This is a genomic window from Spirosoma areae (assembly GCF_054781775.1).
The window spans coordinates 346,029-403,699 of the sequence record NZ_BAAGTT010000027.1 but is presented as its reverse complement, the minus strand read 5'-3'; the positions used below and the strand labels follow the sequence as shown (position 1 = coordinate 403,699).

General features: G+C 53.2%; 39 protein-coding genes (2 of these 39 cut by a window edge). 22 read left to right on the top strand and 17 right to left on the bottom strand.

All coding sequences use genetic code 11. The features are described from left to right. On the top strand, positions 1–1,337 hold the 3' portion of the coding sequence (locus ACYVI1_RS15735) for a S41 family peptidase (RefSeq protein WP_460911571.1). The gene continues 322 nt to the left of window position 1, outside the view; 1,337 of the gene's 1,659 nt are visible here — the last part of the coding sequence; the start codon falls outside the window, past its left edge; its stop codon occupies positions 1,335–1,337. A 119-nt stretch (positions 1,338–1,456) separates the two neighbouring features. Here the strand turns inward: ACYVI1_RS15735 and ACYVI1_RS15730 are convergent, their stop codons facing one another. The 6 genes from ACYVI1_RS15730 to ACYVI1_RS15705 form a co-directional block, all read right to left on the bottom strand. Further along, positions 1,457–2,626 carry an exo-alpha-sialidase gene (locus ACYVI1_RS15730; protein WP_460911570.1) on the bottom strand — a complete coding sequence of 390 codons (1,170 nt, stop codon included), beginning with the start codon at positions 2,624–2,626 and terminating at the stop codon, positions 1,457–1,459. Between the two features lie 63 nt (positions 2,627–2,689). Next, positions 2,690–3,763 (bottom strand): glycoside hydrolase family 43 protein, encoded by a 1,074-nt coding sequence (locus tag ACYVI1_RS15725; RefSeq protein WP_460911569.1) that lies wholly within the window; start codon positions 3,761–3,763, stop codon positions 2,690–2,692. A gap of 112 nt (positions 3,764–3,875) precedes the next feature. Beyond that, positions 3,876–5,456, bottom strand: coding sequence for a RagB/SusD family nutrient uptake outer membrane protein (locus tag ACYVI1_RS15720; RefSeq protein ID WP_460911568.1), 1,581 nt, complete (start codon positions 5,454–5,456; stop codon positions 3,876–3,878). Between the two features lie 45 nt (positions 5,457–5,501). Further along, the gene (locus tag ACYVI1_RS15715; RefSeq protein WP_460911567.1) at positions 5,502–8,915 is read right to left on the bottom strand and encodes a SusC/RagA family TonB-linked outer membrane protein; all 3,414 of its coding nucleotides are present in this window, start codon (positions 8,913–8,915) and stop codon (positions 5,502–5,504) included. Between the two features lie 168 nt (positions 8,916–9,083). Then, complete coding sequence (locus ACYVI1_RS15710; RefSeq protein WP_460911566.1) at positions 9,084–10,151, bottom strand: FecR family protein; 1,068 nt, start codon at positions 10,149–10,151, stop codon at positions 9,084–9,086. Positions 10,152–10,235: 84 nt separating this feature from the next. Next, positions 10,236–10,835 carry an RNA polymerase sigma factor gene (locus ACYVI1_RS15705; protein WP_460911565.1) on the bottom strand — a complete coding sequence of 200 codons (600 nt, stop codon included), beginning with the start codon at positions 10,833–10,835 and terminating at the stop codon, positions 10,236–10,238. Between the two features lie 128 nt (positions 10,836–10,963). Here ACYVI1_RS15705 and ACYVI1_RS15700 point away from each other — a divergent pair, with 128 nt between their 5' ends. From ACYVI1_RS15700 to ACYVI1_RS15690, 3 genes are all read left to right on the top strand, one after another. Then, positions 10,964–14,602, top strand: coding sequence for a VCBS repeat-containing protein (locus ACYVI1_RS15700; RefSeq protein ID WP_460911564.1), 3,639 nt, complete (start codon positions 10,964–10,966; stop codon positions 14,600–14,602). Positions 14,603–14,663: 61 nt separating this feature from the next. After that, complete coding sequence (tsaB, locus tag ACYVI1_RS15695) at positions 14,664–15,356, top strand: tRNA (adenosine(37)-N6)-threonylcarbamoyltransferase complex dimerization subunit type 1 TsaB (RefSeq protein ID WP_460911563.1); 693 nt, start codon at positions 14,664–14,666, stop codon at positions 15,354–15,356. An 86-nt stretch (positions 15,357–15,442) separates the two neighbouring features. After that, on the top strand, positions 15,443–16,234 hold the full coding sequence (locus tag ACYVI1_RS15690; protein WP_460911763.1) for a type III pantothenate kinase: 792 nt from the start codon (positions 15,443–15,445) through the stop codon (positions 16,232–16,234). 23 nt (positions 16,235–16,257) lie between these two features. On the opposite strand, the gene ACYVI1_RS15685 is transcribed toward ACYVI1_RS15690, so the two are convergent. The 7 genes from ACYVI1_RS15685 to ACYVI1_RS15655 form a co-directional block, all read right to left on the bottom strand. Beyond that, positions 16,258–17,070 carry a DUF4249 domain-containing protein gene (locus ACYVI1_RS15685; protein WP_460911562.1) on the bottom strand — a complete coding sequence of 271 codons (813 nt, stop codon included), beginning with the start codon at positions 17,068–17,070 and terminating at the stop codon, positions 16,258–16,260. Positions 17,071–17,263: 193 nt separating this feature from the next. Next, positions 17,264–19,588: a TonB-dependent receptor gene (locus tag ACYVI1_RS15680; protein WP_460911561.1), complete on the bottom strand. Its 2,325-nt coding sequence runs from the start codon at positions 19,586–19,588 to the stop codon at positions 17,264–17,266. A 110-nt stretch (positions 19,589–19,698) separates the two neighbouring features. Continuing rightward, entirely contained in the window at positions 19,699–20,859 is a 1,161-nt protein-coding gene (locus tag ACYVI1_RS15675; RefSeq protein WP_460911560.1) for a cytochrome-c peroxidase, read from the bottom strand. A gap of 10 nt (positions 20,860–20,869) precedes the next feature. Continuing rightward, a complete protein-coding gene (locus ACYVI1_RS15670; RefSeq protein WP_460911558.1) occupies positions 20,870–21,406 on the bottom strand; it encodes a hypothetical protein in 537 nt (178 codons plus the stop codon). Between the two features lie 204 nt (positions 21,407–21,610). Continuing rightward, positions 21,611–22,378 carry a LytR/AlgR family response regulator transcription factor gene (locus tag ACYVI1_RS15665; RefSeq protein WP_460911557.1) on the bottom strand — a complete coding sequence of 256 codons (768 nt, stop codon included), beginning with the start codon at positions 22,376–22,378 and terminating at the stop codon, positions 21,611–21,613. Positions 22,379–22,457: 79 nt separating this feature from the next. Beyond that, entirely contained in the window at positions 22,458–23,489 is a 1,032-nt protein-coding gene (locus tag ACYVI1_RS15660) for a sensor histidine kinase (protein WP_460911556.1), read from the bottom strand. Between the two features lie 87 nt (positions 23,490–23,576). Further along, complete coding sequence (locus ACYVI1_RS15655) at positions 23,577–24,263, bottom strand: outer membrane beta-barrel protein (RefSeq protein WP_460911555.1); 687 nt, start codon at positions 24,261–24,263, stop codon at positions 23,577–23,579. Between the two features lie 311 nt (positions 24,264–24,574). Here ACYVI1_RS15655 and ACYVI1_RS15650 point away from each other — a divergent pair, with 311 nt between their 5' ends. Together ACYVI1_RS15650 and ACYVI1_RS15645 are read left to right on the top strand one after the other, a co-directional pair. Then, the gene (locus ACYVI1_RS15650) at positions 24,575–27,814 is read left to right on the top strand and encodes a SusC/RagA family TonB-linked outer membrane protein (protein WP_460911554.1); all 3,240 of its coding nucleotides are present in this window, start codon (positions 24,575–24,577) and stop codon (positions 27,812–27,814) included. A gap of 30 nt (positions 27,815–27,844) precedes the next feature. Further along, a complete protein-coding gene (locus ACYVI1_RS15645) occupies positions 27,845–29,410 on the top strand; it encodes a RagB/SusD family nutrient uptake outer membrane protein (RefSeq protein ID WP_460911553.1) in 1,566 nt (521 codons plus the stop codon). Between the two features lie 70 nt (positions 29,411–29,480). On the opposite strand, the gene ACYVI1_RS15640 is transcribed toward ACYVI1_RS15645, so the two are convergent. Then, entirely contained in the window at positions 29,481–30,329 is an 849-nt protein-coding gene (locus tag ACYVI1_RS15640) for a helix-turn-helix domain-containing protein (protein WP_460911552.1), read from the bottom strand. A gap of 158 nt (positions 30,330–30,487) precedes the next feature. Here ACYVI1_RS15640 and msrA point away from each other — a divergent pair, with 158 nt between their 5' ends. Beyond that, positions 30,488–31,150: a peptide-methionine (S)-S-oxide reductase MsrA gene (msrA, locus tag ACYVI1_RS15635; RefSeq protein WP_460911551.1), complete on the top strand. Its 663-nt coding sequence runs from the start codon at positions 30,488–30,490 to the stop codon at positions 31,148–31,150. 85 nt (positions 31,151–31,235) lie between these two features. After that, positions 31,236–32,444: an MFS transporter gene (locus ACYVI1_RS15630; protein ID WP_460911549.1), complete on the top strand. Its 1,209-nt coding sequence runs from the start codon at positions 31,236–31,238 to the stop codon at positions 32,442–32,444. On the opposite strand, the gene ACYVI1_RS15625 is transcribed toward ACYVI1_RS15630, so the two are convergent. The 3 genes from ACYVI1_RS15625 to ACYVI1_RS15615 form a co-directional block, all read right to left on the bottom strand. Further along, on the bottom strand, positions 32,441–33,244 hold the full coding sequence (locus ACYVI1_RS15625; RefSeq protein ID WP_460911548.1) for an alpha/beta fold hydrolase: 804 nt from the start codon (positions 33,242–33,244) through the stop codon (positions 32,441–32,443). The genes ACYVI1_RS15630 and ACYVI1_RS15625 overlap by 4 nt on opposite strands. 114 nt (positions 33,245–33,358) lie before the next feature. Continuing rightward, a complete protein-coding gene (locus ACYVI1_RS15620; protein ID WP_460911547.1) occupies positions 33,359–34,189 on the bottom strand; it encodes a sugar phosphate isomerase/epimerase family protein in 831 nt (276 codons plus the stop codon). A gap of 194 nt (positions 34,190–34,383) precedes the next feature. Beyond that, positions 34,384–35,400, bottom strand: coding sequence for a GntR family transcriptional regulator (locus tag ACYVI1_RS15615; RefSeq protein WP_460911546.1), 1,017 nt, complete (start codon positions 35,398–35,400; stop codon positions 34,384–34,386). A gap of 449 nt (positions 35,401–35,849) precedes the next feature. On the opposite strand from ACYVI1_RS15615, the gene ACYVI1_RS15610 reads away from it, so the two are divergent. From ACYVI1_RS15610 to ACYVI1_RS15545, 14 genes are all read left to right on the top strand, one after another. After that, complete coding sequence (locus ACYVI1_RS15610) at positions 35,850–38,954, top strand: SusC/RagA family TonB-linked outer membrane protein (protein ID WP_460911762.1); 3,105 nt, start codon at positions 35,850–35,852, stop codon at positions 38,952–38,954. Between the two features lie 95 nt (positions 38,955–39,049). Beyond that, positions 39,050–40,570 carry a RagB/SusD family nutrient uptake outer membrane protein gene (locus ACYVI1_RS15605; protein WP_460911545.1) on the top strand — a complete coding sequence of 507 codons (1,521 nt, stop codon included), beginning with the start codon at positions 39,050–39,052 and terminating at the stop codon, positions 40,568–40,570. 193 nt (positions 40,571–40,763) lie between these two features. Next, positions 40,764–43,469: a c-type cytochrome gene (locus tag ACYVI1_RS15600; RefSeq protein ID WP_460911543.1), complete on the top strand. Its 2,706-nt coding sequence runs from the start codon at positions 40,764–40,766 to the stop codon at positions 43,467–43,469. A gap of 109 nt (positions 43,470–43,578) precedes the next feature. Further along, positions 43,579–44,367 (top strand): 3-keto-disaccharide hydrolase, encoded by a 789-nt coding sequence (locus ACYVI1_RS15595; protein ID WP_460911541.1) that lies wholly within the window; start codon positions 43,579–43,581, stop codon positions 44,365–44,367. An 87-nt stretch (positions 44,368–44,454) separates the two neighbouring features. Continuing rightward, entirely contained in the window at positions 44,455–45,510 is a 1,056-nt protein-coding gene (locus ACYVI1_RS15590) for an aldose 1-epimerase family protein (protein WP_460911761.1), read from the top strand. 164 nt (positions 45,511–45,674) lie between these two features. Continuing rightward, complete coding sequence (locus ACYVI1_RS15585; RefSeq protein WP_460911540.1) at positions 45,675–46,898, top strand: class I mannose-6-phosphate isomerase; 1,224 nt, start codon at positions 45,675–45,677, stop codon at positions 46,896–46,898. A gap of 114 nt (positions 46,899–47,012) precedes the next feature. Continuing rightward, a complete protein-coding gene (locus ACYVI1_RS15580) occupies positions 47,013–48,050 on the top strand; it encodes a sugar phosphate isomerase/epimerase family protein (protein WP_460911539.1) in 1,038 nt (345 codons plus the stop codon). A 104-nt stretch (positions 48,051–48,154) separates the two neighbouring features. Next, a complete protein-coding gene (locus ACYVI1_RS15575; RefSeq protein WP_460911538.1) occupies positions 48,155–49,309 on the top strand; it encodes a Gfo/Idh/MocA family protein in 1,155 nt (384 codons plus the stop codon). 226 nt (positions 49,310–49,535) lie between these two features. Further along, on the top strand, positions 49,536–51,035 hold the full coding sequence (locus ACYVI1_RS15570; protein ID WP_460911537.1) for a sugar ABC transporter ATP-binding protein: 1,500 nt from the start codon (positions 49,536–49,538) through the stop codon (positions 51,033–51,035). 104 nt (positions 51,036–51,139) lie between these two features. Next, a complete protein-coding gene (locus ACYVI1_RS15565; protein ID WP_460911536.1) occupies positions 51,140–52,126 on the top strand; it encodes an ABC transporter permease in 987 nt (328 codons plus the stop codon). A gap of 99 nt (positions 52,127–52,225) precedes the next feature. Then, positions 52,226–53,167, top strand: coding sequence for a sugar ABC transporter substrate-binding protein (locus ACYVI1_RS15560; RefSeq protein WP_460911535.1), 942 nt, complete (start codon positions 52,226–52,228; stop codon positions 53,165–53,167). 66 nt (positions 53,168–53,233) lie between these two features. Further along, positions 53,234–54,127, top strand: coding sequence for a ThuA domain-containing protein (locus ACYVI1_RS15555; RefSeq protein ID WP_460911534.1), 894 nt, complete (start codon positions 53,234–53,236; stop codon positions 54,125–54,127). Between the two features lie 115 nt (positions 54,128–54,242). Continuing rightward, positions 54,243–57,434: a PVC-type heme-binding CxxCH protein gene (locus ACYVI1_RS15550; protein WP_460911533.1), complete on the top strand. Its 3,192-nt coding sequence runs from the start codon at positions 54,243–54,245 to the stop codon at positions 57,432–57,434. A 58-nt stretch (positions 57,435–57,492) separates the two neighbouring features. After that, positions 57,493–57,671: the 5' end (the start) of a sugar phosphate isomerase/epimerase family protein gene (locus ACYVI1_RS15545; protein ID WP_460911532.1), read on the top strand. It continues 676 nt past the right edge of the window; the window shows 179 of its 855 coding nt (coding positions 1–179); its start codon is at positions 57,493–57,495; the stop codon falls past the right edge of the window.

Here is a 57,671-nt window from a genome sequence, read left to right as displayed (position 1 = left end):
GCAAAAGCATTGTGCTGATGGTGTATGAAGGCACACCCGCCGAAAAATCGGGGCTGCAAATCGGCGATGAAGTCATAAAAATTGATGGCGTCGACATACGCACCCGCAAAGATGCTGACCCCGGCAAGTTGCTGAAAGGCCAGAATAATACAGCCGTAAAACTGACTGTTCGGCGATATGGCCAGAAAGATCCCGTTGAGTTGAGCGTTATTCGCGATGTGGTAAAAATGACCAATGTGCCCTACTACGGCATGGTTTCGGAGGACGTTGGGTATATCGACCTGAAAGACTTCACGGCAACAGCCTCACGGGAGGTGCGTTCGGCCTTTCAGGAACTGAAGGGCAAGGGTATGAAAAAACTCATTCTCGACGTTCGGGAGAACCCCGGTGGGCTGCTCAATATGGCCATCGACATTTCCAATATTTTCATTCCCAAAGATTCGGAGGTGGTTACGACGAAGGGCAAAGTGACCGAGTGGAACAAGACCTATACGGCCATGAATCCTCCCTTAGACCTCGATATGCCCATTATTGTGCTGACCAACAGCCACAGTGCCTCAGCCGCCGAGATCGTGTCGGGGGTGATTCAGGATTATGACCGGGGCGTTCTGGTCGGTCAGCGCACGTATGGCAAGGGGCTGGTGCAAACCACCCGCGAATTGTCCTTTAATACCAAGCTGAAAATTACTACGGCGAAATACTACATCCCGAGCGGACGTTGTATTCAGGCCATTGACTACAGCCACCGCAACCCCGATGGCAGCGTCGGTAAAATTCCTGACTCGCTGAAAACAGCCTTTAAAACCAAAGCCGGGCGGGTAGTGTATGATGGCGGTGGGGTTCTGCCCGACGTTGTGGTTGAAGCCCAGACACCCTCACCTATCGCCCTGAGTCTGACCAACAAAGGCTTGATTTTCGATTATGCGGTGAAGTACCGGCACGAGCACGCGAGCATCAAGCCCGCCCGCGAGTTTCGCCTGACGGAGGCCGAATATGGGGAGTTTGGCAAGTGGCTCAACGACAAAGAGTATGATTACACAACGCAGGTTGAAAAAGACCTCGGCACCCTCGAAGCATCAGCGAAGAAAGAAAAATATTTCGACCAGATTCAGGAACAGCTAAAGTCGCTTAAGACCAAGATGTCGCACAGCAAAGATGCCGACCTGAATACGTTTAAGGCCGAGCTCAAAACCCTGCTGGAACAGGAAATTGCCGGGCATTATTACCTGCAAAAAGGTCTCAAAGAAGCGTCGTTCACTACCGACCCCGAAATGAAAGCTGCTCTCGACTTGTTTAAAGATATGAGCCGGTACGGAACAATCCTGAAGGGGAAGTGAGGAAGGTATTTAGAAACGAATAGTTTGCAATCCCGAACCGGGCCGCCGGAGCGGGGATGGTATTATTGTAGAAAATAACGGTATTTCATTAATCCCGATAACCATCTTCGTTATCGGGATTATTTTTTGGGGATGAGACGCCCTTTTATCATCCAGACCTCAACGGCGCCAGTAGTCGAATACGCGTTTGTACTGGTGAGCGCGACAATGCTCGAATCGGCCAGTACGCTCAGGCTGTTCCACAACCCCGACTTATTTGCTGGAATCTCAAAGGGAGTGCTCTTCTGGCCAAAATTCCGGGCGTTTTCATCGCCAATAACGACTTTCATTTCGGCGTTGCCTATCCGGTTGATCCGGCCTTCGGTTCCCTGATAGGATAGCAGCGTTTCGCCCGTTGGCAGTTGGCGCAGGTAAGGCGCACCGGCATACAGACTATCCGAAATTGGCTCAGTAAGAGCGTACCAGCGATCAGGACTGTTTCCCGACACGACCTGCGACCACTTCTGCGCGAGGGCCGACCGAATAAGATACGGCTTGAAATTTCGGAAGCCGTTGTCTTCGATGGCAAAGACAACATCACGGCCGTTTTTGAGCAGCAGGGGAACCGGCATCCCATCGCGGCTACCCGCCCGAAAGCTGACAATTTCCGGGTCTTTCGTCCAGGTCATCCCGCCATCGGCAGAGCGGAGCAACGAAATATTCTGTTCGGTTGAGGTTTGATAGATGCCCTCGTTGGCAAAGAATAGCTGAATTTCACCAGTGGGCAACTGAATAGCCGCCGGTTCCCAGCACCCGTCCTCAAACCGGAATCCGGCTTCATAAAGCAAACGCTCATCGCGCCAGGTATGGCCTCCATCGTAGCTTTTCTGCGTTCGGATGCCAAAGTGTCGGGCTGAATCAATTTTGGCAGGCCGGGGGTTATAACATACCAGAATCGAGTGGTCGTTTAAGTCAAGCACGTCCGGCACGGCCATATTGATACCCTCCTGCCGGGCTGCTATGGTCACAGGGGTCGACCAGCTCGTTCCAGCATCGGTGCTTTTTACGGCTACAATCGTTCCATCGGCTTCATAAACAGCCAGCAAGGATTGGTCGTACAACTGAATCAGTCGGGCGTAGCCACTGTAGCGCACGCCGGGGCCGGTCGACACTTTCCGGAGGGTAGTCTTATCCCATACGATTTGGCCCGGTTTCGGCGGGGAATCAGTCGAACCAACAACCGGCTGCATTGTTGCGGTTAGCCCGCAGCCAGCCAGCAAACTCACCACAACCAGCATCCATAAACGCATCTGTCATTTTTGTTTTTAAGGTTCTGAATTGTTGCGCTCTTTGCGTTTACGATAGCTACAACCTTATTCCCCGCTGGGTCGTTTGAGCAGGGTTGCTAAGGGCGCAGGCTTCCCGAAATCAGGGGAACCATCAGCTTTCCACGTAAACCGCTGCATACGGGGCGACCGCTTATCGCTGCAGCCCTGGCCTGCCTGCGGATTGGCATGGTAGATAATCCAGTTATCAGTACCATCGGGCGTGGTAAAGAACCCGTTATGCCCAACGCCATACGTTCCATCGGCAGCGGTGGGACCGAACACCGGCTGGGTTGATTTCGTCCACGAAGCCGGGTTCATCAGGTTGGCGGAGAGGGGAGCCGTAAGCATGCCGAGGGCGTAGGCATCGGTGCTGCAATGACTCGCCGAATACACCAAAAATACCTTATTGTCGTGGGTCAGAAATTCCGGGCCTTCATTCACGTAGGGCGTTCCCTGCTTCTCCCAGTCATAGTCGGGCGTCGACACGCGCAGGCGCGGGCCGTCGGCTGTCCAGGGGTCTTTCATCTTGCACAGATAAATGTGCTGAATGTTATTCCGTTCTGCATTTTCCCAGCCCGACCAGGCATAATAGAGTTGGTTGTTCAGTTGAAGCAGTGTTCCGTCAATGGCCCATCGGTCGTCGGGTAGCTGCACCTGTCCTTTCGATGTCCAGGTTCCCGTGAGCGGGTCGGCAGCTTCGTTTTCAAGCACCCACATCCGGTGTGTGGTATTGGGAGCAACAACAGCAGCGTAGTACAAATACCAGCGACCATTCACGCGAAACAGTTCGGGTGCCCAGATGTCGCGTGTAGCGGGTCCCGATGCGGGTGGCGACCACACAACGCTCGTTTGAGATTGACCCAGCAAGCTCATTTTTTTGGTTTTGTAGAGCCGCAAATCGCTGCCCGTTGTGTGCATCACGTAATAAAAACTGTCCTGATAAATCACCCAGGGGTCAGGCCCAACGCCCAGCAGTGGATTCTGAAAACGGGTCGCCGTGTCCTGCGCCGTTGGGGTTGTTGGCGTAACGACCGCACTGCCGGAGGGTGTTTTTCGGCAGGCTATCGGCCCGGCTGTCAGTGTCGCCAGTAACAGGTAGACAAGAATGCGTTGTTTCATACGTTGAATGAGGGTAAGGATTAAAAGAGCGAAAGCGTGAATGAGTGAAAGAGTGACTTGCTACTGTAGCGTTTTCACTCTTTCACTCATTCACGCTTTCGCTCTTTTACGTTTACCAACCCGGATTTTGTTTGATGTTGGGGTTAGCGTCGGTTTCGTAAAGCGGAATTGGGTATAACTCTGTTTTACCTTTTTTGAACGTGGTGAAGTCGGTGTCGAAATCGGATTCATTAGCTGGTTTTTTGCCCGCGTCTGGTCCGGCCAGTTCGGGACCGAGAATGCCGTAGCGCTTCATATCCCAGTACCGCTGTGTTTCACCGGCCAGTTCAACAACGCGGTCATGCCGGAGTTGTTCCCGAAAAGCAGCCTGGCTCATTGTCAGAGGCAGGTCTTGCATAGCCACCCGTGCCCGTACTTTGTTGGCAAAGGGGATACCCGCCGTTGGTTGACCCTGTTCGTTGAGCGCTTCGGCATACAGCAGATAAATATCCGCTAAGCGAATCACCCGGTCGTTGATACCCGAAAAATAGCTGTCGGTCGCCTGGTAATAGGTCGTGTACTTAATCCAGAAGCGATCCCGTTCAGGCAGGTAATCGCTGCCGCCAGCCAGTTTGGTCAAATCAGCATAAGCAAAACCGTGCGGCTTAAGCGAACTGCCGCCGTAGAATAAGGTATAGTCGAGCCGGTAGTCAACCTTGCCGTTCTTGTCTTTTTCTTTCAGAAACTCATTATAAAGCCACTTGGTGGGTTGCCCATCGCACCAGCCACCCTTACTGAACCCGTTCGTATTACGCAGACCAAAAAACTGGGCGTGTTCAGAGGATTCGGAGCCGCCTGCCACATCGTAGTTTACCGCGCCACCTACTTTGCTTTCGTTTTCGTCGAAATACTGAATCTCAAACAACGACTCTTTATTGTTTTCCAGCAAGGTGGTGAAATTGTCTTTAAAGTCCGGAACCAGGTCAAACCGGGTAGGCGTCTGGTCAACGATCTGTTTAAAGGCCGCTGCCGCTTCGCTCCACTTGCGCTGTTGCATAAACGCTTTCCCCATTAGGGCAATCGCGCTATACTTATGCAACCGGCCAACATCCTGACCTGAATAGCTCTCGGGCAGGTCGGCGGCTGCTTCCTGACAATCCTTAATCACCTGAGCAAACACCTCAGCCTGTGTTGCCTGTTTTGGGCGGTCGCTCAGCGTTTGGGAGGTTAATACCAGCGGCACGTTGCCCCAGATGTTGGCCATGTTATAATAAAAATACGCCCGGATTACTTTGGCTTCGGCCAGGAGTCGTTTTTGCAGAGCCGCGTCCATTTTAATGGTGGGCACATTTTCCAATACCTGATTCGTCCGGTAAATCGCCTGATAAGACGCCTGAAATGGCTCAATGTTCATCGGAATGTTATAGTCCGATACGATGAACTTGCTGATATTTCCTAAGTCCGTCCAGGGGCTTTGACTATAGCCTTCATCGGAACTAAGATCGGTCAGGAAGCGAATCCAAAGTGAGAACCGCCGATCCTGCATCCCACTGTAGGCTGCATTAACGCCTTTTATAGCATCGTCGGAGGTTTTCCAGAACGTCGCTGTCGAAGCCTGGTTGGGGTTGACCTGGTCGAGCAGTTTGCTCTCGCTGCAACTAAACAGGAGGCCCCCCGTCAGCACAGCAGTCAGTGCCAGTGTTTTGATATTCATATTGACGTCGTGTTATACGATTGTTCGAGTGATTTAATTCTTTGCTTAGAAACTCAGTTGCAAACCGGCGCTAATGACACGAGCCACCGGATAGTTCCCCTGGTCGATACCACGCCCAATGAAGTTGCTGGCATTTTGCGAACCCGCTCCTACATCACCAATCACATCGGGGTTATAACCGGAATACTTGGTGATAGTGAGCAAATTCTGGCCGCTCAGGTAAACCCGCGCCGATCCCATTTTAAACCGGCTCAGCATAGCCGCCGGAAAATTATACCCTAACTGCATGGTCCGAATCCGGGCGTAGGCTCCGCTTTCAACCCAGCGGTCCGTGTTAAAGGCTGGATTTAGGGTTGGGTCACCTTTAATGGGTTTGGAGGTTGTTGTGGAGGTTCCCGGCCCGGTCCAGAAAGTTACGTCCGAGCGAACATTCTGCACGTCGTCGAAACGATCCGTCCAGTTACGGCTGCGGTTAAACAGCAGATTACCCGATACACCCTGGAAGAAAACGGAGAAGTCGAGATTTTTGTACGACAGCGAAACGTTGGCGCCATACTCAAATTTAGGAAATGGCGTACCCACAATCTGCCGGTCGTCGTTGTTAATCTGGCCATCGCCGTTGGTATCGGCATAGCGAATGTCGCCCGGCGTGACGTTTGGCTGTCTTGGCCCGGCGTCTATTTCAGCCTGACTCTGGAAAATGCCGTTCTGTTTCAGCACATAAAAGGCAGCCAGCGGCCCATCTACGGCGGTACGGGTAATCTGACCGTATCCATACAAGGGTTGGTTGCCATTGGTTGGCACTAACTGCAACACCTTATTTTTGATGCTGGTAAGCTGCCCATTGACACTGTATTTAAAATCACCCTTTTTGTCCTGATAGGTCAGGCTCAACTCGAAGCCTTTGTTCTCAATCTTTCCGAGGTTGTCATACGGATCGGCACCCTGATTACCCGCCGTAATCGGCAGGGGAACGCGCAGCAGCAGGTTTTTCGAGAGCGAATAGAAGTAGTCGGCCTGCAACTGGATTTTGCCATTCAGGAAGGTAGCATCCACACCCACATCGGTGGTGGTTTTGCTTTCCCATTTCAGGTTCGAGTTCTGCAACTGCCGGTTGGATGCACCCGGAACAATTACATTGCCGCCACCCAGCACATAGTTCAGGTTAGGCTGAATGGTTGGGTCGAGCGAGTACGGCGCAATGGCCTGGTTCCCCACCGACCCGTAGCTGGCCCGCAGGCGCAAATCGCCAATGGCCGGAACGTTCTGCATGAAGGCTTCCTTGTTGATATTCCAGGCTGCCGACACAGAAGGGAAGTAGGCAATCTGATTGTCTTTAGGAAAACTCGATGAGGCATCCCGGCGCAGGTTAGCCTGAATATTATAGCGGTCATCGAAGGTATAGTTCAACCGGCCCAAATACGAAACCAGCCCCTGAATTTCCGAGAAACCATCCGTGCGCGGGCTGGCGGTACCAGCTCCCTGCTGATAAAACTCACCCACAATGCCTTCGGTATGGGCAAAGGTTTCGTTATGGTCGAATCGCTGGCGGGTATAACCCACAAGGGCGCTGATCTGATGCTTGCCGAAAGTTTTGTTGAGATTCAGCGTATTTTCGACCAGTGTATTAAAGAAACGGCCATTCCGGTCATCCAGAATCCCATTGGGGGCGCTGGGGCTGTTGTAGCTCAGCGCACCGGGGCGGGAGAAATACTTGTTCTGGAAGTTGCTGAAGTCCAGCCCCACGCTCAGGCGATACGTCAGCCAGGGCAGTATAGCGTACTCACCAAATATATTTCCCAGCAGTTTATAGCTATCGACGAGGTTATCGTCTTTGGCCTGCTGCCCAATGGGGTTGGTGCCAAAGGTGGCGTTGTTGGCACTACCATAGCCATAGCCACTTGCATTGCCGGGGTCAAAAACCGGAATGGTGGGCGGCATTCTGACAACCTGATCGAAGGGTTGACCAATTACGCGCCGTTCGTTGGTGTAGGCTAAATAAACGGATTCACCAATGGTGAGTTTGCCGCGTGTGCTGCCCGCATTTACCCGGGCCGAATAGCGTTTGAAATATGGACTCACCTCGGTTCCGTCGGTTTTGCGGCCCCGGATGGTGCCATCCTGCGAGAAATAACCGCCCGAAATCCGGTAGTTCGATTTGTTGGCTCCGTTATCGGTTCCGCCCGAAATGCTGACGTTATGATCGGTGATGGCGCCGGGCTTAATCAATTCGCTTTGCCAGTCGGTATCGTAGCCACCCTTGCCAAAATCAGGCACGGGCAGTTTGCCATTCTGGTAAGCGGCCGTCCAGGTTTTAATGTACTGGTCGCGGGTGGCTAAGGGCAGGCGGTGAGCGATGTTCTGCACCCCATAATAGCCACTGTAGTCGATGGTAGCTTTGCCCGCCTTGCCGCGTTTGGTTGTAATGACGATAGCCCCGTTCATTCCCCGTGAGCCGTACAGTGCGGTGGCGGCTGCATCTTTGAGGATGGTCACCGTCTCTACGTCACTGGGGTTAAAATCAGATGAAGCGCTGCCAATGATAACGCCATCAATGATGTAGATGGGGTCCTGATTGGAGCCAAATGTACTGGAACCCCGAATCTTGATGCTGGCCGTTGACCCAGGCGCACCGCCCGTTGAGGCCACCGTTACGCCCGCAGCCCGACCCTGAATCTGGTCGACCACCGAGGCCGCCTGCACTTTCTTGGCATCGGCCACATTAACGATACTGACGGCTTCGGTCAGGTTGGATTTTTTGACCGTACCATACGACACCACCACCACTTCATCCAGGGTGCGGTTATCGGGCGACAATTGCACCGTGAAGGTGGTTCGGTTGCCGATGGCTATTTCCTGACTGATGTACCCGACACTGGAAATGGTTAGGGTAGTGGCTGCATCGCTCGCGTTCAGAACAAAGTTACCGCTGGCATCCGTCGAGGTGCCATTACTCGTTCCTTTTTCGATGACGTTCGCGCCGGGCAGGTCGGCTCCCTTTTCGTCGGTCACGTGGCCGGTGAGTCGGCGAACAGCGACTGCGTCATTGGTTACGTCCGACCGGCCTTCGTCGGACGCGACCGGGGGGTTTGCGGTAACCGACTCAGGTTTGGCGGCTGACTGAATCACATAGAGGTCATCTTTGATTTTACGGAAACGCAGCCCCTGTTCGGCCAGCAGTTGGCTCAGGTTTTGCTCTAAGGTGGCAGCTTCGGGTTCGGTGTCGGTGAGCCGACCGGCCATCAGGGTTTCTTCGTAAGCAAAGCTTACTTTATACCGCCGTTCCAGTTCACCCAGCACTTTCTTCAGCGAGCGGGCCTTTGCCGGACGAATGTCCATATTCGGCTGCTCTGTTCTGATTTGCGCCCGGGTCAGCATCTGGGCGGCTGAGGAATGCGGCAAACTAAAGAGTGCCGTTCCTGCCATCCAAAGTGAAAGGGTAAAGGACATTTTTTTCATACTAAGAAGAGAGTTAAAAAATCACAGGTTTACTAAAGTTTGACGTTGATACTATTGACTCTTTATAGGCTGTGGATGCTATAAATTCTATTGTTAGCTACTGGCTGTTTTGTCTATGGAATCCACAGCATGTACCGCATCCACAGAATCATTTTTTTATTTACATATTCAGGGTTGCCGCAGGTAAATCCGGTTTCCGGTTCGGTCGGCGTGCAGGTCGAAGGTGGTGGTAAGCGTGGTAATGAGTGTTTCGAGGTCCTGGCTCGACAGGTTGCCCGTGAACCGTCGCTCGGCCATCGCGTTGTTCTCAAAAATCAGCGTTACGCCCCAGGTATCGTTCAACTGCTGGGCAATCGCCTGGAGGGGTGTATTCTCAAAGGCAAACTGCTGTTTGGTCCAGGCCGTATGAAGCTGTGGTTTAGCTGGCTGAACGGCCACCTGCTCAATACCGACCTGTGCCCTGGCCAAATCGCCGGGTTTCATCAGAATCACGGGAGCGCTCTGGTCGTTGGGCTTCGAGAGTTCTACTTTCCCTTCCGACAGCACCACTAAGGTGTTGCCCCGGCGGGTGTTCACGTTAAACTGCGTGCCAAGCACCGAAATATCCAGATTGGGCGTGTGGGTGATAAACTTCAGTCGCCCGGTAGAGGCCAGTTGTTTGGTCACCTTAAAAAAGGCTTCGCCCTCGAGCCACACTTCGCGATCTTCGGTATCACCCCAATCGTTGGGGTAGGTGAGCGTCGAGTTGCCATTCAGCCGCACCAACGAGCCATCGGGCAGGGTAATGGTTCGCTGTTCGCCGTAGGCTGTATGCACTTCCTGTCGCTTATTGAGATAGCGAATGGCCCAGCCGCCACCCAGTATCAGCAACGCGCCTGCCAGCGAAGCGGCTACCTGCCAGGTTCGGAATGGATAACCTAAAAACCGCCGGACCATTAATGCCGGCTGTTGGGCTGGCTGGCTGCGGGTTAGTATCTGACGGTCATACGCGGCTTCCAGCACCTGCCAGATACGCTCCCGGCTGGCTTCGGTTAAATCGTCGTGATGAACGCGCAAATGCAGGAGAATCGAACTGGCCTGATCAATATCGACCTGCTGCCCCGGGTGACGGAGCATGTACGAATGCCAGAACGACATGGTTCGTTCGTCGGGCTGGAACACCCAGCGACGAAACGAATCGTCCAGGACAAAGTCGTTGATTGAATACTGGCTATAATCGGGTAAGGGTAGACTCATGCGCTGCAACCGACGGGGATATACTCACCAAAGAGGTGGGTCGCGTGGATTATCCCTCAGCGCACCTGTTTTTTTTGCAATATTTTACCGGAAGAGTGCCAGAAGCAGAAGAATGACAATGTGGGCGGGCATCCGTTTCTGAAGCGACGCAATGGCTTTGTACACAATCTTGTAGACCGAGGTTTGCTCAATGCCCATCACGCCCGCAATTTCCTCGTAGCTCAGGTTATCGAAGTATTTCAGGAAGAGCGCTTCTTTCTGGCGGGCGGGCAGGCTGTTGAGTTCGTGCAGCAGCAGCGTCGACTGTTCTTTGGAAATCTGCTTATCGAGCCAGGTAGGTTCGTAATGAAACTCAATGGTAAAGTCAAGGTGATTGAGTTCGTGGTCGAACCGTTGTTCACTCGTTAACTTGCGGACGATTTCCCGGCGGAGTGCCCGCATCAGGTAAAACTTGATGGAGTCAGTACGACCCAGCCGTTCGCGGGTTTCCAGTATGTTCAGAAAAAGGTCCTGCAGACAATCTTCAGTAAGCTCACGATTCTGGGCAATTTTGTACCCGTAATTATATAAGGTTGTGGCATACTTCCCGTAAAGGTAGGCATAGGCAATTTTACTACCTTCCAGAAAGTCGTCCCAAAGCGCGGCATCGGTCGTGTAATTGTATGTATTCAATGAAGCCTCCACCAGTCAGAATCCGTTTTCAAGTATTAAATTTAGTACCGTTTGGGAGAATAGTAATAATTACTCAAAAAAAAGTAATGTTTAATTTGTGGTTCAAGGATAAAAATCGCCCTTTTACTCTTTTTACGGGTATGCTCGTCCGAAGCGCTCATTTAGTCCTGCTCCTGCTATTGACTGGTCTGCTAATCGCCTGCCATTCCACGCCCGATTCTCCACCCCTCTTCACCAAAATCGGCGCTGATGCGTCCGGCATACCGTTCAATAATGCGATTCAGCCGTTTGAGAGCGAAAAACTGAACGCCAATACCTACGACCCGATGTATAACGGAGCCGGGGTTGGCGTTGGCGACTTCAACAACGACGGCTGGGCCGACCTGTTTTTCGCTGGTAATCGGGTAACAAGCCGCCTGTATCTGAATCGAAATAAGACCTCTGACAATCAATCAACTACTTTTCGGTTCGACGATGTGACCGAGCAGGCGGGTCTACAAACCCAAACCTGGTGTACGGGTGTGTCGGTGGTAGACATCAATCAGGATGGCTGGTTAGATATTTATGTAAGTGTGGCCGGGCCTGATACCGCCCGCGCCATTCGCCGGAATCTGCTTTTTCTGAATCAGGGCGTCGGCAAAACTGGTATTCCGACCTTCCGGGAGGTGGCGCGGGAAGTGGGCCTGGCCGATAGCGGCATGAACACGCAGGCCGCTTTTTTCGATTATGACCACGATGGCGACCTGGATTGCTACATCCTGAACAATGCTTTTGAACAGACAGGCCGCAACAGCATTCGTCCCCGCCAGTTGGATGGCAGCGGGGCCAGCACCGACCGGCTGTATCGGAATGAAGGCAAGGCGCAGGGGGCAGGGAGCGCGGAGCGTGGGGGGCAGGTTGGCTTGCTCCCTGCCCCGCGCTCCGCGCTCCACTTCGTTAACGTCTCGCGGGAAGCGGGCATCACCGCCGAAGGATACGGCCTGGGCTTAACCGTCGCTGATTTGAATCAGGATGGGTGGCTGGATGTCTACTGCGCCAACGATTTCCTGTCGAACGACGTGGTCTATATCAATAATCAAAACGGCACCTTTGCCAATCGGGCGACTGACTATTTCAAGCACACCAGCTACAACAGCATGGGCGTTGATATTCAGGATGTTAATAACGATACCCGGCCCGACGTAATGGTGGTCGATATGATGCCGGAAACCAACGAGCGACAGAAAATGATGCTCGTGAAAACCAACTGGGATTTTTTCAACCTGGCCCGGCAACAGGGCTATCAGGACGAGTACGTCCGAAATACCCTGCAGTTGAATATGGGCGCGGGGCAGGGAGCAGGGGGCAGGGAGCCGGGTAGTCCGCGCACCGTGCTCCCCGCTCCCCGCCCCGTGCCTTCCTTCTCCGAAATCGGGCAGTTGGCGGGTGTAGCCCGAACCGACTGGAGTTGGGCGCCACTCTTAGCCGATTTGGACAACGATGGCTGGAAGGACCTGACCGTATCGACCGGCTACCGGCGCGACATCACCAACTTAGACTATGTTATTTACCTGAATGAGCAGATTTCCCGCTACGGAATGGGGGCCACAAACCAGCAAACGTTAGAGGCCCTTTACAAACTCCCCGAAATCAAACTCCATAACTACATCTACCGCAATAAAGGCGACCTCACCTTCGAGGATAAATCCGTTGCCTGGGGCCTGGGCGACCTAACCTACTCAAACGGAGCTGTTTATGCCGACTTAGATAACGACGGCGATTTAGACCTGGTGTTCAACAACATCGACGCCCCCGCCGGGCTGTATCGCAACGAAACCAACCAGCCGGGTCAACCCATTAAATGCCATTTTCTGCGGCTGAAACTCCCCGATGATGCTCGCGGTCTGGGGGCCGAGGTACGCCTGACGCTCCCCGATGGGTCCACGCAAACAACCCTGGCGCATCCTGTGCGGGGCTACACCTCGTCGGTGGAATCGTATGTTCATTTTGGGCTGGGGAACCACACGAGTGCAACCGGCGAAATTCGCTGGGCCGATGGCGCTGTGCAGACAATCGGGCCGTTCAGAGCAGATAGCGTTTATAGTGTGAAGCCCGGAGCAGGGGGCGGGGGGCAGGGGACTAAAGAGATTCCTTCCGAATCCCCCCCCCCTGCCCCCCGCCCCCTGCCCCCTGCCCCGCGCTCCCCGCTATTCCTCACGCAGCCAGCCGCTTCGGTGGGTATTGCGTTTCAGCATCAGGAAGCACTCTCCTCCGACTGGCAGCACACTCCACTGCTCCACCAGGTCTACGCCAAAAATGGCCCGGCCATTGCCATTGCCGATGTTGATGGAAACGGCTTAGACGACGTGTTTATCGGGGCTGACCCCGGCCAGGTGCGTACCGTTTATCTACAGAAAAAACCAGGTCAGTTCACCGCCCTGGCCCAGGGAGCCAATACGCTCGAAGACATGGGTGCCCTGTTTTTTGATGCCGATGGCGACAACGACCAGGATTTATACGTCGTGAGTGGCGGCACACAGCAGCCCGACAACAATCCCGTTTATCAGGACCGGCTGTATCTGAACGACGGTCATGGGAAATTCACGCGCTCGCAGGGGTTGCTGCCACCAACTACTTCGTCGGGTTCGTGTGTCATTGCCGTTGATTTTGACCACGATGGCGATTTGGATTTGTTCCGGGCCGGGCGGGTCAGCGTGGAAAAGTACCCGCTGATTCCAAAAAGTTATCTGTTACGAAATGATAACGGCCGGTTCACCGATGTGACCGACCAGGTAGCGCCCGGTTTGCGGCAGGTTGGCATGGTTTGCGCGGCCCTCTGGACGGATTACGACAACGATGGCTGGGCCGATTTGCTCGTTGCCGGTGAGTTTATGCCCATTACCCTGTTCAAAAACACAAAAATCGCCTTTACCCGACAAACCACCGCGTTGCCTTCCGGTCAGTGGAATTCACTGACCGGGGCCGACTTCGACCGGGATGGTGATATTGATTACCTCGCCGGGAATACCGGCCTGAACACCCGCTACCGGGCATCGGCCACCGAACCACTGCGAATGTACGGGAAAGACTTCGACGGAAACGGCAAAATAGACCCCATTCTAACGTATTATAACCAGGGTGTCGAGCAGGTGTCCACTATTCGCGAGGTCATGAACGACCAGATGCCTACCCTCTCCCGCAAACGGTTTACCTCCTTTCAGGACTACGCCCGAAAATCGTTCGCCGATATGTTCACAAACGAGGAGCGTAGTGAAGCTACCCGACTCGAAGCCAGCGAGTTGCAGAGCGTTTACATCGAGAACAAAGGGAATGGAAACTTCGCCGTTCGGGCCTTACCCGTTCTGGCTCAGTTGGCGCCCGTTTTTGGCATCCAAACCGGCGATTTCAATAGCGATGGCTGGCGGGATGCGTTGCTGGTAGGTAATTCCTACGCTCCTGAAACGTACTCTGGCTGGTATGACGCCAGCCGGGGAACGTTGCTGCTGGGCAACGGGAAAGGCCAGTTTCGGGCGGTGCCTCCGTCAGCAGCCGGTTTGTCTATAGATGGCGACGCCAAAGGGCTGGCCCTGCTATCGACCGGAGACTCGTTTTGTTATGTAGTTACAAATAACAACGGCCCGGCTCAGTGCATCAACCTCCGACAGTCAACACGACGGACCCTACAGCGCTTGCAGCCCAGCGAAACGTTTTCGACTATCCGCCACCCCGATGGCCGCACCGAGCGCATCGAATATTATTACGGCTCCGGCTACCTCTCGCAGTCGTCGCGGGTGAAGTAGTGGCGTCTCACTTGCTAATCCTGCCCGCAGCGTCTACTTTCGCCCTCCATTTCCGTAACAGATGCCTCTCATTCTTTCGCTCGATACCTCAACGGCTGCCTGTTCGGTTGCGCTTCACCAGGACGATGCGTTGCTGGGCAGCTACGAACTGTTCACCGAACGCACCTCGGCAGCCATGCTTACGACGCTCATCGACAACGTTGTGCGGCAAACCGGGCATGAACTCAGTCAGCTCGATGCCGTTGCCGTTGCCAAAGGGCCGGGTTCCTACACGGGCCTGCGGATTGGCGTGTCAACAGCCAAAGGGCTGTGTTTTGCGATAGACAAACCGTTGCTGGCCGTGAATACCCTAACAGCCATGACCGAGCAAATTCGGGCCTATTTTCCAATGGGTTATATCCTTTGCCCGATGATTGATGCCCGGCGAATGGAAGTCTATTGTGCATTGTATACGCCTGATGGCCACGAAGTTCAGCCGACTTCCGCCCAGATTATTAACGAAAACTCCTTTAGCGAATGGCTCACGAAGGGGCCGGTCGTGTTTTTCGGCGACGGGGCTGCCAAATGCCGGGCACTGTTATGCGAACACCCGAACGCTATTTTTCCAGATATACCCGTTGTGCCATCCGCCCGCACAGTGGGCAAATTAGCGACGTTGGCGTTTGCCAAAAATCAGGTTGAGAATCTGGCCCAGTTTGAGCCGTTCTACCTGAAAGATTTCATGACGACGCAGCCAAAAAAGGCTGTGCTTTAGTGGTAGGAGATGACAGGCGTCGGCAAATGCTGGAATCTGCCATTTTTCACCTTATTTCGCCCCGTAACCGTCTATTTTTCGCTCCTGTGCAGATAATCGTTGATATCGGTAATACCGACGCCGTTTTCGGACTCTACGCCCAAACTACCTGGCAATATATCTGGCGCACACCCATCGGAAAGCCGAACCTCCGACGCGATGAATCAGCCGAATCCTACGAGCGTCAGCTCCGGCTCTGGTTGCTGGAGGCCAGTATTCCCCTCAGCGCCATCAAAACCACCGTTCTAAGCAGCGTTGTTCCCGACCTGACCCCTACCGTGCGGGCCATGCTGACCGAATTGTTCGGGTTTGAGCCGGTGGTCGCTGGTCCCGGTATTTATCCCCTGCTGCCCCTCGAAATTTTGCGTCCGCACGAAATTGGGGCCGATTTGGTCGCCAATGCCCTGGCCGCTTACACCCGCTATAGGCGGAACTGCGTTGTTGTCGATTTTGGTACGGCCCTGACCTTTACGACGGTTTCGGGCGAGGGTAAAATTCTGGGCGTAGCCATTGCACCGGGTCTGAAAACGGCCATTCGCTCGTTGTTTGCCAACACCGCCCAACTGCCCGAAGTCCCCATTGAGGTGCCCTCGTCGGCGCTGGGGTTGAGCACAACCCATGCCATTCAGGCTGGCGTCGTGCTGGGCTATGAGGGATTGGTTCGTTCGCTTATCGGCCGCATTCAAACCGAACTTAACGGCGATTGCATCGCGGTGGCTACCGGCGGGTTGTCGGGCCGGATTCCATTATTGAGCGATGTATTTACAGACATTGTTCCGTCGCTGACGTTAGAAGGCGTCCGGTTGATTGGCGAATTCGTTGTTGCCGCTCAGACGTAACTGGCTATATCCACATCTTGTCGTTAGGGCACCACCGACGATTTGTAGGCATACGACAGCGTAGCAAAAATGCCCAGGCCACCCTGCACATTGCTGATCACTTCGCCCGATGCCGCAAAGGGATTTACGTTGGCCTGCCGCGCACTTTGCGACGTTGTCAGGAACTTGTAATAGTCCTGAGTGCAGTGGTAGAGCGTGGCATGAATGGTATCGCCCGACCTGAAGCTGTAGCCCGACCCCCAGTTGATTTCTTCACCATTGCTGAAGGAATCATCGATGAGCGCATTCAGCGATAAGGTATCGACCCGCCGGTTTCGGGTGAGTGTCAGGCGATAATAGTTTTTCTCCTGTGGATGGTCGTCAAATTTAGTCAGTCCGTAAGCTTCACGTTTTGCGTTGAATTCGGGCGTAATGCTCTTAATCGGTACCGGGCGAAGGAACTGCGTGGTGGCTGTCAGAATTCGCCCCCGGCTGTCCTGTATGGTGATCGTGTAGGGTGCGCCGTAGTCAGCCCGGATGCGTTTAGGACTGCTATAATTATATGATTTCCCTGCCGCACGATCGACAAAAGGGATATTGGGAATAGTATCGCGCTGGCCCTGATGGGTTAGCACAACGGTGGCCCCATTTATAAGCGGCAACGCAGTGGTTTCTAAGTAACTCTGGCTTTCGAACAGCGTGAGTCGCAGCGGCTGGCCGTCTTCGAGGTAGCATTCCACTACTAATTTCGACTCGTAGGACGGCAGTTTCACGTCAATGTCCTGCTGACAGGCCCCCAGGGCAATGCCTGCCGTTAATACAAGGCCATAGCGAAGATACGTTTGGTTCAGTTTCATGGTTGTAAATCTTTGAGTGAATAGCGGTTAGGGTCGTGGTTCCGTGGTGTCGGGTTCTTAAACCCGATACCGAGGGGACAGCTCGCCGTTGCGATTTTTAAAACCCTCGTGTGCCTTTTTGTAGAGGTTTTGAGAAACCTCTCTGGTCAGGTTTAAGAACCTGACCTCACAGCAAGTTGTGGGTTCAGTTTCATCAAAATCGGAAATTATACGTTAGCGACGGCAGCAGCGGAAATAAGGTGATAGCCCGCGCCCGGAATTCGCCGGTTGGATTACCTTCTGAATTGGTTTGTGCCTGGTAGGTAATCAGGTATGGGTTCAGCCGGTTGTAGGCATTCGTGACCGTAAAGGTCAGGTCTCTTTCGCCACAGCCCGGCCGGACGCGGCCCGGCTTAAATTTATAGACCATGCCTAAATCCAGCCGATGGTAGGGCGGCATCCGGTAGTTGTTCCGGGCCGGAAACTCCGGCACTACCTGCCCGGCCGGGTTCTCGACCCGCACATACGGGTTATCCATCGACACGTAGCGGCCCGTTGCCAGCGACACGGCATTGCCCGTATTGTACACCCATGTGGCCGACAGCGAAAGCCGGGGCCGCAACTGATACATCAACACCACCGAAATATCGTGCCGACGGTCGTAGCGGGGAAAGAACCGTCTGCCCCCATCAATGTCGGGGAACTCACGCCAGGTCCAGGCCAGGGTGTAGCCCACCCAACCGCGAAGCCGCCCCGACGTTTTTTCTAAATAAATCTCGTTGCCATAAGCACTGCCATTGCCAAACACAAATTCGTTCTCCAGCCGGTCGTTGGCAAACAGTTGCGCCCCCGTTTTAAAGTCTACTACCCGACGCAATCGTTTGTAATACAGTTCGTTGGTAAGCAGAAACTTGTTGCTGATGCTCCAGGTGAGCGCGGCTGCCAATTGGTCGCTGTATTCGGGCTTTATGTTGGCGGTGGATGGATACCAGATGTCGGTGGGCAACGCGGCCCCCGAACTAACCACCAAATGCCGGTATTGCACCATCCGGGCGTAGCTGGCCTTGACGGACACCGACGGGCTAAAGGCGTAGCGAATCGCTAAGCGTGGTTCGGGCGCGTTGTAGCCGACACTATCCTGCCGAAAACCCGACCAGCGCAGCCCGGCGCTGAGTTTCAGTTTGGGCGAGAGGTCCCAGTCGTCGCTTACAAACAAACCACCTTCCCAAACAAGTGGCTTTTCGCCGGTGTCGATGTTCTCCTCGGGTTTGACACTGGAAATATTGACCCGCGAAATGGAAAATTGACTACGGGTCAGTTCGCCCCCGAACGTGACGGTATGCCGGGTGGTTGGTTGCCAGGAAACCCGTTCTTTCAGGACTAAATCATCAATGCCCGACCCGATGTTAAACGTAAATCGGTCGAATGTCGAAACCAATCGGTAGTCGTAGCTGGCGTAGTGACCCGATGCGTGACTGTTCCAACGCCCATCTTTCGATAGTTGCTGCCAGTGCAGCGAAACGGCGGTATTGCCCCAGTCGAAGGTGCTTCGGAATACCTGCGACGGTAAGAAAAAGCGGTCACGTCCGGTGTAGGCGCTCAAAAAAAGCTTGCTGCGCTCGTTAATGGTAAAGTCTAATCGCCCATTGAGGTCATAGAAGAAATACCGGGGAATGGCGTTTACATTGGGCTTACCGGCGTTCCGGCTGTTGATGGCCTCGGTAATCACATCGGCATAGGTGCGCCGACCCGCCAGATTAAATCGGAGTTTACTCCCGATGGGTCCCGTCAGGTTCAGCCGGGACGCAATCAGCCCAATGCCCCCGCCCACATGCAGCGTACTGTCTTTCGGGCTGAGCGACTGAACATCTACCACCGACGACAGCCGCCCGCTGTACTCTGCCGGAAAACCCGCCTTGTAGAGCGTTACATTTTTCACGGCGTCGATGTTGAACGTACTGAAAAAACCGAACATATGGCTGGGGTTATAAACCGTTGTGCCATCGTACTGAAACAGGTTCTGGTCGGTGCTGCCCCCGCGCACGCTGATGCCGCTGGTGCCTTCGCCGGTGGACTTCACGCCCGGCTTTAGTTGCAGCACTTTGATGAGGTCGATTTCACCAAAAACGACCGGCAGTGCTAAAGCCGTTTGGCGGTCCACAACATCAACGCTGGTTTGCGTCGACAGCACTTTATCCTCATTCGACAGCCCCATTACGGTCACTTCATTGAGTTGATTCTCAGCAGGTTTCAATCGAACATTAGCCACCTCATCCCGGATAATAGTGAGCGGAATACGTTGAGCGGCATAGCCCAGATGCGAAATAAGCAGGGTTAGTTTGTCGGCGGGCAGGATGAGGACAAACCGGCCTTCGGCATCGGTTCGGGCACCTTTGCCAGCGCGTTCCAGCATACTTACCGACGCTCCGGCCAATCCCGCGCCAGTTGACGCATCACTAACTTTTCCGGTAACAATCCGGTATTGTTGTGCCTGAGCCGTCCCCAGCGTGAGGCAGAGGAGAAGAAAGAATGGTTTCATGCGGAACGTTCGTTTAGAGGAGGTATAATTATAATTACCCCCAACCCCCTGAAGGGAGCTTTGGCTGCGAGTAAGTGGACAAAGCCCCCTTCAGGGGGTTGGGGGTAATTTTACTGAAGTTTTCCACCAACGGATAATCCACTGGGTACGCTGGCCGGAATCGACTTATCGAAACTGTCGTCGGTGAGCGCGTGCAGAAATTCGACGAGGTCGTTGCTGAGGGTTACCCGGGGCCGAAGCAGCGAGTCTAACTGAGTAGTTGTTACGTTGGTGTTCAATTGGTTACCATCTTTTATGCGGTCGTAAAAAACCAGCACATTAGCCAGTGATTGCTGCTTACCGTTGTGCATGTAGGGTGCCGTCAGGCTGACGTTTCGCAGGGTTGGCGTTCGGAAGGCGTAGGCATCTTGGTGGCCCTTGTCGGAAAAACCTAATTTCTCGTTGTCGGCTACGCCCAATACGTGGGTTTTGTAATCGCTGAACATGGGGCCGTTGTGGCAGGTGTTGCAGCCGTTCTGAATGAACAGCACCATCCCCCGTTTCTGAGCGTCGGTCATGGCCGATTTGTCACCCCGCAAATACCGGTCGAACGGCGCGTTGGTGGCCACTAAAGTCCGTTCGTAAGCCGCCATGACTTTCCCCAGATTCTGTACCGTGATGGAATTTGCAGCGCCAAAAACGGTCTGGAACGAGCTTTTATACGCCGGTATACCGCGCAACCGGGTCAGCACACTGTCGATGGCATTTGTCTCGGAAAACACCGTACCACGCATTTCTTCAAAGGCTGCAATCGGCATCAGCGACTGAGTCTCCAGCGATTTCGCCCGCAGGTCAAAAAACATGGGGGCCGCCGTTGGGTTGTATAACCCCTTCGTATCCATACCGTTGAACGCGACATTCAGCAGCGTTGGCGCGTTGCGTTTGGTGTGCGGAATGGTGCCCGGCGACCGAAAACGCCGGGTACTCCCCTGCCCTTCTCCACCCACGCCAATAGGCAGGTCAAGGCCGTCGCTATACCCGAATTTCGGGTGGTGGCAGGTGGCGCAGGACACGTCTTTGTTGCCCGATAAAATCGGGTCATAGAACAGCAGTTTGCCCAGCGCGACTTTTTCGGGCGTGCGCGGATTGTCGGCGGGGTCGATGACCGCTTGCGGCAGTGCGCCAAAATTCTCGTCGGGGTTTACTGCCAGTTCGGTCGGTTGACAGGCGTAAACTGTAAGCCCGAAGACGACCACGCTGGCGGCTAACAGGGTAGCATTGATTGATGTCATAGCCGATAAATCAGAAGGTATACCCAATGGAGAAAGCAACATTATTGCGGAGCAGCACCCCGCCATCTTCCGGCTCAAACAGCCCCCGATACTCCACACCGAGCCGGTAGCGGGACTTGATTCGTGCGCCCAATCCGACAATGACGGCGGGCATAACCGCATTAATGGTCTCATCCACAGCGTAGTCCGCGAAGCGAACCCGCATCCGTTCGTTCCAGTACTGAGCGCCCACGCCCACCGATGCCCAGAATGCTTTTCGGGACTGATAGCGGTAGCCGACGTTCACTAAGCCAATGTTGGCGACAAATGCGCTGGTCGATTTCTGAAAAAAATGGGCATAGCCCGCCTGAGCGAACAGCTCGAAAGCCGGATTGCGGAGTGGTTTGCTAACCTCTCCCCGCACACCTACGCCCATTGCGTACAAACTGGACTTAGCCAGTTGTGGATTCACCAGACCATCCGCCAATAGGGTATAATTCAGACGTTGCTGCGCCAGTAACGGGCTGCTGATGAGGGAAATGAGTAACAAAAAAAGGAGCATTTTCATACGGATGATTGATTGGAATACGGTTTATTTCCCTCACCCCCGGCCCCCCTCCCAGAGGGCGAGGGGAGTTTCAGAGAAACTCTTTTTGCTCCCCTCGCCCTCTGGGAGAGGGGCCGGGGGCGAGGGAAGGCACAACAGCCCTGACACAGAGCGATTAAGCATCTGCTGAGTGAGGTGAATCCAGTACGTTTGGGATTGATTTAATTACCCGTCTAACCAGGCTTTAAAGGCGGGGGCCTTTTCGCGGCTGACAAGTACCTCCTGCGCGGTGTCGGGCCGGAGTTCGACTTTTAGCTTGCCGTTGAAATAGGTATGTATCTTCTGAATGGCCGTTACCTGGGCAATAAACTGCCGGTTCAGCCGGAAGAAATGCTGCGGGTCGACCAGCGTTTCCAATTCTTCGAGCGAGTAATCGACTAAAAACTGCCGCCCGTCGCGTCCGACTAAGCAGGCCAGTTCGTTGGCCGTGTAGAAATACGCCACCTGCTCCTGCGCCACCGGAATAAGCTGCTCGCCATTGCGGACCAGAAAGCGGGTCTTGTGCGTCCGGCGGCTCATTTCTAAACTATCCAGCAGCGACTCCACTTTTTTGGCATAGGCCTGGGGCGAAAAATCCTGCCTGAATGATTCGTATTTCCGAATGGCATCAGTCAGTTCGGGCAGTTTTATTGGTTTCAGCAGGTAGTCAATGCTTTTCACCCGAAAGGCTTTGATGGCGTATTCATCGTAGGACGTTGTGAAAATAATGGGGCTATGCGCCGGAAACGACTCAAAAATCTGAAAACTCAACCCGTCGGATAACTGAATGTCTGAGAAAATCAGGTCAACGGGCTGGCCCGTTGCAAACCATCGCTTAGCAGCCTCCACACTTTCGAGCACCCCAACGATCTCAAGGCTGGGGTCTACTTTGCGGATGAGCTTTTCGAGCCGTTCAGCCGCCGGATACTCGTCTTCGATGATGAGGGCTTTCATAGTATAATCATTGAATTAGTGAATGATAGAATGATAGAATATCTGGCGCACGAACCCTATTCAATCACTCTATCATTCACTAATTGAGTAACAAGGGAATCTTCACCGTGAACAAGCCCCCGTTTCGGATAACTTCCACCTGCCGGTCGGTGAGCAGGCTGTATCGGTTGATGATGTTCTGCAAACCCACCCGCGTCGATTTCTCCAGAATTGTTTTCTCCTGGATATTATTCTCTACTACCAAATACTGGTCGCCCTCCTGCTGAATCCTGATCTTGAGCGGGTTCTCCTTCGAGACGACATTGTGCTTGATGGCGTTTTCGATGAGCATCTGCAGGCTCAACGGCGTCACATACTGGCGATACGCTGCCGGAGAGAGGTTCTTTTCAACCTGTAGATTATCACGAAACCGGATTTTGTTCAGATACACATACGCATCCAGAAACGCAATTTCTTCTTCCAGTGGCACGGTGTTTTTATTGCGGCTGACGAGCACGTAGCGGTACACATCCGACAGCCGTTCGAGGTATTGCTGCGCGTTGATGTTCTCATCGTCGATTAATGCGGCCAGCGTGTTCATGCTGTTGAACAGAAAGTGCGGATCGAGCTGATTTTTAAGCACCTCCAACTGCGACTGAACGCTCTCGCGGGCCAGTGATTCGGTCTTGCGAACGTTTAGTTTCCAGGCCTCAAAGAAATAGACCGCTTCGTACACTAAATACACCACAATCATCGGAACGATACTGATGCGAAACCCCGTAAATAAGGTCAGTTCCTTATGAAGAATGGCTTTGCAGATTACCTCATCCAGTATATAGGTGGCGATGAACGTGTATACCAGGCCGAGTGCCGTTTGGCCCAGCAAGCGTTGGGTTGTCTGATTGTAGGCAGGCAGTAACCGACGCATGTAAAGAATAACGAACCGGTTGCCTTCCCAAACAATCAGGGTTGTGCACAACCCCAGGAACCAGTAGGTGGCAAAAGCAGTGTTGAACTGCCGGAAGTCATCGAAGTGCATCGTGGCCGGGACCACCAAACTGAGCAGGGGTATGCCAACCAGGCGAATCTTACCATCATTCAGCGTATAAGGCGTTGGTTGCGTTAGGTTCACAATGCAGACAATTTATAAGGAAAATGGCCCGATAAAGATAGTGCTTCCTGGAGCAAAGACCTGATGTTCAGGCTGTTTTTACCTGATTTAGCGTTTGTGCATACCAAATGTGTAGCCAATGGTGATGTTGGCCAGCAAGCCGCCAGTGCCTGCAATGCCCTGCGTGGCGGCTTTATACGTTTCGGTGCGGTTGGTGGTGCGGTTCACATACGTCAGCTTATTGTCGGTTAATGAACTCCAGATGTTGGGCCAGTAGCGCAGGCTGGGCAGAAGAAGAATGCCCGCCAGGGCATTGGGCTGTTTACGGAACGGGTAATAGCGATAGTAAACGCCCAGACCCAGTGTAGCGGTCTGGTAGGTAGCCACTTTGTCGGATGTTGTTTCGCCCCGTCCGTTAGTATAATACAGGTCGTAGAAGTGCAGCTTGGGTTCAACCCGGAGATCCAGGCCGGGCGTCAGCCGGTAGCCAATGCCGATGCCCAGCGTCGACGGTATCTTTTCCGTCAGATTCTGATCGCGGGCGTTGGCCGAAGCTACCTGCCCCGACAGAATCAGGTTAAATCCATGCGAATAATCGAATACCATGCGTTTGGTGGTGTATTCGGCCTGAATGTTAAAGCCACCCAGCAACAATTGGCTGATGCCGCCCCCTACCGTGAAGCGATTTGAGTAGGGGAATGTAGCCCGATCCGCCGATGGGTTCTGAGCGAATGCCGATGAGCGAAGCCCTGCGGTTGCCGTAAGGGCGAGAAGAATGACATGTGCTGTTTTCATGCTGACCTGAACCGTTTTGTTTGTTTCGACAGGTCAAAATTGGCAGATGAGCGGACGCTGCGAAAGCCGTTGGGGGGTCAACCGTTGAAAGACGGGGGCGAAGTGTAGAGAAAACAGGGGTCAGCCGAGGGAGCGATGATGTGCCTGATAGCAGCAATTGACTAACTAACTGATTCGGTTTTTAATTTTTTTTATCAAGTGCATATCCAGATGAGTAGAAAAAGTACGTCATTTACTCCTTTCAATAAATTCTTTCTTTTCTTCAATTCTCAATCGTATAAACATAATGGCCTGTTAGAGGCAAAAAACCTATGCTAACACCTTTACAAGGGCAGACTATTCCTGTCAGGATCAGGCAATTGTCTTTTACCCTCAGCACCATCCTGCTTTGTTCTCTCTCTACTTATGCCACAACTCCGGCTTCTGGAGATGATGGCGTAGGAGCCACCGCTAATTCCGATAAGAAATCCGTCGATCGGACCCTTACGGGACGGGTCACGGATGAAAAAAATGACCCCCTGCCGGGTGTAAGTGTCCTGCTGAAAGGCTCACAGCGCGGCACCGTCTCCGATGCCGACGGACGATACCGCTTAGACGTGCCCGATGCCAATGCTACCCTGGTATTCTCCTTTGTTGGCTACATATCGCAGGAGGTACGGGTAGGGAGCCAGAGTTCGATTAACCTGAGTTTGAAGGCCGATGACAAAACCCTGAATGAGATCGTTGTTATTGGCTACGGTACGACCCGCAAATCAGACCTGACCGGGGCTGTTGCGGGCGTTAAAGAAGCCCAGCTTATGGAACGCCCGGCTCCTTCGCTGAGCCAGGCCCTGTCGGGCCGCATGGCGGGTGTGCAGGTCAACACCAACTCAGGCCGGCCGGGCGGACGGACCACCATTCGGATTCGGGGTTTCTCCTCGATCAACTCCTCCAATAACCCTTTATTTGTGGTCGACGGCGTATTGCTTCCGCAAGGCAACGGCAACCAGTTCAGCTCACCCATCGACTACATCAACCCAAGCGATATTGTTTCGGTTGAGGTCTTAAAAGACGCTTCCTCAACGGCTATTTATGGAGCCAGAGGAGCCAACGGGGTTATTCTGGTGCAAACCCGCAAAGGCAAAGCTGGCGAAAGCCGGGTAACCTATGACGGAACCTTCAGCGTAAACACCATTGGCCCCAACAAGCCGCAGGTGCTGAACGCCAAAGAATATCTGGCTACGGAAGACCTTGCTTATGCCAACATCAAAAAATATGACCCCACCGGCTGGGCGTCCGGTAAATACGCAAACCTGGACCCGGTAGTCAGACGAACCCAGTTCAGCAAAGACCACCCGGGCGTTTTCGATGCCAACCTGAACCCGCTGTATGACACCGACTGGTTCAAGGAATCATCGCAGAACAAGCTTTCCCAGAGTCATCAGTTAGGCTTCAGTGGTGGTAATGAGCGGACGCAGTATGCGCTGTCTGTGGGTTATCGTGACGATGAAGGGCTGATTAAAACATCGTATCTGAAACGGTATTCGGGCCGGTTTACCATTGACGATCAGGTCAAATCATGGCTCAAAATTGGCGGAACCCTAAGCTACAATAACCAGACCGAGAACTTAGTCGATATCAATGATGCCGTGGCACGGCAAATTGTGGAGGACTTTCCTTTCCTGCCAGTTACCTACCCGGATAATGGGAAGTATGCAGAAAACCGCGACTACCCGCAGGCCGAAGGGTCGATGAGTTCGGTACACCGGCTGATGGACCGGAAGTATATTCAGAATACCCAAACCACCATCGGTAGCCTGTTTACCAACATCACGCTGGGCAAAGGGCTGGAAATGAAGACCGTGCTGGGGGGCAATATTCAGACCCAGGAAATCAACCAGTCGCAGACCCGTACCTTAGACATTGGCGCCAGTGGTACAGCTGCGGCCAACAACACGAAAACGACGTTCTGGTCGCTGGAGAATTACCTGACCTACAACAAGCAGATCAATGCCGATAACTCCCTGACGGCTCTGCTGGGCATTTCGTGGCAGGCAACGGATCGATTTGGCATTGGGGCCAGTGTACGGAACTTTGCCACCGATTATTTTACCTTCAATAACTTAGGTGCTGGCAGTACCCTGCCCGCCGTGAGTTCCTTTGCCGACCGGACCTCGTTCAGTTCCTACTTCGGGCGCATTAACTACAGCTTCAAAGAAAAGTATTTAGTCACTTTTACGGGGCGGGCCGATGGGTCATCGAAGTTCGGCGAAAATCACAAATTTGCGTTTTTCCCCTCGGCAGCCTTAGCCTGGCGGGTGTCGGAAGAAAGCTTCCTGAAAGGCAATCCGGTGGTGTCTAACCTGAAACTGCGTACCAGCTATGGCCTGACCGGTAACTCCGAAATTCCGGCTTACTCGTCGCTGTCGCTGTTAAGCTCGAACTATGCCACCATTTACAATGATACCCGGTTTGGCGGAACGGGCATCAACCGGTTGGCTAACCCGGATTTGCGCTGGGAGAAAACAGCGCAGAGCGATATTGGGGTCGAACTGGGTTTGTTCAAAGGTCGTATTTCGCTGGAAGCCGATTATTATTACCGACTCACCACCGACATGCTGCTCGATGCGCCCGTACCACGTACCAGCGGCTATGGCACCATTCGCCGGAACGTGGGGTCGATGCAAAACCAGGGATTTGAATTTGGCCTGAATACGGTTAACATTGATCGAGGCGGTTTCCAGTGGAACAGTGCCTTCAATGTATCGTTCAACCGCAACAAAGTGCTGTCGCTGGCCACACCGTCGGATATTTTCGGGGTGGGTGGTCCCAACTTTATCAACCAGACCAACATCATTCGGATTGGGGAATCGGTTGGTTCATTCTGGGGGCTGACCCGCTTAGGTACCTGGAGCGAAGCTGAACGCGAAGAGGCCGCCAAATTCACCAGCTATCGGAATGGGTTGACGATTCTGCCCGGCGATCTGAAGTACTTGGATGTCAACGGCGATAAAGCCATTACGGATGCTGACCGGAGCATCATTGGCAATGGCAGCCCGAAATTCTGGGGCGCCTTCACCAACACCTGGAAATATAAAAACCTGGATTTAACGCTTGAACTTCAGTTCTCGCAGGGCAACGATGTCATGATGATGAACTTCCACCCCAGCGAGGACCGCGTTTCGATTGCCAACAGCTATAAAAGCGTGCTGAATGCCTGGACGCCGACTAATCAGAACACGCCCATTGCTGAAATACGCGAAACCCGGGCGGGCTACGTGACCAACGTGGACAGCCACTGGATTCTGGATGGGTCGTTTCTACGCGGTAAAAACCTGCTGCTGGGCTACTCGTTCCCGAGCGCAATCACCAATAGACTTAAAATGAGCCGGCTCCGGATATACGCTACGTCGCAGAATTTCTTCTTGCTGGTGTCCGACAAAATCATTGGTGATCCGGAAGTAACGCCAACCAACCAGGGTGATGGCAGCAGCGCCTTCTCGCAGGGCGAGATCTGGCATAACTACCCCAAGCCAACGACCTACATGCTGGGCTTACAGATTGGCCTTTAATCCATTCAACTCAATAAACCGACATTCATAATGCGATATACAGTAATAAACTATGTGGGCAGGGTGTTGCTCAGTGGAGCGATACTTCTTGGCCCGGCTGGCTGCTCGGATTTTCTGCTCGAAAAAGCCCCCTCCAACCTGACGCCGGATAATTTCTATACCATTCCCGACCATGCCGAAGCTGCTTTGGCTGCAGTTTATGATAACCTGCGGTTTATGGGCGATGGTTCCGGTATATTCTCGGCGAACTGGCAAATGCTCGAAGCCCCTACCGGCACGTCCATCACGGAAACGGCGCAAAACTCCGATTTGAATAACCTCTATGCCCTGGTGTACGATGGCAATACCCAGCACGTCGTTAACTATTGGAATGGCTTGTATCGAATTGTTGCCCAGGCCAATCAGCTACTCGATAAAGTTCCGGGCATAAACCCAATGCCTGAAGCGCAGCGAACCAAAATCATAGGCGAGGCAAAATTTCTGCGGGCGTATGCTTATTTCAACATTGTTCGCCTTTGGGGCGATGCTCCGCTGATTACCAAACCGCAAACGGTCACTTCAGAGGATTTCTTTCCGACGCGGGCCAAACAGGAGGATATCTATAAACTCATTGTGGAGGACCTGACCGCTGCCGAAGCGGCTGGTTTGGCCTGGACGGATGCGAGCGGACGGGTTAACCTGGCGGCCGTGAAGTCGCAGTTGGCCAGGGTGTACCTGACAATGGCTGGTTTTCCGCTTAGCAAGGGCGCGTCGCACTACAAATTAGCAGCCGACAAAGCCTTCGAAGTGATTACATACGCCAACGCGAACCCAACAGCCATTAACCTGTTTCCGACGTATGAGGATGTCCATAAGGAAAGCAACAAAAACCGGGTGGAGCACATCTTCATGATTCAGTATAATACGCTGGTGGCGGGTAATCCGTTTGATAACATGTATCCCAACTTTAAGGCCGTTACCTCCAATGGCGTCGGCGGCACGGGTAGTACAATTCCTACACCGGCCTTTTATAAGTCGTATGAACCGGGCGATTTGCGGGCCAAAGATCAGGCTGGGTACTTCTACACCACCTACTTTCTGAATGGCACGGGGGCCGCCTTTGACCTGGGCGCTCCCTACATTTTCAAGCATTTCAACCGGACAGCCAATGGCGCGCCGGGCAGCAGCCCGACCAAGAACAACAACCTGAATGTTCCTCAAATCCGGTATGCTGACGTGCTCCTGATGTATGCCGAAGCGCAGAACGAATTAGGCGCTCCCACGCAGGCTGCCTATGACGCATTCAAACGTATCCGCGACAGGGCACAACTCACTACGCCCGCCTTAAGCACGTATACGCAGGCCAGTTTCCGGGAGGCTGTTTGGCGGGAACGCTGGCATGAACTGTGCTATGAGCAAATTACCTGGTACGACATGGTGCGGTTGCGGAAAGTCTACAATGAAACCACAAATGGATTCGACAATTTCGTTGGCCACGTCAACAAAAGCTCGAACGTGGCTTTGCAGGAAAAACATCTGTTGTTCCCCATCGGCAAGCAGGAGTTGTTAAATAACCCCAATTTAACCCCGCAGAATCCGGGTTATCCGGGTATCTAAACTGGTTTATTGATGGAAAACGCCCCAATGATCGCCGTATCATTGGGGCGTTTTTTTTAGTAGTGCTCCCTCACCCCACCAGCGCCTTCCGGTACGCGCTCGGCGTTTGGCCCGTTACGGCCCGGAATGTCTTGTTGAAGTGCGACAGGTTGTTGAAGCCAACCGCAAAGCCAACATCGGCCACGGTCCGGGCGGATTGCAGCAGCCGACGGGCCTGGTTGACCCGGTATTCGTTGACAAAATTGGTGAACGTCAGGTGGGTTATGCGCTTAAAATAGCGGCAAAATGCCGGAACGGTCAGGCTCGTCAAATCGGCCACGGCCTGAATGTCGACCGGATTGGCATACTGCTGTTCAACGTACCGACAAACCCGGTTGATGCGTTCCTGCTCTTTGGGGTTGAGGTCGAACCGGATGCCATCGGCATGGAGCGGTTCGATGTCGGGGGCGTCGGCTAAATGCTGCAACACCTGCAGCAATGTCAGAAATCGCTCGAAGGGCGCCAGTTCGGGCAGTTTCGCTAACAAAGGGCCGACGCGCCGTTTGGTATCCGTTCCGAACGTCAGGCCCAGGTGTGCCCGCTCAAATAGCCGCCGGACCGGCGCCAGCTCAGGCTTTCGCAGAAATGATTCACCCATAAAATCGTCGCGCATCTGCACCACAATTTCCTCAAACTGACCCGCTCTCCCGTAACTAAAATTAAGGTGCGGCAGATTGGGGCCGATAAACACCAGTTCACCGGCTTCGTAGCGCGACACGTGTAGGCCGACGCGTCGCTGTCCGTTGCCAGATGGAATGTAGACGATTTCGTATTCGGGATGATAATGCCAATAGACGCGGCAGGTTTCAGGTTCCGTATTATGAATAACCCGGAACGAGCTACCGACTTCGGGTTCTATTTTTTCAAACTGAAGTTTCATAGGCGGGGAGCACGGGGCCGGGAGCGGAGAGTAGGGATCGCAGGGGATGTGAAGCAGAGCGGGGTACATAGTATTCCCGTGCTTCCTGCTCCCTGCCCATGAAACCGGAACCGAGTTCCAATCGTTTATACAGTGACACAATATTGTCGCGAAACTGTATGAACCGAATTCATGTATACGCGCTTAGCCTGCTGTTGCTGGCAGGGTGCGCTCAGGGCCAGTCGACCGATTATGCGCCCGCCAAATTACCAGCGCCTAAAACAGGCGAAGCCGTTGCCACCTTTGCCGGGGGCTGCTTCTGGGCACTGGAAGAAGGCATGAACCAGCTTAAAGGGGTCCGGGAGGTTATTTCGGGCTATGCAGGCGGTACGGTCAAAAATCCAACGTATGAGCAGGTTGGTACCGACCGAACCGGCCATGCTGAATCGGTACAGGTTTATTATGATCCTAAACTGATCAGCTATGCCCAGTTGCTCGATGCCTTTTTCGCGGGCCACGACCCCACGACGCTGAACCGGCAGGGACCCGATGCCGGACGCGATTATCGGTCGGTGGCCTTTTACCGCACTCCCGACGAAAAAGCCGAAATTCTGGCGGCTATCAAACGCACCAACGAATCGAAACACTACACTAACCCGGTCGTTACGGAAGTCACCCCAATTACGGTTTTCTACCCGGCGGAGAACTACCATCAGAATTACTTTGCCCTGCATCCCGATCAGCCCTATATTCAGCGGGTATCGCTGCCCAAGGTTGAGAAGTTACGGAAAGCAATGGCTGGCCACCTCAAAAATAATACGTCATTGACAATGAATGAGTAACTATCAGCACTTGATAGTCAATACAGCATCAGTAATGGCCAATAGATTGTAAAAATAGCCGGTTTGAACCGGCTATTTTTGTGTCATGAATACAACTGCATCCTTGAATAAACCATACCGAAACCTATTCGTACAAAACCTGCTGACGTTTTTTCTGAATCGGCAGGCACTGGCCATTGGGTTGGTATTTGCATCGGACAGCCTCCTGTTTGGTAGCTGGGTCGCGCACATTCCGCACGTAAAAGAAAAACTGCATCTGTCCGAGTCCGAACTGGGCCTGGCCCTGTTTGCCATGCCTGCTGGCTTGCTCGTGATGAACCCCTTAACGGGCTGGATCATTGCTAAACTGGGCGAAGCGCGGGCCTGTTTCTGGTCGGCCCTGGGTCTGACCGTAGCTGTCTGCATTCCTATTAATGCACCCAACACGCTGGTTATGGCTTTTGGGCTGTTTTTGCTTGGTTTAGCTGCTGCTCTTATCAACGTAGCCATGAACACCTGCGCCACCAATCTGGAGCGGGCACAGGGTATTATCATCATGTCGTCGTGTCATGGCATGTGGAGTCTGGGCGGCCTGCTGGGGTCGGGCATTGCCGGAGCTATCATTGCCCTGCATGTGCCGCCCCCGGTGCACATGGCCATTATGGCGGGATTGATTCTGATCCTGACCTTTGTGCTGCAACCGTTGCTGACCCAGATTCCATCGAGCAGTCAGACCGAGTCGGGTGAGAAAGCCGGGTCATCGTTTGTGCGGCCTAACCGGGATTTATTGCTGATGATTCTGATTGGGCTGGCCTTAGCGATGGGCGAGGGAGCCGCTTTTGACTGGAGTGCAGTCTACCTGCGCGAAACCCTGGGTGCCAGCAGTCAGATTGCGGCCCTGGGCTTCGCCAGTTTCTCGCTCACCATGACCGGTTTTCGTTTCCTCGGTGATGCCATTATTCCAAAAATCGGGGCCAAACGGTGGCTCCAGATTGGTGGTTTGCTGGCCGCCCTGGGGTTAGTGGTTGCTATTGCGCTCCCCTACCCGCCAACGGCCTTACTTGGTTTTGCGCTGCTCGGCGCGGGTTGTTCCCTGGGGGCGCCCATCCTGTATGGGGCCTCGCTGCGGGTGCCGGGTATTCCGCCAGCCGCTGGTCTGGCCACATTTGCCACCTTTAGCTTCGTTGGTTTTCTGGCCGGTCCGCCCCTTATTGGTTTCGTTGCCGAAGCGTTTGGCTTATATTTTGGCTTAGGGTTTGTGGCCGTTATGCTGCTTATTTCAGCGGGGCTGGCACGGCTTGTGAAGTTGTTTTAATGAGCCAGCAGCCACTCGCGAACACGCGGATTGACGTCATCAATGCACTCCCAGTGGAAGGCGTGTCCGGCATCGTCGTAGAGGTGCAGTTCACTGTTGGGAATGGCTGCGGCTACTTCTTCGCTCATCCACACGGGCGTAAAAATATCCTTTCGTCCGCCGATGACTAAACAGGGCTGGTCAATTCGTCCCAGGTCGGCCAGGGTGTTGTGGGTAATGCAGGCTTCGGCCTGCGCTTCAAGGCCATGCAATGGTTGAGGCTGTGCATCAATAGCGGCCTGCTGTTGACCCGCCTGGAGTTCGGTAAAGGTGGCGTCATCATCCCAGCTTCGCTTGGTGTAAATCAGCAACTGAATGTAGTTCGCGAATTCGTCGGGCCGAAGCCGGGCTTTGATGGTGGCCATGTGGCGGAAGATGGCTTCGGCGGTTCGGTCGCAGCGTGCCCACGGACACATCAGCACCAGCGAACGCACTTTGTTGGAATGCCGCAACGCCAACTGCTGGGCAATTGTACTCCCCATCGACACGCCCACCACCCGCACGGGTGGCAAGCCAAGCTGGTCGATCAAGCCGGCATAATCGTCGGCCATTTGTGCGGTGCTATAGGGCCCTGCCGGTTTATCAGACTGCCCAACCCCCCGATTATCGCCCAGAATACAGCGAAAATACTGCTGCCAGTTGTTGGCATGTTTTTCCCAGACAGACCCAGGGGCTGTGATGCCCATAATCAGCAGCAGTGGTTCGCCTGACCCGCGCTCTTCATAATACAGATTGATACCGTTGGTTTCTATTCGGGGCATGGTTAGTTCAATGATAGGTAGACTGAGTGAATGAATGATAGGTAGACTGAGTGAATGATAGAGTGACAGGATGAGTGACCAGATGTTGCGCCAGCTATTCACTCAGTCTATCGTTCACTCATTAAGTGAGGGAAGTAACGTTTCATACACCCAGCGCCCATCGTGCAGCGTAACGCCGTCCGGGTCGTCCATCGCTTCGGGACCTTCATCTTCGCAGATGATCCAGCCGCTGTAGTGCTGCTCAATCAGCCATTGAGTGATGCCCACAAAATCGACTTTTCCCTTTCCCAGCAGGGCAAATTCGGGCTTCCCGTCCCAGTCCTTATAATGAACGAGATTAATGAGCGATGCATACTCTTTCATTTTTGTCAACGGGTCCATGCCGCCATTGATGAGATGGCCCACATCGGGCGTCCAGCCCGTCGCCGACGCGTCGAGCGACTCGATAATCACGCGGTAATCTTCTTCAGTGCGGGTAATGGACGAATGGGGCGAATTGGGGTGAAAACTGCACGGCACCCCCTGCTCGACGGCCCGGCGCGATACGCGGTTAACGATGTTCACCAGATTGCGCCGGCGGGTGTCGATCTCATGCCGCCCCGTTGGTTTCTGCACGGTGCAAAGCAAGGCACCCGGAAAGTGTTTCAGCAGGGCAATGGCCCGGTCGGCTTCGTACCGTTCGTGTTCGGTTTCGTCGGCCAGGTTCCAGTCCAGCGCCAGGGCAATGGCCGCTAATTCGACCCCCTGTTCGTTCAGTTTGCGGGCCAGGCTGTCGGCATCGGGCAGGTCGCCCATCCAGTTGAAAATGGGTTCAATACCCCCAAAACCCGCCTGAGCCGTAATGTCGATCATGTGCCCTAAGCGGTTAGCGTGGGTTTGGCCATTGTTGTTCATGAACCAGGTGTAGGCTTCGGCACCAAAGCGAAACGAAAGAGAAGGAGGCATACGGGAGTAATTTAACGGGAACTTAACAAGCATCGAGCCGCCCTGGGCAGCAGGTATTCAGGAAAGTAGGCTGCGTTATTTTTCTTACTGTTAAGCTGAAAAAAAAGCGCGTGTGTGCCGACTGACGAATGCCATTACTGGGAGTAATGGCATTCGTCAGTCGGCACACACGCGCTTTTTGCGCCACAAATCGGCTACAGTGATTTGCGGACAATAAGCCGAAACGGATTTTCTACGTGTTCTACGCTGCCATTCAGGATTAACTGGGCGGCTGTTCGTCCCATCAGCGAAAAATCAGTCGACATGACGGTTATGCCTTCGAGCAGAAATTCTTTCAGGGGCGTATCATTATAGGACAGAATCCCCACCTCCTGCCCAACGACATAGTGCGTCGCTTTTATTTTCTTGATCAGTTCAACCAGGTCTTCCTCCATCAGGTTGATATAGGCATGGTGTGGCTGAATAACCTCCTGCTGAATGTCATGAACAACCTGGGCCGTAAAGTTATGCTCAAAACAGAATTTATAGAACCCGTTCAGTATGGCTTTGGGATGGTAGGTGTAGGATGGCAAAAGAATGTTGAGGGTCGTATATTTTTTCAGTAACGGCAGGGCTTCTGTTAGCGCCTGGTACAGGTCTTTTTCAAAATTCTGAAAGACGGCGGCATACTTCCCGGAAATACCTTCGAGGAGTTTATCCAGAATCACCAGCTTATGTTTGGGCAGGCTGTTAATGAGTTCATCGGCTTTTTCGCCCCCATCAAAAAAATGGCCAATGATGACATAGTGTGTATGGTTGCGGGCCTGCCGCAGAATCAAATCCCGGAATAACCGAAAATCATTGTTATAAATAAAAAAGTCGATGGGAACGCCCTGCCCGAGCACTTCCACGAACGAGTCGTAAATTATTTTTTTGTGAGCGCTTAACTTATTGAATAACAGAAATATTTTCAGGTTTTGGCCAGTATTGTTATAATTAATATAAAAACCTTTCCCCCGAACGGCCTCAATAATTTCTTTCTCTTTAAGCAGTTCGTAAGCCCGCTCTACCGTGCCTTTGGCCACATCGAGTTGGGCAACTACTTCGTGGATAGACGGCAATTTATCGCCCGGCAGAATATCCCGATTTTCGATGCCTTCGACTATCGAGTTGTAAATCTGCTGGTACTTCGGCGTGTTCGAATAGTCGTTAATTTTTATGTGATAAAGCATAGTCAATTCATCAGTTGGCATAGCCTCAATCAAGGGTTGGCATTCATGTGGGAATCCTCTAATAAAGACCCTGCATAGCCATTCTCTACTTTCAGGTACCGACCACTGGCACGGTCTGACCACGCCCAGCCGAAGCGTCGGCCCGGTCCCGTTTTATAGAATATTCCAATAAAATCAGGTCAATAGCCAATAATATGGGTAAGTGTAGGAAAGTGAAAACTGGGCGACTGGTGATATTTGGTTAATAAATTGTCTGTTTTGGTGCCACTTGAGTCCTTACAAACCCTGAACCTTATACTATTATGAAGAAAATCTATCAAGTAGTAGCCCTAAGTGCATGGATTGGCTGTTCGGCTGGTATTGCCCTGGGCCAGGAAGCCCTTATGCCGCCAGGCAATCGGCTTTCTGCCAGGCTGACGCCATTGGCTGTAGATGGCCTGAAGCACGACATGATGAACGCAGCCGCTGTGCCGACTGACGTAGCCGTAGCGGGTAAAGTAACCGACGAGAAAGGCACCGGCCTGCCCGGCGTGAGTGTGGTGGTGAAGGGAACAACCCAGGGCACTACCACCGACGGCGTGGGTAATTTCCGGCTCTCCGTGCCCAATACCCGGTCGGTGTTGGTCTTCAGTTTTGTTGGCTATGGCAGCAGGGAAGTGGTCGTAGGCAATGAAACCTCGCTGACGGTTTCGCTGTCGCCCGATGACCAGACGCTGAACGAGATTGTGGTGGTTGGCTACGGCAGTCAGTTGAAAAAGGAAATAACCGGTGCCGTTCAGACCATCAGCGCGCAGGAAATCAAAGACCTGCCGGTTTCGCAGATTGGCCAGAAACTACAGGGCCGGCTGGCGGGCGTTCAAATCAATCAAACCACGGGTAAGCCTGGGCAGGGCATATCCATCCGCATTCGGGGGCAAGTGTCGGTGTCGGCGGGCAGCGATCCGCTCTATGTCATCGACGGCTTTCCCATTACGGGCAGTATTGGCCAGCTCAACCCCGACGAAATTGACGACATCACCATTCTGAAAGATGCCGCGTCTACCTCGCTCTATGGGTCGCGGGCGGCCAACGGGGTGGTGCTGATCACGACCAGGAAAGGCAAGCCCGGCCAGACCAGCATTAGCTTCAACACCTATGCCGGTGTGCAGCAAGTGCCCATGAAAGGCCGGGTAAAAATGCTCAATGCCGTTGAATTTGCCCAGTTTAAAAAAGATTTCTACGAAGACCAAAACCAGGCCGTACCGGACGTATTCCAAAATCCGGCCCAATACGAAGGAAAAAACAACGACTGGTATGATGCGCTGCTCCGCACGGCGCCCATCCAAAGCTACAACCTGAGCCTTTCCTCGAATGGAGCCAAATCGAGCACGTCGCTGGTGGCCGGTTATTTTAACCAGCAGGGAGTGGTGCTGAATAATGCCTACAAGCGGTATTCGCTCCGGATGAACTCCAATTACAACATCTCGGATAAAGTGGCCATCGGGTTCAACCTGGCGCCTTCGTATGTGTTCGACAATACCCCCCGAACCGATGGCGACCGGGGCACGGGCATCCTCTTCAACGCCCTGCACACCTGGCCCATCATGCCGATTTATGATGCCAATGGCGAACTGACCAAATTTAATACATTGCCGAGCAGCACGGGTAACATTTTCGCCTACCCAAACTGGGTACGGGCCGCGCAGGAATTAACGAACGAAACCAAAAACACGAACCTGCTGGCGAATGCGTATGTCCAATACAAACCACTCGCAGGACTGACGCTCCGCTCGACGATCAACGTCGAATACCTGAACTCCAAGTTCTTTTTCTTTAATCCGTCAACGGCTACCAGCGCCATCAACGTACCCATACCGACCACCGCCGTTTCCATTCGGCAGAATTATGAGAACATCTCCTGGCTGAACGAAAACTTAGCGACGTATGCCCGGAGTTTCAACGATCATAATTTTGAGCTGCTGGCGGGTTTCACGAATCAGCGGTTCCGGCAGGATGTCACCCGGATTATGGCCAATACCTACGCTGATGACCGGCTGCCTACCATTCAGGGAGCCATCAACATCGACCGGGCCGGCGCTACCTTGCCCATCGGCTCAAACGTCGATATTCCGGCCAACACGGGCAATGCCGTGAACCAATGGTCGCTGACCTCCTACCTGTCCCGCTTAACGTATAATTACAAAGGCAAATACCTGTTCACAGCCTCAATACGGAGCGATGGCTCTTCGCGTTTCGGGGCCAACAACCGCTGGGGTACGTTTCCATCCGCTTCGGTAGGCTGGGTCATGTCGGACGAAAGCTTCCTGAAAAACTACTCGCCAGTCTCGTTTGCCAAGCTTAGAGCGAGTTATGGAGTCATTGGCAACAACAACATCGGGAATTACACCCAGTATGCGCTGGTGAACAATACAACCAATGCAGTGTTTGGCAACGATGTTGCTACCGGCGCCGTCGTAACCTCGCTGGCAAACCCCAATCTGGGCTGGGAAACAACCAAACAGTTTGACGTTGGCCTGGACCTGGGTTTGTTCAACGACCGAATCCAGTTTGTCTACGATTTTTACACCAAACGCACAACAAACCTGCTCTATGCCGTACAGATTCCGCAGGAAGCCGGATTTGGTAATTTCAATGACAACATTGGGGAGATTAAGTTCTGGGGACATGAGTTTGCCCTGACTACCAAAAACACAACTGGCAGACTCAGGTGGACCACAAACGCCAACATCTCCTTCAACCGGAACTTAGTGGTGAGCCTGGCGCCGGGCATCGACCGGGTGTATGGTACGTTCCACATTACTCAGGTCGGAAAACCGTTTGGTCAGTTTTATGGCATGGTCAAAGAAGGCTATTATCAAAGCGCCGAGGAGCTTAAAAATTCGCCTGTCATCACGGGCCGTTCTGCCATCGGCACCATTAAGCTCAAGGACGTGAATGGCGATGGCCTGATCACCTACGGGGGCGACCAGGACGACCGCACCATTATTGGTAACCCATTCCCCAAGTTTACCTACGGCATTACCAACACGCTGAATTACGGCAACTTCGATCTGTCGATTCAGGGTTCTGGTTCGTATGGCAACCAGCTTTGGGTACGCCATCTGTACAGCACCGCCAATCTGGACGGGGTATTCAACCTGGTGGCGGGTGTAAACGACCGATTCCGGGTTCGCAATAGCGCCACCAACATCGCCACCACCGTTATATCACCAGGAGCGGGGCAGTTTGGCGCCACCAATAATGGAGGGAATTACACGGGTATTGAACGCGACTGGAACAGTACTCAATTCCTGGCGGATGCGTCGTATTTCACCATCAAGAATATAACCTTAGGCTATAGCATCGGCGCGATGAACAAGTTCTTCAAGTCGGCTCGTTTGTATGCCTCGGTGCAGCAGGTGTATGTCTTCACGAACTACTGGGGTGGGCCTAATCCCGAAACCAGCGCTCAGGGAAATGGAAATGGCGACGGGGGCAATCTGAGTCAGGGAGTCGATTTCTCCAACTATCCTGTTCCTCGTACCTACACGCTGGGCATCAACCTGAATTTTTAAGCGAATCCGACGAAGTTAGTTCCAGATTTCAGGCTTTGTAAGACTGTTGCCTGCTTATTGAACCTGAAACATCAAACCCTCAACTTAATTAGGAGATGAAAACAAAATTTATAGCCACCTGGCTGTTAGGCGTTGTCCTGACGGGTTGCCAGAAAGATTTTTTAACCGTAATTCCTGAGACGAATTTAAGTTCGGAGATCTTTTTCACGAAAGAAGCTGATTTTCTACAGGCCGTGAATGCGGCTTATGTGCCCCTGCGGCCTATCTTCAACGAACGGGCCTGGATTCTGGGCGAAATGCACTCCGACAATACGTACTATGCCCGCAATATTCTGTTCGGCGCCGTTGACCCGACTGAGAATATCGCTGATTTTGCCCTGCCTACGTCAACCGGCGAACAGGGGAAGGTGACGGCGAATGACCACGTGCTGCAACAATATCGCTATGATTATCAGATCATTGCCCGCACGAACCAAATTCTGGCGCTGATTGATAAAGTCGAATTTGCTGCCGATTCGAAAAACAGCCTGAAGGGCCAGGCCCTGTTTCTGCGGGCTTTCGCCTACTTTGAACTGGTTCGGTATTTCGGCCGGGTTCCGTTGCATTTAGTGCCGGTTACGGGTCGCGAAGATGCGGCTCTGCCCTTAGCAACAACCGACGAAATATACGCCCAGATAACCAAAGACCTGACGGAAGCGGGCAAACTATTGCCCAACAAAGCCAAACAAACAGCGGGCCGGGCCACGTCGGGGGCAGCCAAAACAACGCTGGCGAATCTATACCTCGTCCAGAAAAAATGGGCCGATGCCGAAGTGCTGCTGAGAGATGTCGTAACCAACGACGGCTATAAGCTGATGCCGGATTATAACGATGCGTTTTCGACCACAACGGGGAATAAGAATAATCCAGAATCGGTTTTTGAAGTGCAGTATCTGGAAGGGTCTGCCGGTTATAACGGTAACTACATCTACCGGGTTATTCCAACACCCATCACGGCGGCCGAGTTAGGCCCCATCACCGGAACCTCGAACCCACAGGCGCTGTCCGGCGAGAACAACAACATCCCCACGCCGGATATGATTGCAGCCTACGAAGCGAGCGACAAACGCAAAGATATTTCCATCGGCACCGTTACGCTAAGCCAGAGTTTACGCGAGAATAAAGTGTATCCCTACATCAAAAAGTTTGCCCGGCCCCACTCGCTGCACAACAACACGGGACAGAACTGGCCCGTTTATCGCTATGCCGAAGTACTGCTGTTTTTAGCCGAAGCTTTAAATGAGCAGGGTAAAACCGCCGAAGCCGCTACCTACCTGAACCAGGTGCGGACCCGGGCGGGACTGGCCGCTACCAAAGCCGCTTCGCAAACCGATATGCGAACCGCCCTTTATCAGGAACGACGCGTAGAACTGGCTTTTGAAAACAAGCGCTGGTTCGATTTAGTCCGAACGGGCCGGGTAAAAGAAGTCATTGGGGCCTATGGCGCTCGTGTAAAAGCAAACCCGCAGGATTATTATTTTCCGAAAGGGGCGGTGCCTCCCCCGAATGCGTTCACCATCCTGGATGATTATTATCCACTGCCAGCGGTTGAGTCGGCCCTGACGCCTAATTTTTAGATTACTGGTTAGTAGTTACTGGGTTAGTACTCAAATCAATTCAATAACCCAGTAACTACCAATAACCAGTCGGTATATAGCCCGGCCTTCGTGCTTTATACCAGGAGGTAAACTCAGTCAGACGATTCTATCCAGCCCGTTCACCATGACAGGTTGACTACTATAAATTGATATTAACTTACTCAATAGAATTATGTCCTTCGCCCACAGACCAGTTAAGTTGCTGCTTACCGTTTCGGCCCTCATTCTGCTTGGAACGTCCTGGGTTACGATGAACGGAGTAGCCCCGGAAACAACCGGCCCCGACGACCCCAAAATCAACAAGCTGAAACTGCTGCCCGGTTTCAGGGCCGACCATCTGTATAGCCCGTCTGAAAACGGGCAGGGCTCCTGGGTGTCAATGGCCTTCGACGATAAAGGCCGGATGATTACGTCGGACCAGTACGGGTTTCTGTACAGGCTCGAACTGCCGCCCCCTGGCTCCGTTGCCCAAAAGCCCAAAATTGAAAAGCTGAAGGTGGGCATGGTTCAGCCGGGCGACACGAGTGTTGGTATGGGATACGCCCAGGGCTTGTTATACGCCTTTAACAGCCTGTACGTTATGGTCAATAACCGGGAGAATAAGAACTTCGGGAAGGGCAGCGGCCTGTATCGGCTTCAGGATACCAACGGCGACGATCAGTACGATAAAGTAACCCTGCTCAAAGCCTTGAAAGGCGAAGGCGAGCATGGCCCCCACAGCATAGTCCTCTCGCCCGATAAACAGTCACTCTATGTGATGTGCGGCAATTTTACCGACGTACCGAAAATGGACGCTTACCGGCTGCCAGCGGTTTGGCAGGAAGACAACCTGTTTCCGGCCATCAAAGACCCCAGAGGCCATGCAACAGACCGAATGGCTCCCGGCGGCTGGCTCGCGAAGGTCGATCCCGAAGGGCAAAAATGGGAGTTGATGGGCGCAGGCTTTCGCAATACGTTCGACTTTGCCTTTAACGACGCCGGCGATGTGATCGGCTATGATTCCGATATGGAGTGGGATTTTGGCTTGCCCTGGTACAAGCCTACCCGAATCTGCCACGTTACCAGCGGGGCCGAATTTGGCTGGCGCACGGCGGCAAGCAACTGGTCGCCCGCGTTTGGCGATTGCCTGCCCGCCGTTTTGAACATGGGCCAGGGGTCGCCCACGGGCGTTTTTGCCGGTCGGGGATCCCGCTTTCCGCAGAAATACCAGAAGGCCATCTATGCCTTCGACTGGAGTTTTGGCATTATGTACGCCGTTCACCTGCAGCCCCAGGGCGCTTCGTACAGCGCCACGGCCGAAGAGTTTATTTCCGGTTCGCCACTGCCGCTGACCGATGGCCTGGTCGGCCCCGACGGGGCGGTGTATTTCCTGACGGGTGGGCGTCGGCTGGAGTCAGACCTCTACCGGATTACCTATACGGGAACGGACGCCGTTACGCCCGCTACGCAGGCCCCGAAGCTCACAGCCGAGCATCAGTTACGAACCAGGCTCGAACAGTACCACGGAGAGCCTGACCCAGCCGCTATTGACGCTGCATGGCCTAACCTCAACCACCCGGATCGGTTTGTGCGCTACGCGGCCCGCATTGCTGTTGAGCACCAGCCCGTTAGCCAGTGGCAGGCAAAAGCGCTGGCCGAAACCGATCCGCAGCGATTGACGCAGGCGATGTATGCGCTGGCCCACCACGGCGATAAGACGCAGAAAAGCGCCATGCTCAAGTCGCTGTCAGGCATAAAGCTGGACAAACTCACCGAAACCCAGGAGTTAGATGTTTTACGGGCTATCGAGTTGGTATTCACCCGAATGGGTATGGCCGAAGGTGCTGATAAAGACGCCGTCACGGCCTATCTGAATCCGCGCTACCCGGCTAAATCGGCGGTCCTGAATCGGGCGTATAGCAAACTCCTGATTTCGCTGGAAGCTCCCGGTGTTGTTAAACGCACCCTGGCGCTGCTGGATAAGCAAAACGAAGACGGAACCGGGCCGGTGGGTGGCGAAACGGTGACGGCTTCCAGTGACCTGATTCTGCGAAATCCGCAGTACGGGCTGGATATTGCCAAGATGCTGGAAAAATTACCCCCCGCCCAGCAAACCTATTATGCCACGATGTTGAGCAGTGCCAAAACGGGCTGGACGCCTGAACTTCGGACAAAATACTTTCGCTGGTTTGCCAACGCGTTCAACTACCAGGGGGGGCGGAGTTATATTGGCTTTATCGACAAAGCCCGGAAACTGGCGCTGGCCCACGTGCCTAAAGAACAATTTGAGCAGTATAATAAACTGTCGGGGGCTGAGCTGTTAACCAATTCGGGAAATGATATAGTAGGCGATTATACGCCTAAAGGCCCCGGCCGACGCTGGTCAATGGACAATGCCCTGGCCGCTGTGGACAGTGGCCTGACAAAACGCGATTTTGAGACGGGCAAAAAAATTTATTCAGCCATTCTCTGCAGCCGTTGCCACTCGATGGGCGGACAGGGTGGCGACATTGGCCCCGACCTGACGCAATTGGGAACCCGCTTCTCGAATAAGGATATACTGGACGCCATCATTCATCCCAACAAAGCCGTTTCGGATCAGTATGCATCGACGATCTTTTACCTCAAAAACGGGCAGTCAGTACTGGGTCGGTTAGTCAGTGAAGATAAAGCAAGTTACGCCATCTCCCAGAATCCGTTCGCGCCCGATCAGCTTCGGAAAATTGCCAAAAAGGAGGTTACGTCCAGGAAATTCTCGACCGAATCGGTCATGCTGCCAGGACTGATCAACAGCCTGAATGCTGACGAACTCAGAGATTTGATGGCCTACCTGAAGGCAGGAGGTAATCAGAATAACGACGTGTATAAAGCGGGAAAAGAACCCTCGAAAGGTAAGTAATAACCCATGCCAGATGATTTTTGACCGGCTGACCCGAATTTTTTCTTTTAATTTAATTCGGGTCAGCCGGTCAAAAACGTAGCCTGTCTCATAAAATAACGGAATCCGTATGGTTAATAAAGTAGCGTCAGTGTGTCTTCAGATGAGTTTGGTACTGGCGGTCATGGCCACTGCCTGTTTGCCAACGGGTTGTGTGGCACAAACTAAAAAAGGTAAAAATGACGGTTTTGTCCAGATATTCGACGGGAAGACACTGAACGGCTGGGAGGGTGACCCTACCTACTGGCGGGTGGAAAATGGCAATCTGGTTGGCGAAATAACCCCGTCTACGCTGCTGAAAACCAACTCGTTCATTATCTGGCAAGGCGGTGAACCCGCCGATTTCGAGTTCAAAGGTGAATTCAACATTACTGAAGCGGGTAACTCCGGTATCAATTACCGCAGTGACCGACTTACCGACGTGCCGTTTGCCTTGCGGGGCTATCAGGCCGACATTGATGGCCGAATACGCTACACGGGACAAAATTACGAAGAGCGTAAACGCACAACACTGGCCTATCGCGGCCAAAAAACAACGATACCGGCCTATACCGGCGCGTCCACGCCCGAAGCCGTCCGGGCCAATGTGAAAAACAATGCCTGGGGCGGATTGACCGTAACCGGCTCGCTGGGCAGCTCCGACTCGCTGAAAACGTTTATCAAAAGCGAAGACTGGAACACCTTCCACCTGATTGTGAAAGGCAATCATTTACAGCATTACATCAATGGCGTACTGATGAGCGAAGTCATTGATAATGATGCCGTTAACGGTATGAAGAAAGGCCTTCTGGGTGTACAGGTACACGTTGGGCCGCCCATGAAAGTGCAGTATCGGAAGTTGATGTTGAAGCAGTTGTAATGGAATCGCCGGGTTAAACCCGGCGCAATAGCCCTAAAATTTTATGCATTGCGCCGGGTTTTAACCCGGCGATTATTGAAGACAACTTTGACACCGCAACCCTGGTATAATAAAATTTCAAATTCAGCCCAACTTGGCGGCATCGAAACGTCGGTAGTCGATAACGGCGCCGGTCGGGGAACCCGAATTGCCTGGATCAATACAGGCACAGGCTTACGTTATAAAGTGGTGCCAGACCGGGGGATGGACATTGCTGATGCCTTCTATAACCAGCATAGCTTAGCCTGGCTGAGCCATTCGGGCATTACCCCGCCCGAAACCTTTGCCGACCGGGGAATCGACTGGCTCCGTACCTTTAACGGCGGCCTGCTAACCACTTGTGGCCTCACCCATGTGGGTGGCCCCGAACAGGATGCCTACGGCGAACGGGGGCTGCATGGGCAGATAAGCAACACTCCAGCCGACATCGAATCCATTATCCAGCCCGACCCCATAACCGGCGATCTGGCCATGAGCATCACCGGCAGGATGCGCGAAACACGGGTGTTTGGCCCCAGTCTGGAATTGAAACGGACCATTTCGGGCGTGCTTGGCCAACCCACCATCTGGATTCATGACGAGGTGATGAACCGGGCCAATACACCCGCTCCGCACATGGTGTTGTACCATCTTAACTTCGGCTGGCCGTTGGTCGACGAAGGCGCCAAACTGGTTTGGCAGGGTAACTGGCAAGCACGCGAAGGCGGCATGAACGCCGATATTTTTCGGGAGAATTACGACTTCCGTACCTGCCCTGCTCCCATAAACGAGCATAGCGGCACGGGCGAAGCGGTCGCATTTATCGACGCAACCCCCGACCATTCGGGCTGGTGTACGGCGGGCCTGCATAATGCCCGGCTTGGCATAGCCGTGTCCGTGCGCTTCCCGAAGGCTCAGTTGCCCTGGTTAACCAACTGGCAGCATTGGGGAAAAGGTGAGTACGTCACCGGCATCGAACCCGGAACCCACCCGCCCATCGGACAGGCAAAGGCACGGCAACAAGGCTCGCTCCTATTCCTGGAACCGGGCGAAAGCCGAAGGTATGATCTGGAAATTAAGGTGTTAACGAATGAAGAATCAATTAATCAATTTTTAACCCTTTGAGTAGTGCTTTTTTTTGTCATTCCGACGCAGCCGGGCCGCCGGAGCGGAGGAATCTCAAGCTTGATTAACAGGGGACTTTAAGATTCCTCCGCTCCGGCGGCCCGGCTGCGTCGGAATGACAAAAACTAAATCACATTTCTTCATAAACCCATCAAAAAACGTTAATGGAAACAACGCCAACAGTAAGTGTAGCGGAAAAAGCCTTAGAACAGGGCAAAGGAATTTTGCGGCTGGCCCCAACCTGGGTGCCCCGGTCATTTTGCGTACCCGGACGACGGATTAAGCTGCACCCGGATGATTACTATGTTTTGGGTGGTCAGCGGGGCGGCATCGACGAACGGTGGCTGTCCTCAACTACGCCCGCGAAAAACGGCCCCCTCACCGGCGAAAACGAGGGTCTGAGCGCCGTTGTTTTTAATGAGGGCGGCAACGACGTACAGGTTTTGCTGAAGGATGCCATCAACGAGCTTGGCGCAGCCTTACTTGGCGAACGGCTTTGGAATGAGTATGGTGCCTGGCCGATGTACTCCAAATTTTTCGACAACATGGGGCCGCTGCCCCATCACCTGCACCACAACGACGAGCAGGCTGCGCTGATTGGGCAATTAGGCAAACCGGAGGCTTATTATTTCCCCCCGCAGTTGAACAATCACGGCGGTGATTTCCCATACACGTTCTTCGGGATTGCGCCCGGCACCACGAAGGAAGAAATTCGCGAATGTTTGGTCAACTTCGCCAAAGGCGATAACAAAATCACGAACTTCTCGTCGGCTTATCGTCTGGAGCCGGGCACAGGTTGGGACGTTCCACCGGGACTGCTCCATGCACCGGGAAGTTTCTGTACGTATGAACCCCAAAAAGCATCCGACGTCTTCGCGATGTACCAATCCTTAGTCAATGAAGCCATCATCCCGGAGGAATTGCTGTGGAATGGCACGCCTAAAGACCGCATTGGTGATTTTGACCAACTGCTGGAAGCCATCGACTGGGAGTTGAACGTCGACCCGCAGATGATGGCCAATCGCTTTATGCGCCCTAAACCAGTTAAAGCGGTGGCTGATATGGAGGCTGAAGGCTACGTGGAAAATTGGGTGTGTTATAAATCCGATGCGTTCAGTGCCAAAGAACTGACCGTTTTTCCGGGAACAACCGTCACCATCCGCGACAGCGCAGCCTACGGCCTGATTGTGATGCAGGGCCACGGTAAAATGGGCGTGTGGGACATTGAAACGCCTGCCCTGATTCGCTACGGCCAATTGACCAACGACGAGTTTTTTGTCAGTGAAAAAGCCGCGCGGGAAGGCGTCACCATCGTCAACCCCTCAACCACCGACCCCATTGTGATCCTGAAGCACTTCGGACCGGGCAATCCTGATTTAATGTTGTAGATGGAACGCTGATTGTTATGATCGTTAAGATCATATTAAAAATCATATTCAACCTTAACGATCATAATAATCAGCGTTCCATAGACGTATCAAGCCTTAAACCATAACCATCTTATGAACGAGAACAATTATCCTAAACTCCACAACGCTACCTGGCCGGGTATTGTGGGCAAAGGCCCTGATTCTGAGCCGCCCATTCCATTCGATACCATGCTCGAAATGACGGCTGCCGCCGAGGTCGACGGGGTCAGATTTGATGGCGTCGACATTGGGCTGCTTGACCCGCACATCAATATTGATAGCTCGGACGATGACATTAAACGGCTGGCCGATAAAGTTTCCGGCTACAGCCTCAACATTGGTTCGCTGGTTGCGCCCATTTGGGGTGGTCCGGCAATGGGCAGCCAGCAAGAACGAGCCACCTTTGTCGAGATGGTCCGCAAAGCATGCCATTTCGGGCAACGATTGCGCGAATTGGGCGTTCGGCCCAGCGGAGTTGTGCGAATTGACTCGGCCAGTTCACCAACCAGTTGGGATGCCGACCCAGCCGGAAATTCCAAACTGATTGCCCAGACCTTCCGCGAAGCCTGCGACGTGGCCGCCGACTATGGCGAAAAATTAGCTGCCGAAGGCGAAATTTGCTGGGGTGGGATGCATAGCTGGAAAACCATGCTTGCCACGTTAGAAGCTGTCGACCGCCCCAACATCGGCTTTCAGGCCGATATGGCCCATACATTGCTCTACACGATGGGCTACAATCGCGAACAGGACCGTATCCTGCCCGCCGATTTTGACTGGAGCGACCGCGAAACCCTCAACGAAGCCCTGCGTACCCTGACCAATGCGCTCCGGCCCTGGACCATCGACTTCCACGTGGCTCAGAACGACGGCACTGTGTTTGGGTCGGGTTCGCACGACAAAACCGGCCGCCACTGCCAGGCCCTGGACCCCAACGGCAAACTCGACGTTGTTCACGATGCCGGTTACTGGCTGCGCGACGAAAACCACCAGCTCACCAAAGCATTCAAGCACATTTGCTGGGATGGCTGCATGTTTCCCAACGCCGTTATGAACAACCAGCAAACCTGGAACGACATCCTGGCCACCATGATTAAGGTCCGGCAACAGCACGGCTGGCGTGAAACAACGTAGAGACGCAATACCTTGCAGCTTATGACCGGATGGTTTTGGCTGACGCCTACGTAGAGACGCAAGGTATTGCGTCTCTACAAAAACCAACAATCCCAACCTTACACATGGCAACCAAAAAAGAACTACGAATAGGCTTAATCGGAACTGGTTTGATGGGCCGGACCCATTCAAACGGGTATAATCAGGTACCTCATTTTTTCCCGGAACTGGACTATACGCCGGTGCTGAAAACGGTTTGTTCGCGCAACGAAGAAACCGTGCGGAAATTCGCCGAACAGTGGGGCTATGAGTCCTACGAAACCGACTGGAAAGCCGTTATTGCGCGGGATGATATTGACGCGGTCGACATTTGTACGCCCAACGACACCCACGCTGAAATTGCGATTGCCGCTGCCGAAGCGGGAAAAATGATTCTTTGCGAAAAGCCTCTCGCCCGGTCGTTAGCCGAGGGTCAGAAAATGGTCGAAGCGGTCGAGAAGGCGGGCGTTCAGAATACGGTTTGGTACAACTACCGTCGCGTTCCGGCGGTTACGCTGGCCAAGCAGATTGTCGATTCGGGCAAGCTGGGCAAGATTTTCCATTACCGGGCTAACTTTCTTCAGGACTGGACCATCAACGCCGACCTGCCGCAGGGGGGCACTGCCCTCTGGCGATTGGATGTCGACGCAGCCGGGTCTGGCGTAACGGGCGATTTGCTCGCCCACTGCATCGACACGGCCATGTGGCTGAACGGCGGCATTACGGATGTGTCGGCCATGACCGAAACCTTCGTTAAAGAACGCGTTCATCAGCTAACCGGCAGGGTGCAAAAAGTTGGTATCGACGATGCCTGCCTGTTCCATTGCCATTTCGCCAATGGCTCGCTGGGGCTGTTCGAGGCAACCCGATATGCCCGTGGGCACAAGGCGCTGTACACCTTTGAAATTAACGGCGAACATGCGTCCATCCGGTGGGACCTCCACGACATGAACCGGATGGAATATTTCGACCACAGCGACGAGTCGGTTGTTCGGGGCTGGCGCTCCATCCTCGTAACAGACAGCGACCAGCCTTACATGAAACGCTGGTGGATACCGGGCACGAGCATCGGGTATGAGCACACGTTTACGCATCAGGTAGCGGATTTTCTCCAAAGCCTGGAAACTGGCCAACCTTGCGCCCCAACCTTCAAAGACGCGCTGGAAACCCAGAAAGTATGCGAAGCCGTGATTAATTCCGCCAATTCGAGAAGTTGGCAGGATACGGGCGTTGTGTGGTAAGAAGCAGGGAGCGGGGAGCAGAGCGGAGCGGAGAAGTTTTCAGCCCACAAATTTATTTGTGGGTTACTGAAAATAGTCACAGACCGATAGCAACGGTTTTAACCGTTTTCTGATGCATACCAACGGACTATGTCGTTAAAACAACAAACGAATCCTTATTACCCCATTTGGTCACCCACAAATGAATTTGTAGGCTGATAGGCCCTGCGCTCTCCGCCCTACACACATGATCTCCTCCCAAAACAATATTCTCCAAATTCGTGGTCTCTCGAAATCGTTTTCGGGCGTGAAGGCGCTGGATGATGTCCAGTTGACCGTGAGAAAAGGGGAGGTTCATGCACTGATGGGTGAAAATGGAGCCGGCAAATCGACCCTGATGAAGATCTTAATCGGGCTTCTTGCGCCCGATTCCGGCGAAATTACCTTTGACGGAAGCAGTCTGAAAAATAATGACGTCAATACCATACTGAAAAAAGGCATCTCCATGATTCATCAGGAGATGTTGATTGTGCCTGAACTGACGGTGGCGCAGACTATTTTTCTGGGTAGAGAAAAAACTCGCTGGTTGCCCGGCTGGATTGATAACCGAAGTCTCCAGAAGCAGGCTGAGGCACTGCTCGATCAAATGGGTCTGACGATTGATGCGACCGCAAAAATGAAGCATCTGCGTGTGGCCGAGAGGCAATTAGTGGAAATTGCCAAAGCCATTTCGAACGATGCAAAGGTGATTATTATGGATGAGCCGACATCCGCACTCGCCGATAAAGAAGTGGCCACGCTCTTTGCCATCATCCGGGAATTGACCAGAAAGGGCGTGGCCATCATCTACATTTCGCACAAAATGGAGGAGATATTCGCCATCGCCGACGCCATCACGGTGTTGCGGGACGGCCGGTACATCGACACAAAACCCACGACCGACCTCAACCAGCCTGCGTTGATAACGATGATGGTTGGCCGGGAAATTGACACCCTGTTCCCAATCAACACTACTCCGAAAGGGAAAGAAGTTTTATCGGTGAACAAACTCAGTCGGCGCGGTAAATTTTCCAATATAACCTTTGCCGTTCATGCCGGTGAGGTGCTGGGTATTGCGGGGCTGATGGGCGCGGGCCGGACCGAAATAGCCCAGTCTATTTTTGGGCTGGATAGCATCACGAGTGGCGACATTTATATCAACGGAAAGAAAACAGCCATAAAGTCTCCGCAGGACGCCATCCGAAACGGCATCGGCTATGTGAGTGAAGACCGGAAAGGATGGGGCTTCATTCCGGCCCTGTCTGTCCGGCAAAATCTCACGCTGGCCAGTTTGCCAACCCACGCGAAAGGCCCCTTCATTCAGGCCGACAGCGAAGACGCAACAGCCACTAAATTGATTGCTGATCTGCGAATAAAAACGACCGGTCCGAATCAGAAAGTAATTTATCTGAGTGGGGGCAATCAGCAGAAAGTCGTCATTGGCAAAGTGCTGCTGGCCAACCCTGTGCTCATTATCCTCGACGAGCCAACACGGGGTATCGATGTGGGGGCGAAAGCGGAGATTTATCGGTTAATCAACCAACTGACATCCGACGGTATAGCAGTAGTTATGATCTCATCGGAACTTCCAGAACTAATGGGCATGAGCGACCGAATTCTTGTGCTGTCGAAAGGAAAACAGACGGCCATGCTCTCAAAAAAAGAAGCGACTCAGGAAACAATCATGCGCTATGCCATGCAGGTTTGAGAGACGTTGACCGGTTGCGGCTGGCACTTTGACAAAGTTCCGAACTTTGTCAAAGTGCCAGCCGCAACCGGTCAACGCGTCTCAAAACAGACCAAAGCCTTATCATGAAAGAAGCCTTAAACACCTATCTCAATCAGGTTGGGAGTTCGTATAAAACCCGCATCCGGGGCCTTGGCAAAGCGGGGATTTTCGTAGCGTTCATCCTCATCTGTCTCGTTCTTTCATTCATTACGCCAAAGTTCCTGACCCTGTCGAACCTGCTGATTATTGTTACGCAGGTATCCATCAATGCCTTGCTGGCATTCGGCGTCACGTTTGTGATCATCACCGGCGGCATCGACCTATCGCTGGGGTCGATGGTGGCCGTTACGGGGGTGGTGGCGGCTTCATTTGCTCACCCCGATGCCTACCCGGTGGCCGTGCCGCTGCTGGCTGGTTTATTAACCGGGGTTCTGTTTGGAGCCTTTAACGGATTCGTCATTACCCGCTCTAAAGTCCCGCCCTTCATTGTTACGCTGGGCACAATGACCATCGGCCGGGGGCTGGCCCTCATTCTGAGTAACGGACGCCCGATTTCTAACCTGTCGGATTCGTTCAATTTCATTGGTGGCGGGCAGCTACTCGGCATACCCAATCCCATCATGATCCTGATTGTGGCGTTCCTAATCTGTTCTGTGGTCCTGCGAAAAACCATCTTAGGCCGATACATGTATGCCGTTGGCGGAAATGAACAGGCGGCAAAAGCGTCGGGTATCCGGCTGAACAGGGTGAAAATGAGGGTCTACACCCTAAGCGGAGGGCTGGCCGCCATAGCGGGTATTGTGCTGACCTCCCGCATCACAACGGGGCAGCCCAACGCGGGTGCGGGTTTTGAATTAGATGCCATTGCGGCTGCTATTATCGGCGGCACCAGCACATCGGGCGGCACCGGAACCATGACGGGCACCCTGATTGGCGCTTTATTAATCGGGGTGATCAACAATGGGCTGGATTTGCTCAACGTCACATCGTATTACCAGCAGGTTGTGATGGGCGTTATTATTATTGGGGCCGTAGTGCTGGATGGTGTGAGTCAGCAGCCGGAACGTTAAGTGCTCCTGGAGTGATCTAAGCAAATCGTCACGTAGCAATCAGACGAATACTATTGTTTGATCGCTACGCGACCGAAACAAATTGGCTAAGTCATCATAATGAGACATCTACATTTCTTTAGGTCTACTCTGTTCTGTATAGCCCTGCTCGCAGGCTGCAATCAGACCACCACAAATGAGAAAGCTGACGAAAACAAAAAACTGGTTATAGGCGTCTCGATGCTGAGTATGCAGAATGAGTTTATCGTCAATGTTTCTGATGAGATGACTAAAAAAGCGCAGGAAGCCGGGGTTGAGTTGATTACCGTCGATGCCGAACGGTCGGCTCTGAAGCAGGTTGAGCAGATCGAAAGCTTTATCGCGCAAAACGTCGATGCGATCATCATGAATCCCTGCGAAGTGGAAGCCAGTTCGCCCGCCGTGACGAAAGCATTGGCCGCGAAGATTCCGATTGTTAACGTAAACTCGGAGACAAGCATCAAACCGTCCGCTTTTGTTGGCTCCGATGATGTAGAATCAGCCCGAATAGCCATGAGATTCATTGCTGAAAAATTAGATGGCAAAGGAACTGTCGTCATGATGCACGGCTACATGGGTCAGGCGGCTCAGATAAAACGGGAACAGGGCGCACGGGAAATTCTGAAACAATACCCGAATCTGAAACTCATTGCCCACCAAACCGGCGAGTGGGATCGGGCCAAAGCAATGGCCTTAATGGAGAACTGGATTCAGTCGTATGGGTCAGGTATAAACGCCGTCTTCGCACAAAACGACGAAATGGGCTTAGGGGCGGTAAAGGCCTTGACCGACGCGGGGTTGAACGATAAGGTACTGGTGGTCAGCATCGACGCCATCCCGGATGCCCTTCAGGCGGTAAAAAAAGGAACGCTTGATGCCACAGTTTTTCAGAATGCCGAACAGCAGGGCGCAAAAGCGATTGAAACGGCGGTGAAGATTGTGAAAGGGCAACCCTTTTCCAGCGAAACGCTTATCCCGTTTCAATTAGTCACGAAAGAGAACGTGGCCACGTTCGTGAAGTAATATCCCTCACCGATACGTGAATCTGAAGAAACATCGTAGTAGACTGAGGAGAAATCTGACTTTCTTATGACAAAAACAACCGTGAAAACGAAACGCAGAACATTCCTGCAAACGCTTGCCGGATTGGTGAGTCTGACCGCTTTACCGGGTCTGGCAACGGCGGTAACCGCCCAAAAACCCCTTGTGGTGTTTGTTACCGGCGACCACGAATACAGTGGCGAACTCACCCTGCCGCTCATTGCTGCTGAACTGAAAAAAAACTACGGAATGCGGACGAAAGTCCTCAAAGCCGTACCGGATTACAACGGCGAAAAAGACATTCCCGGCCTGGAGGTTCTGCGCGAAGCTGATTTAGCCGTTTTCTTTCTTCGCTGGCGGATCCTGCCCACCGACCAACTCCAATACATCGACGACTACCTCAAATCGGGTAAACCCGTCATGGGCTTCCGAACCACAACCCACGCCTTCAACTACCCCGATGGCGACGACCGGAAACGGTGGAATGCCTTTGGAGAGTTTGCCTTCGGCGCGCCACCGGGCTGGGGGGGCGCAGCCAAACACACGCATTATGGTCACAACAGCACGACCGACGTTACCGTTATTCCCGCAGCAGCCAACCATCCGATTCTGACCGGCGTTGAACCGGCTTTCCATGCGGCCTCGTGGCTATACCGCGTCCTGCCCGACTATCCCGCCAAAGGGTCAGTGCCGTTGCTGATGGGCAAATCAGTTAATCCCGATAAAGAAGCCATCGACAATCCCGTTGCCTGGACGTGGCAGAACCAATGGGGCGGCAAAGCCTTTTTGACCACCCTCGGCCACCCCGAAGATTTTCGGGTGGAGTCGTTTCAGCGATTAGTTATCAACGCCATTCATTGGGAACTTGGCCAGCCGGTTCCGAAGCGATGGAAGGGTAAATTAGCCATTGATGTTCCTTACGGCCATCCCAAAAAATCCTGAAATAGAACCGCACCGGCGGACCGGCAGATTTTTATGATCCTTATGATTTACGCAGATCATAATTAATCATACTCATCATAAAAATCCGCGTTCTATTTGTATACATCCCATTTATATGAAATCATTTCGTTCCAAAGCAATCGGTCTCTACGGATTACTGGCCACAATTGGCTTGTCGGTCATCGCGTTCAGCGCATTTCAAAGAAGCCAATTCGCCCCAATACCCATTAAAAAGGGCGCTCATATCGCACTCATTGGCAACAATCTGGGGTCGAGGATGATGAATTATGGTCATTTCGAGACTGAGATGCAGGTTCGCTATCCGGCGGATTCCCTGTACATCCGAAATATGTGCGATGGTGGCGACACGCCGGGTTTTCGCCCACACGCCAGCCGGTTCTCCCCCTGGGCGTTTCCTGGAGCCGAAAAATTCCAGACCGAACTGGCCACCAATTCGGGCAGCGAAGGGCATTTCGAGACACCCGATCAATGGCTTACCCGGCTAAAAACTGATGTGATCGTTGCTTTTTTTGGCTACAACGAATCCTTCCAGGGAAAAGCCGGCCTGGCCAACTACAAGGCCGAGCTGGATGCGTTTATCAAACATACGCTCAAGCAGAAATACAATGGAACGGCAGCGCCCCAAGTAGCCATCGTATCGCCCATTGCGTTTGAGGATTTATCGGCCACCTTCGATCTGCCCAATGGCAAAGTCGAAAACGAGAACCTCTCGCTCTATACAAACGCCATGAAAGAGGTTGCTGAACAAAACAATCGGAGCGCCGACCGAATCCTCTTTGTCGATGCCTATACGCCGTCTAAATCGTGGTACGAAGCCAGTGCCGAACCGCTGACCATCGACGGGTCGCAACTCAACGACGAGGGCTACAAAAAATTAGGTCTTCTGCTGGCCGATCAGGTTTTTGGGAAGGCCCCCGCCAAAGCCGAAGCCAACCGAAAACTGGTTCATGAGGCCGTTATGGAAAAGAACTGGATGTGGCACAACGACTACAAAATTCCCAATGGGGTGCATGTCTACGGTCGGCGATACAACCCGTTCGGGCCGGACAATTACCCGGCTGAAATTCAGAAGATACGGGAACTGACGGCCATCCGGGACCGGGCCATCTGGCTGGCCGCTGCCAACGGGGAGAAACTGGACCTGGCCGTTGCCGATAAAAATACCACCCCCCTGCCAGCCGTAAAAACCAATTTCAATCCCGAAAAAAATGGCAGCCTGCAATACCTCTACGGAAAGGATGCGCTGGCGAAGCTAAACGTACCGCCTGGCTACAAAATCGAACTCTTTGCTTCGGAAGAAGAATTTCCGGATTTGGCCAAGCCGATGCAGATGTCCTTCGATGGGAAAGGGCGGCTGTGGGTAGCCGTCATGCCCAGTTATCCGCATTATAAACCCGGCGATGCCAAACCAAATGATAAAATCCTGATTCTGGAAGATACCAACAACGATGGCAAGGCCGACAAACAAACGATTTTTGCCGACGGCCTGCACCTGCCGCTTGGCTTTGAAATTGCCAAAGAAGGCGTCTACATTTCGCAGGGAACCAATCTGAAACTCTACACCGACACGAATGGCGATGATCGGGCCGACAAAAAGGAAATCCTGCTGAGCGGCTACGATGACCACGACACCCACCACAACAGTCATGCCTTCTGTGTCGACCCATCCGGGGCTATTTATTCCGGTGAGGGGGTATTTTTACACACCAATGTTGAAACCTCTTACGGCCCGGTTCGGGCAACCAATGGCGGATTTTACCGCTATACGCCCCAACGTAAAAAACTGGAGCGCACCGCGCAGTTGTCCATTCCGAATCCCTGGGGTATTGCCTTCGACGACTGGGGCCAGCCGTTCTTTGCCGAGACCTCCAGCCCGGATGTTCGCTGGATGATGCCGGGTTCGGTGTTGCCCCGCTATGGAGAGGCCACCCATAAGTCGGTTCAGCTAATTGAGGAGGCTCACCGCGTGCGGCCTACCTCCGGCCTGGAATTTGTGTCCAGCCGCCATTTTCCCGACGAAATTCAGGGCGATTTCCTCATCAATAACACCATTGGCTTTCTGGGAACGAAAGAACACACCTTAGTGGATGATGGGACAGGCTACAAAAGCAAACATCGGATGGACCTGGTTGTTAGTGAAGACCGTAACTTCCGGCCCGTCGATATGGAGTTTGCACCCGACGGGTCACTGTATCTGATCGACTGGCACAACATCCTCATCGGCCACATGCAGCATAACGCCCGCGACCCCCTGCGCGACCATTCGCATGGGCGGGTGTACCGCATTACGTACCCGTCGCGCCCGTTGGTGAAACCAGCCAGCATTGATGGTGCCAGCATCGAGGAGTTATTAGACAACCTCAAACTCCCCGAATACCGCACCCGTTACCGCACCCGGCGCGAACTTCGGGGCCGTGACGTGACTCAGGTTCTAACCAAACTGACTACCTGGGTCGCTGGGTTGGATAAAACCGATCCGCGCTACGAACATCATCTACTGGAAGGTTTATGGGTAAGCTGGGGCATGAATAAAGTGGATCAAAACCTGTTGAAGCAAGTACTGAAGGCTAATGATTACCATGCACGAGCCGCTGCCGTTCAGGTCGTGCGGTACACGGGTCATCAGGTGCCGAATCAGGCCGATTTGCTGATGCAGGCCGTTCGGGATGACAACAGCCGGGTTCGGCTGGCCGCCATTGTGGCTGCTTCGTGGATTGGAAAAGAAAAAGGGCTGCCCATTCTGGCCGAAGCTAAGAAAAAGCCGTTGGACGACTGGATGATTCACGCCCACGAAACCGCCGTTGCCCACCTGAATGGTGTAGGCGTTAATAAGGTAAAAGATGAGGAAGTAAAGTCGAAACTGAAGGGCGACGAACTTGCCCTCTTCAATAAAGGGAAAGAAATTTATGCCAAAGAAGGGTACTGCTCAACCTGCCATCAACCAGATGGCCGGGGGCTTTCTGCCTCACAATTTCCGCCACTTATTGGTACGAAATGGGTTTTGGGCAACGAGGACCGGTTGATCAAAATAGCGCTGAAAGGGCTTATGGGGCAAATGGATGTAGATGGCAAAACCTACCCCGGCCAGGTGCCCATGACCCCGTTTGGCGGCTTACTCAATGACAACGAGGTAGCCGCCGTGCTGACCTATGTCAGAAATTCGTTTGGCAATCAGGCACCGGCTATTCTTCCCGATAAGGTTAAGAAAGTCAGAGCCGCCACCGTCCGTAAAGTCGACTTTTACGCGGCCGACCAATTACTCAAGGAACATCCGATGGAGAAGTAGGTAGAATTGGTTTTACCAATTCTACCTACTTCTCCACTTCACCTATTTCACTACGCATATGCCCTCCCCCATTGGGTTTAACCTGTTAGTCTGGACAGCCGCCATCTCCGAAAAAATGAATCCAATTGCGGAACGGCTTAAAACGATTGGCTACGACGGTATCGAATGTTTCGTTGATACACAGGACATTGGTGTTTACCAGAAATTCGGCGATCACCTCAGGCAGGTCGGTTTGCA

What these genes read in the sequence shown, in the direction of transcription:
- ACYVI1_RS15575 (WP_460911538.1), top strand. Translation starts at nt 48,155, where the DNA reads ATGGCAACCAAAAAAGAACTACGAATAGGCTTAATCGGAACTGGTTTG.
- ACYVI1_RS15570 (WP_460911537.1), top strand. Translation starts at nt 49,536, where the DNA reads ATGATCTCCTCCCAAAACAATATTCTCCAAATTCGTGGTCTCTCGAAA.
- ACYVI1_RS15585 (WP_460911540.1), top strand. Translation starts at nt 45,675, where the DNA reads ATGGAAACAACGCCAACAGTAAGTGTAGCGGAAAAAGCCTTAGAACAG.
- ACYVI1_RS15650 (WP_460911554.1), top strand. Translation starts at nt 24,575, where the DNA reads ATGCTAACACCTTTACAAGGGCAGACTATTCCTGTCAGGATCAGGCAA.
- ACYVI1_RS15630 (WP_460911549.1), top strand. Translation starts at nt 31,236, where the DNA reads ATGAATACAACTGCATCCTTGAATAAACCATACCGAAACCTATTCGTA.
- ACYVI1_RS15710 (WP_460911566.1), bottom strand. Translation starts at nt 10,151, where the DNA reads ATGAGTCTACCCTTACCCGATTATAGCCAGTATTCAATCAACGACTTT.
- ACYVI1_RS15550 (WP_460911533.1), top strand. Translation starts at nt 54,243, where the DNA reads ATGAAATCATTTCGTTCCAAAGCAATCGGTCTCTACGGATTACTGGCC.
- ACYVI1_RS15565 (WP_460911536.1), top strand. Translation starts at nt 51,140, where the DNA reads ATGAAAGAAGCCTTAAACACCTATCTCAATCAGGTTGGGAGTTCGTAT.
- ACYVI1_RS15725 (WP_460911569.1), bottom strand. Translation starts at nt 3,763, where the DNA reads ATGAAACAACGCATTCTTGTCTACCTGTTACTGGCGACACTGACAGCC.
- ACYVI1_RS15655 (WP_460911555.1), bottom strand. Translation starts at nt 24,263, where the DNA reads ATGAAAACAGCACATGTCATTCTTCTCGCCCTTACGGCAACCGCAGGG.
- msrA (WP_460911551.1), top strand. Translation starts at nt 30,488, where the DNA reads ATGAACCGAATTCATGTATACGCGCTTAGCCTGCTGTTGCTGGCAGGG.
- ACYVI1_RS15580 (WP_460911539.1), top strand. Translation starts at nt 47,013, where the DNA reads ATGAACGAGAACAATTATCCTAAACTCCACAACGCTACCTGGCCGGGT.
- ACYVI1_RS15625 (WP_460911548.1), bottom strand. Translation starts at nt 33,244, where the DNA reads ATGCCCCGAATAGAAACCAACGGTATCAATCTGTATTATGAAGAGCGC.
- ACYVI1_RS15615 (WP_460911546.1), bottom strand. Translation starts at nt 35,400, where the DNA reads ATGCTTTATCACATAAAAATTAACGACTATTCGAACACGCCGAAGTAC.
- ACYVI1_RS15680 (WP_460911561.1), bottom strand. Translation starts at nt 19,588, where the DNA reads ATGAAACCATTCTTTCTTCTCCTCTGCCTCACGCTGGGGACGGCTCAG.
- ACYVI1_RS15675 (WP_460911560.1), bottom strand. Translation starts at nt 20,859, where the DNA reads ATGACATCAATCAATGCTACCCTGTTAGCCGCCAGCGTGGTCGTCTTC.
- ACYVI1_RS15620 (WP_460911547.1), bottom strand. Translation starts at nt 34,189, where the DNA reads ATGCCTCCTTCTCTTTCGTTTCGCTTTGGTGCCGAAGCCTACACCTGG.
- ACYVI1_RS15670 (WP_460911558.1), bottom strand. Translation starts at nt 21,406, where the DNA reads ATGAAAATGCTCCTTTTTTTGTTACTCATTTCCCTCATCAGCAGCCCG.
- ACYVI1_RS15605 (WP_460911545.1), top strand. Translation starts at nt 39,050, where the DNA reads ATGAAAACAAAATTTATAGCCACCTGGCTGTTAGGCGTTGTCCTGACG.
- ACYVI1_RS15560 (WP_460911535.1), top strand. Translation starts at nt 52,226, where the DNA reads ATGAGACATCTACATTTCTTTAGGTCTACTCTGTTCTGTATAGCCCTG.
- ACYVI1_RS15700 (WP_460911564.1), top strand. Translation starts at nt 10,964, where the DNA reads ATGCTCGTCCGAAGCGCTCATTTAGTCCTGCTCCTGCTATTGACTGGT.
- ACYVI1_RS15715 (WP_460911567.1), bottom strand. Translation starts at nt 8,915, where the DNA reads ATGAAAAAAATGTCCTTTACCCTTTCACTTTGGATGGCAGGAACGGCA.
- ACYVI1_RS15685 (WP_460911562.1), bottom strand. Translation starts at nt 17,070, where the DNA reads ATGAAACTGAACCAAACGTATCTTCGCTATGGCCTTGTATTAACGGCA.
- ACYVI1_RS15665 (WP_460911557.1), bottom strand. Translation starts at nt 22,378, where the DNA reads ATGAAAGCCCTCATCATCGAAGACGAGTATCCGGCGGCTGAACGGCTC.
- ACYVI1_RS15555 (WP_460911534.1), top strand. Translation starts at nt 53,234, where the DNA reads ATGACAAAAACAACCGTGAAAACGAAACGCAGAACATTCCTGCAAACG.
- ACYVI1_RS15610 (WP_460911762.1), top strand. Translation starts at nt 35,850, where the DNA reads ATGATGAACGCAGCCGCTGTGCCGACTGACGTAGCCGTAGCGGGTAAA.
- ACYVI1_RS15600 (WP_460911543.1), top strand. Translation starts at nt 40,764, where the DNA reads ATGTCCTTCGCCCACAGACCAGTTAAGTTGCTGCTTACCGTTTCGGCC.
- ACYVI1_RS15640 (WP_460911552.1), bottom strand. Translation starts at nt 30,329, where the DNA reads ATGAAACTTCAGTTTGAAAAAATAGAACCCGAAGTCGGTAGCTCGTTC.
- ACYVI1_RS15595 (WP_460911541.1), top strand. Translation starts at nt 43,579, where the DNA reads ATGGTTAATAAAGTAGCGTCAGTGTGTCTTCAGATGAGTTTGGTACTG.
- ACYVI1_RS15645 (WP_460911553.1), top strand. Translation starts at nt 27,845, where the DNA reads ATGCGATATACAGTAATAAACTATGTGGGCAGGGTGTTGCTCAGTGGA.
- ACYVI1_RS15730 (WP_460911570.1), bottom strand. Translation starts at nt 2,626, where the DNA reads ATGCGTTTATGGATGCTGGTTGTGGTGAGTTTGCTGGCTGGCTGCGGG.
- ACYVI1_RS15720 (WP_460911568.1), bottom strand. Translation starts at nt 5,456, where the DNA reads ATGAATATCAAAACACTGGCACTGACTGCTGTGCTGACGGGGGGCCTC.
- tsaB (WP_460911563.1), top strand. Translation starts at nt 14,664, where the DNA reads ATGCCTCTCATTCTTTCGCTCGATACCTCAACGGCTGCCTGTTCGGTT.